Source organism: Nocardioides flavus (ex Wang et al. 2016) (assembly GCF_014653115.1).
In the GTDB taxonomy this organism is placed as follows: domain Bacteria; phylum Actinomycetota; class Actinomycetes; order Propionibacteriales; family Nocardioidaceae; genus Nocardioides; species Nocardioides flavus.
On record NZ_BNAD01000003.1, the window covers coordinates 284,029 to 340,647 of the forward strand.

53 protein-coding genes and 1 pseudogene (2 of these 54 cut by a window edge) are annotated in these 56,619 nt (G+C 73.3%); 24 read left to right on the forward strand and 30 right to left on the reverse strand.

Going from position 1 to position 56,619, the window contains the following annotated elements:
• The 3 genes from IE200_RS08290 to IE200_RS08300 form a co-directional block, all read right to left on the reverse strand.
• Nucleotides 1-878, reverse strand: the 5' portion of a protein-coding gene (locus IE200_RS08290; RefSeq protein ID WP_229856293.1) for an aminotransferase class V-fold PLP-dependent enzyme. It extends 811 nt beyond the left edge of the window; the window shows 878 of its 1,689 coding nt (coding positions 1-878); its start codon is at nt 876-878; its stop codon lies beyond the left edge, outside the window.
• 33 nt (nt 879-911) lie between these two features.
• The gene (locus tag IE200_RS08295; protein WP_191278915.1) at nt 912-1,979 is read right to left on the reverse strand and encodes a glycerophosphodiester phosphodiesterase; all 1,068 of its coding nucleotides are present in this window, start codon (nt 1,977-1,979) and stop codon (nt 912-914) included.
• A gap of 63 nt (nt 1,980-2,042) precedes the next feature.
• Nucleotides 2,043-3,065, reverse strand: a complete 1,023-nt coding sequence (locus tag IE200_RS08300) for a glycerophosphodiester phosphodiesterase family protein (RefSeq protein WP_191278916.1) — start codon at nt 3,063-3,065, stop codon at nt 2,043-2,045.
• A gap of 77 nt (nt 3,066-3,142) precedes the next feature.
• Here IE200_RS08300 and IE200_RS08305 point away from each other — a divergent pair, with 77 nt between their 5' ends.
• The gene (locus IE200_RS08305; protein WP_407940971.1) at nt 3,143-3,685 is read left to right on the forward strand and encodes a YbaK/EbsC family protein; all 543 of its coding nucleotides are present in this window, start codon (nt 3,143-3,145) and stop codon (nt 3,683-3,685) included.
• Between the two features lie 6 nt (nt 3,686-3,691).
• Here the strand turns inward: IE200_RS08305 and IE200_RS08310 are convergent, their stop codons facing one another.
• A complete protein-coding gene (locus IE200_RS08310; protein WP_191278918.1) occupies nt 3,692-3,958 on the reverse strand; it encodes a hypothetical protein in 267 nt (88 codons plus the stop codon).
• 151 nt (nt 3,959-4,109) lie between these two features.
• Between IE200_RS08310 and IE200_RS21025 the strand changes: the two genes are divergently transcribed.
• Nucleotides 4,110-8,345, forward strand: a complete 4,236-nt coding sequence (locus tag IE200_RS21025) for an nSTAND1 domain-containing NTPase (protein WP_191278919.1) — start codon at nt 4,110-4,112, stop codon at nt 8,343-8,345.
• A 174-nt stretch (nt 8,346-8,519) separates the two neighbouring features.
• On the opposite strand, the gene IE200_RS08320 is transcribed toward IE200_RS21025, so the two are convergent.
• Nucleotides 8,520-8,846, reverse strand: a complete 327-nt coding sequence (locus IE200_RS08320) for a hypothetical protein (protein WP_191278920.1) — start codon at nt 8,844-8,846, stop codon at nt 8,520-8,522.
• Nucleotides 8,847-9,009: 163 nt separating this feature from the next.
• On the opposite strand from IE200_RS08320, the gene IE200_RS08325 reads away from it, so the two are divergent.
• Genes IE200_RS08325 through IE200_RS08350 form a run of 6 tightly spaced genes read left to right on the forward strand, consistent with a single transcriptional unit; the run spans nt 9,010 to nt 14,869 of the window.
• Nucleotides 9,010-10,062: an LLM class F420-dependent oxidoreductase gene (locus IE200_RS08325; protein WP_191278921.1), complete on the forward strand. Its 1,053-nt coding sequence runs from the start codon at nt 9,010-9,012 to the stop codon at nt 10,060-10,062.
• A gap of 17 nt (nt 10,063-10,079) precedes the next feature.
• Nucleotides 10,080-10,973 (forward strand): oxygenase MpaB family protein, encoded by an 894-nt coding sequence (locus tag IE200_RS08330; RefSeq protein WP_191278922.1) that lies wholly within the window; start codon nt 10,080-10,082, stop codon nt 10,971-10,973.
• Complete coding sequence (locus IE200_RS08335) at nt 10,966-12,114, forward strand: acyl-CoA dehydrogenase family protein (RefSeq protein WP_191278923.1); 1,149 nt, start codon at nt 10,966-10,968, stop codon at nt 12,112-12,114. The genes IE200_RS08330 and IE200_RS08335 overlap by 8 nt, the downstream gene beginning before the upstream one ends.
• A gap of 34 nt (nt 12,115-12,148) precedes the next feature.
• Nucleotides 12,149-12,364, forward strand: a complete 216-nt coding sequence (locus tag IE200_RS08340; RefSeq protein ID WP_191278924.1) for an amphi-Trp domain-containing protein — start codon at nt 12,149-12,151, stop codon at nt 12,362-12,364.
• Between the two features lie 47 nt (nt 12,365-12,411).
• On the forward strand, nt 12,412-13,221 hold the full coding sequence (locus IE200_RS08345) for a DinB family protein (protein ID WP_191278925.1): 810 nt from the start codon (nt 12,412-12,414) through the stop codon (nt 13,219-13,221).
• 28 nt (nt 13,222-13,249) lie between these two features.
• Nucleotides 13,250-14,869, forward strand: a complete 1,620-nt coding sequence (locus IE200_RS08350) for a RecQ family ATP-dependent DNA helicase (RefSeq protein ID WP_191278926.1) — start codon at nt 13,250-13,252, stop codon at nt 14,867-14,869.
• Here IE200_RS08350 and IE200_RS08355 read toward each other — a convergent pair.
• Together IE200_RS08355 and IE200_RS08360 are read right to left on the reverse strand one after the other, a co-directional pair.
• Nucleotides 14,862-15,779, reverse strand: coding sequence for an NAD(P)/FAD-dependent oxidoreductase (locus IE200_RS08355; protein ID WP_191278927.1), 918 nt, complete (start codon nt 15,777-15,779; stop codon nt 14,862-14,864). The genes IE200_RS08350 and IE200_RS08355 overlap by 8 nt on opposite strands.
• Entirely contained in the window at nt 15,776-17,011 is a 1,236-nt protein-coding gene (locus IE200_RS08360; protein ID WP_191278928.1) for an NAD(P)/FAD-dependent oxidoreductase, read from the reverse strand. Before IE200_RS08360 ends, IE200_RS08355 begins: the two co-directional genes overlap by 4 nt.
• Nucleotides 17,012-17,205: 194 nt before the next feature.
• Between IE200_RS08360 and IE200_RS08365 the strand changes: the two genes are divergently transcribed.
• The 3 genes from IE200_RS08365 to IE200_RS08375 all read left to right on the forward strand — a co-directional run bounded on the left by IE200_RS08365 (nt 17,206) and on the right by IE200_RS08375 (nt 19,293).
• Entirely contained in the window at nt 17,206-18,462 is a 1,257-nt protein-coding gene (locus tag IE200_RS08365; RefSeq protein ID WP_191278929.1) for an HNH endonuclease signature motif containing protein, read from the forward strand.
• Between the two features lie 116 nt (nt 18,463-18,578).
• Nucleotides 18,579-18,869 carry a hypothetical protein gene (locus IE200_RS08370; RefSeq protein WP_191278930.1) on the forward strand — a complete coding sequence of 97 codons (291 nt, stop codon included), beginning with the start codon at nt 18,579-18,581 and terminating at the stop codon, nt 18,867-18,869.
• Between the two features lie 4 nt (nt 18,870-18,873).
• On the forward strand, nt 18,874-19,293 hold the full coding sequence (locus IE200_RS08375; protein ID WP_191278931.1) for an HNH endonuclease: 420 nt from the start codon (nt 18,874-18,876) through the stop codon (nt 19,291-19,293).
• Here the strand turns inward: IE200_RS08375 and IE200_RS08380 are convergent.
• The gene (locus tag IE200_RS08380) at nt 19,253-19,537 is read right to left on the reverse strand and encodes a hypothetical protein (protein ID WP_191278932.1); all 285 of its coding nucleotides are present in this window, start codon (nt 19,535-19,537) and stop codon (nt 19,253-19,255) included. The genes IE200_RS08375 and IE200_RS08380 overlap by 41 nt on opposite strands.
• A gap of 51 nt (nt 19,538-19,588) precedes the next feature.
• Between IE200_RS08380 and IE200_RS08385 the strand changes: the two genes are divergently transcribed.
• The 4 genes from IE200_RS08385 (at nt 19,589) to IE200_RS08400 (ending at nt 24,037) form a co-directional block, all read left to right on the forward strand.
• The gene (locus IE200_RS08385) at nt 19,589-20,098 is read left to right on the forward strand and encodes a metallophosphoesterase family protein (RefSeq protein ID WP_229856295.1); all 510 of its coding nucleotides are present in this window, start codon (nt 19,589-19,591) and stop codon (nt 20,096-20,098) included.
• 111 nt (nt 20,099-20,209) lie between these two features.
• Nucleotides 20,210-22,078, forward strand: a complete 1,869-nt coding sequence (locus IE200_RS08390) for an AMP-dependent synthetase/ligase (RefSeq protein WP_191278934.1) — start codon at nt 20,210-20,212, stop codon at nt 22,076-22,078.
• Nucleotides 22,075-22,929 (forward strand): glycerophosphodiester phosphodiesterase family protein, encoded by an 855-nt coding sequence (locus IE200_RS08395; protein ID WP_191278935.1) that lies wholly within the window; start codon nt 22,075-22,077, stop codon nt 22,927-22,929. Before IE200_RS08390 ends, IE200_RS08395 begins: the two co-directional genes overlap by 4 nt.
• A 40-nt stretch (nt 22,930-22,969) precedes the next feature.
• A complete protein-coding gene (locus IE200_RS08400; RefSeq protein WP_191278936.1) occupies nt 22,970-24,037 on the forward strand; it encodes a hypothetical protein in 1,068 nt (355 codons plus the stop codon).
• Nucleotides 24,038-24,041: 4 nt separating this feature from the next.
• On the opposite strand, the gene map is transcribed toward IE200_RS08400, so the two are convergent.
• A complete protein-coding gene (gene map / locus IE200_RS08405; protein WP_191278937.1) occupies nt 24,042-24,815 on the reverse strand; it encodes a type I methionyl aminopeptidase in 774 nt (257 codons plus the stop codon).
• Nucleotides 24,812-25,525 (reverse strand): type 1 periplasmic-binding domain-containing protein, encoded by a 714-nt coding sequence (locus IE200_RS08410; protein WP_191278938.1) that lies wholly within the window; start codon nt 25,523-25,525, stop codon nt 24,812-24,814. The genes map and IE200_RS08410 overlap by 4 nt, the downstream gene beginning before the upstream one ends.
• Nucleotides 25,526-25,610: 85 nt before the next feature.
• On the opposite strand from IE200_RS08410, the gene IE200_RS08415 reads away from it, so the two are divergent.
• From IE200_RS08415 to IE200_RS08425, 3 genes are read left to right on the forward strand one after another with little or no spacing between them, the layout of a single operon-like run.
• A complete protein-coding gene (locus IE200_RS08415; RefSeq protein WP_191278939.1) occupies nt 25,611-26,999 on the forward strand; it encodes an FGGY family carbohydrate kinase in 1,389 nt (462 codons plus the stop codon).
• Between the two features lie 33 nt (nt 27,000-27,032).
• A complete protein-coding gene (gene xylA, locus IE200_RS08420; RefSeq protein ID WP_191278941.1) occupies nt 27,033-28,199 on the forward strand; it encodes a xylose isomerase in 1,167 nt (388 codons plus the stop codon).
• A gap of 2 nt (nt 28,200-28,201) precedes the next feature.
• Entirely contained in the window at nt 28,202-29,389 is a 1,188-nt protein-coding gene (locus tag IE200_RS08425) for an ROK family transcriptional regulator (protein WP_191278943.1), read from the forward strand.
• A gap of 10 nt (nt 29,390-29,399) precedes the next feature.
• On the opposite strand, the gene IE200_RS08430 is transcribed toward IE200_RS08425, so the two are convergent.
• The 4 genes from IE200_RS08430 to IE200_RS08445 form a co-directional block, all read right to left on the reverse strand.
• Nucleotides 29,400-30,629, reverse strand: coding sequence for an ROK family protein (locus IE200_RS08430; protein ID WP_191278945.1), 1,230 nt, complete (start codon nt 30,627-30,629; stop codon nt 29,400-29,402).
• Between the two features lie 9 nt (nt 30,630-30,638).
• A complete protein-coding gene (locus IE200_RS08435; RefSeq protein WP_191278948.1) occupies nt 30,639-31,913 on the reverse strand; it encodes a sugar ABC transporter permease in 1,275 nt (424 codons plus the stop codon).
• Between the two features lie 20 nt (nt 31,914-31,933).
• Entirely contained in the window at nt 31,934-32,710 is a 777-nt protein-coding gene (locus tag IE200_RS08440) for an ATP-binding cassette domain-containing protein (protein ID WP_191278950.1), read from the reverse strand.
• Between the two features lie 111 nt (nt 32,711-32,821).
• Nucleotides 32,822-33,919: a sugar ABC transporter substrate-binding protein gene (locus IE200_RS08445; protein WP_191278953.1), complete on the reverse strand. Its 1,098-nt coding sequence runs from the start codon at nt 33,917-33,919 to the stop codon at nt 32,822-32,824.
• 213 nt (nt 33,920-34,132) lie between these two features.
• On the opposite strand from IE200_RS08445, the gene aceB reads away from it, so the two are divergent.
• Entirely contained in the window at nt 34,133-35,725 is a 1,593-nt protein-coding gene (gene aceB / locus IE200_RS08450) for a malate synthase A (protein ID WP_191278955.1), read from the forward strand.
• On the opposite strand, the gene IE200_RS08455 is transcribed toward aceB, so the two are convergent.
• From IE200_RS08455 to IE200_RS08515, 13 genes are all read right to left on the reverse strand, one after another.
• Nucleotides 35,682-37,052: a guanine deaminase gene (locus IE200_RS08455; protein WP_229856297.1), complete on the reverse strand. Its 1,371-nt coding sequence runs from the start codon at nt 37,050-37,052 to the stop codon at nt 35,682-35,684. The two genes, aceB and IE200_RS08455, sit on opposite strands and share 44 nt — an antisense overlap.
• Nucleotides 37,049-37,864: a xanthine dehydrogenase accessory protein XdhC gene (xdhC, locus tag IE200_RS08460; protein WP_191278957.1), complete on the reverse strand. Its 816-nt coding sequence runs from the start codon at nt 37,862-37,864 to the stop codon at nt 37,049-37,051. Before xdhC ends, IE200_RS08455 begins: the two co-directional genes overlap by 4 nt.
• A gap of 1 nt (nt 37,865) precedes the next feature.
• A complete protein-coding gene (gene xdhB / locus IE200_RS08465) occupies nt 37,866-40,241 on the reverse strand; it encodes a xanthine dehydrogenase molybdopterin binding subunit (protein ID WP_191278960.1) in 2,376 nt (791 codons plus the stop codon).
• Nucleotides 40,238-41,647: a xanthine dehydrogenase small subunit gene (locus IE200_RS08470; protein ID WP_191278963.1), complete on the reverse strand. Its 1,410-nt coding sequence runs from the start codon at nt 41,645-41,647 to the stop codon at nt 40,238-40,240. Before IE200_RS08470 ends, xdhB begins: the two co-directional genes overlap by 4 nt.
• 130 nt (nt 41,648-41,777) lie before the next feature.
• Complete coding sequence (locus IE200_RS08475) at nt 41,778-42,614, reverse strand: bifunctional allantoicase/(S)-ureidoglycine aminohydrolase (RefSeq protein WP_191278965.1); 837 nt, start codon at nt 42,612-42,614, stop codon at nt 41,778-41,780.
• Complete coding sequence (gene allB, locus IE200_RS08480; RefSeq protein ID WP_191278968.1) at nt 42,611-43,951, reverse strand: allantoinase AllB; 1,341 nt, start codon at nt 43,949-43,951, stop codon at nt 42,611-42,613. Before allB ends, IE200_RS08475 begins: the two co-directional genes overlap by 4 nt.
• Before the next feature lies 1 nt (nt 43,952).
• Nucleotides 43,953-44,285 carry a hydroxyisourate hydrolase gene (gene uraH, locus IE200_RS08485; RefSeq protein WP_191278976.1) on the reverse strand — a complete coding sequence of 111 codons (333 nt, stop codon included), beginning with the start codon at nt 44,283-44,285 and terminating at the stop codon, nt 43,953-43,955.
• Nucleotides 44,285-44,794, reverse strand: a complete 510-nt coding sequence (gene uraD / locus IE200_RS08490; RefSeq protein ID WP_191278983.1) for a 2-oxo-4-hydroxy-4-carboxy-5-ureidoimidazoline decarboxylase — start codon at nt 44,792-44,794, stop codon at nt 44,285-44,287. The genes uraH and uraD overlap by 1 nt, the downstream gene beginning before the upstream one ends.
• Nucleotides 44,791-45,651, reverse strand: a complete 861-nt coding sequence (gene pucL, locus IE200_RS08495; protein WP_191278985.1) for a factor-independent urate hydroxylase — start codon at nt 45,649-45,651, stop codon at nt 44,791-44,793. The genes uraD and pucL overlap by 4 nt, the downstream gene beginning before the upstream one ends.
• A 25-nt stretch (nt 45,652-45,676) precedes the next feature.
• Nucleotides 45,677-46,948 carry a DUF6986 family protein gene (locus IE200_RS08500; protein ID WP_191278988.1) on the reverse strand — a complete coding sequence of 424 codons (1,272 nt, stop codon included), beginning with the start codon at nt 46,946-46,948 and terminating at the stop codon, nt 45,677-45,679.
• Nucleotides 46,949-46,969: 21 nt separating this feature from the next.
• The gene (locus IE200_RS08505) at nt 46,970-47,290 is read right to left on the reverse strand and encodes a hypothetical protein (protein WP_191278990.1); all 321 of its coding nucleotides are present in this window, start codon (nt 47,288-47,290) and stop codon (nt 46,970-46,972) included.
• 25 nt (nt 47,291-47,315) lie between these two features.
• Nucleotides 47,316-49,028, reverse strand: coding sequence for a sodium:solute symporter family protein (locus tag IE200_RS08510; RefSeq protein WP_191278992.1), 1,713 nt, complete (start codon nt 49,026-49,028; stop codon nt 47,316-47,318).
• A gap of 81 nt (nt 49,029-49,109) precedes the next feature.
• The gene (locus tag IE200_RS08515; RefSeq protein ID WP_191278994.1) at nt 49,110-49,493 is read right to left on the reverse strand and encodes a VOC family protein; all 384 of its coding nucleotides are present in this window, start codon (nt 49,491-49,493) and stop codon (nt 49,110-49,112) included.
• 73 nt (nt 49,494-49,566) lie between these two features.
• Here IE200_RS08515 and IE200_RS08520 point away from each other — a divergent pair, with 73 nt between their 5' ends.
• From IE200_RS08520 to IE200_RS20705, 5 genes and pseudogenes are all read left to right on the forward strand, one after another.
• Nucleotides 49,567-50,151 (forward strand): hypothetical protein, encoded by a 585-nt coding sequence (locus IE200_RS08520; protein ID WP_191278997.1) that lies wholly within the window; start codon nt 49,567-49,569, stop codon nt 50,149-50,151.
• Between the two features lie 41 nt (nt 50,152-50,192).
• Nucleotides 50,193-50,552, forward strand: coding sequence for a hypothetical protein (locus tag IE200_RS08525; RefSeq protein ID WP_191278999.1), 360 nt, complete (start codon nt 50,193-50,195; stop codon nt 50,550-50,552).
• Between the two features lie 263 nt (nt 50,553-50,815).
• Nucleotides 50,816-52,213 carry an HNH endonuclease signature motif containing protein gene (locus tag IE200_RS08530; RefSeq protein WP_191279007.1) on the forward strand — a complete coding sequence of 466 codons (1,398 nt, stop codon included), beginning with the start codon at nt 50,816-50,818 and terminating at the stop codon, nt 52,211-52,213.
• 114 nt (nt 52,214-52,327) lie between these two features.
• Nucleotides 52,328-52,552: pseudogene (locus IE200_RS21180) on the forward strand (GNAT family N-acetyltransferase); the annotation flags it as partial.
• 47 nt (nt 52,553-52,599) lie between these two features.
• Nucleotides 52,600-52,833: a GNAT family N-acetyltransferase gene (locus tag IE200_RS20705; protein ID WP_229856299.1), complete on the forward strand. Its 234-nt coding sequence runs from the start codon at nt 52,600-52,602 to the stop codon at nt 52,831-52,833.
• 10 nt (nt 52,834-52,843) lie between these two features.
• Here IE200_RS20705 and IE200_RS08540 read toward each other — a convergent pair whose 3' ends face one another.
• The 3 genes from IE200_RS08540 to IE200_RS08550 all read right to left on the reverse strand — a co-directional run.
• Nucleotides 52,844-53,398, reverse strand: a complete 555-nt coding sequence (locus IE200_RS08540; protein WP_191279012.1) for a GNAT family N-acetyltransferase — start codon at nt 53,396-53,398, stop codon at nt 52,844-52,846.
• Between the two features lie 20 nt (nt 53,399-53,418).
• A complete protein-coding gene (guaA, locus tag IE200_RS08545; RefSeq protein WP_191279018.1) occupies nt 53,419-54,996 on the reverse strand; it encodes a glutamine-hydrolyzing GMP synthase in 1,578 nt (525 codons plus the stop codon).
• Between the two features lie 245 nt (nt 54,997-55,241).
• On the reverse strand, nt 55,242-56,619 hold the 3' portion of the coding sequence (locus IE200_RS08550; RefSeq protein WP_191279020.1) for a GMC oxidoreductase. Its footprint extends 359 nt past the window's final position; 1,378 of the gene's 1,737 nt are visible here — the last part of the coding sequence; the start codon falls outside the window, past its right edge — the gene reads right to left on this strand; it ends in the stop codon at nt 55,242-55,244.

Sequence of the window (56,619 nt, forward strand, 5' to 3'; positions counted from 1 at the left end):
GTCGGGTTGACGTACATGACCGTGCCGCCGCCCGGCACGACCGGCACCCGGTTGGTCAGCAGCTCGCGGCGCACCACCAGCACGCCCGGCGTGCCCGGGCCGCCGATGAACTTGTGCGGCGAGATGAAGACAGCGTCCTTGCGCGAGCCGCCGGGGCCGTACATCTCGATGTCGACGTACGGCGCGCAGGCGGCGAAGTCCCAGAAGCTCAGCGCGCCGTGCTCGTGGAGCAGGTCGGCGACGCCCTCGGTGTCGGTGACGATGCCGGTGACGTTGGAGGCGGCCGAGAACGAGCCGATCTTCAACGGCCTGTCGGCGTGGCGCTCGAGCTCCTCGCGCAGGTGGTCGAGGGAGACATGGCCGTCGGCGTCCTCGTGGATGGTCACGACGTCGGCGATGGTCTCGCGCCAGCTGACCTCGTTGGAGTGGTGCTCGAAGGGGCCGATGAACACCACCGGCCGCTGGTCGGCGGGGATGGCGTCGCTGAGGTGGTGGCGGTCCTCGAGCACGCACGGGATGCGCAGGCCGAGGATGCCGATCAGCTTGTCGATCGCCGCGGTGCTGCCGGAGCCGCAGAAGATCACGACCGTCTCGTCGTCGCCGCCGACCGCGTCGCGGATGATCCGCCGGGCGTCCTCGCGCAGCCGGGTGGTCTGCAGCCCGGTGCCGCTGGCCTCGGTGTGGGTGTTGGCGTAGGCGGGCAGGACCTCGCTCCGGATGAAGTCTTCGATGAAGGTGAGGCTGCGCCCCGAGGCGGTGTAGTCGGCGTAGGTCACCCGGCGCGGGCCGTAGGGGCCCTGCATCACCTGGTCGTCGCCGATGACTGACGCGCGGATGCGCTCGAGCAGGGCGGTGGAGCTGGCCGGGTCGCGCGTCACGACCCGAGCCTACGCCCGCCCTGCTCCGCGTCGTCAGCGCGCGTCGAGGACCCCCGCGACCACGTCCGGGTGGTCGCTGAAGATGCCGTCGACGCCCGCGTCGAGGAACGCGCGGGCCTCCGCGGCGAGGTCGCCCGGGGCATCGGGGTCGGCGCCGACCTTGAACCGGGAGTCCATGAACTGGTTCTCCAGGCGCATCGTCCACACGTGCACGACCAGGCCCGCGTCGTGGGCGTCGGCGACGACGGCGGTCGGCTCGGTGGCACCGCGGGGCAGGACCACGAACTTGTTGGCGCCGAGGCCGTCGGCGTAGGTCGCGACCTCGGCGAGGCCGGCGGGCGTGAGCATCGAGGCGTACGTCGTGCCCGGACGGTCGAAGGGGCCGCCGCTCGCGTCGACGAGCTGCGCGAGCGGGACGTCGACCATCGTGTCGAGCTCGCGCAGGTTGGTGACCTCGAAGGACTGGATGATCACCGGGTCGTCGGCGTCGTCCCACTTGCGCTTGCGCAGGGCAGCGACCAGCGGCTCCTCCAGCGACAGCCCGATGGAGTCGAAGTAGGTCGGGTGCTTGGTCTCGGGGTAGACCCCGACGCCCGCACGGCGGGCCAGCCTGATGACCTGGTCCAGGGTCGGGATGCGCTCCTGGCCGTCGTACGCGGTGTTGTCGGGACGCACCTGCGGCAGCCGCTCCTTCGCGCGGAGCGTGCGCAGCTCGCGGTAGGTGAAGTCCTCGGTGAACCAACCGGTCACGGCGCGACCGTCGATGACCTTGGTGGTGCGGCGGTCGGCGAACTCGGGGTGGTCGGCGACGTCGGTGGTGCCGCTGATCTCGTTCTCGTGGCGGGCGACCAGGACGCCGTCCCTGGTCGAGACCAGGTCGGGCTCGATGTAGTCGGCCCCCTGCTCGATGGCGAGCTCATATGCGGCGAGGGTGTGCTCGGGCCGGTAGCCGGACGCGCCACGGTGGCCGATCAGTACGGGCTCGACGAGAGGTGCCTCGGTGACGTCGGCGGGAGAGGCGGTCGCGGACGCCGAGACGGAGGTGAGGGCGGCGGCGAGCGCCAGGACGAGGGTGGCCGCAGGGGCCTTCCGAGAGGTCATGCCGCGAGCCAACCGGGCCCAGGAGGCGCCGGGCGGACGTTGCGGTGAACGCGTCGTGACGGCTCAGCGACCGAGGACCGCGGGGCCCCCGCGGACTGCCGCGAGCGCCGCCTCCGGGTGGTCGGTGATGACGCCGTCGACCCCGGCGTCGAGCAGGGCTTCCACCTCGCCCGCCATGTCGCCGAGGGCGTCGGGGGCGTCGCCGCGACGCAGGTTGGTGGGCAGGTATCGGTTCTCACCCCTCACCGTCCAGACGTGCACGGTGAGCCCGCGGCGGTGGGCGTCGCGCACGAGGGTCGAGGGCGTGCCGATGGCGCCGTACGGGTCACGTGGCAGCACGAGCGACCGGTGCGCGCCGATGCCGTCGGCGTAGTCGTCGATGCGGTCGAGGTCCTCGGGGCTCACGCGCTCGCCGGCCCCGAGGAGCTGCACGACGGGCAGCCGGGTGCGGGCCGCGAGCCGGCGCAGGACCGGCGCCTCGAAGGCCATCAGCGTCACCCGCGCCCACGGGTGGTCGAGGCCGTGGCGGGCGAGGTCGCGCAGCAGCGGCACGTCGAGCGGCAGCCCGGCCGCGTCGTGGTGGGCGGCGTGCTTGAGCTCGAGCATCACGCCGACGGGCCGGCCCCGCCGTGCCGACTCCGTGGCCACCATCGCCAGCACCTCGTCGAGCGTCGGCACGCCCTCGGCCCCGTCGTACGCCGCGCTGGCCGGGCGGGTGGCCGGCATCCGCTCGCGGGCGGTGAGGGTCGTGAGCTCGGTCAGTGTGAGGTCCTGGGCGAACCAGCCCTGCTGCGCGACCCCGTCGACCACGACGGTCCGCCGCAGGTGGGCCAGGTCGGGGCGCCGCGCGACGTCGGTGGTGGCGCCGAGCTCCAGGTCGTGACGGGCGACGAGGACGCCGTCCTTGGTCGAGACGAGGTCGAGCTCGATGTCGTCGGCGCCCATCCGGATGGCGGTCCGGTAGGCGTCGAGGGTGTGCTCGGGACGGTGCCCGCTGGCGCCGCGGTGCGCGACCACGGCGGGCGAGAGGACCAACGACGAGGTCCTGCGGTGCACACCCGGAACAGCCTCGCGGGTCACCGTCATGCCACCACCGTGACCGGCCCGCGGGACCGGGCGGTGGTCGCGGGGTGTCGTCGGGATGAATGACGCATGATGACCGCGTGACGCTGCCCTCGTTCCCCACGCTCGAGTCCCTGCCCGCCGCCGAGCACCCGTCCCTCGTGGCGCCGCCCGTCGCCGTGGCGCTCGCCGGCTGGCCGGACGCCGCGGAGGTGGCCGTGGTCGAGATCGACGCCGACCTCGCCGACACCGCGGCGATGAGCCAGGCGTACGAGATCCCGATGACGGCGAGCGGCAACTGCGTCGTCGTCGCGGGCTCGCGCGCCGGCGACGAGCGGATCGCCGCCTGTGTCGTGCGGGCCGACACCCGCGCCGACGTCAACACGCTCGTGCGCAGGATGCTCGACGTGCGCAAGGCGTCGTTCCTGCCGATGGACCGGGCCGTCGAGGAGACCGGGATGGAGCACGGTGGCATCACACCGCTGGGCCTCCCCGAGGGATGGCGCGTCCTGGTGCACGAGGCGCTCCTCGACGAGCCGGTCGTCGTGCTCGGCAGCGGCGTGCGCAGCTCCAAGCTGCTGGTCCCGGGGCGGCTGCTCGCCCGGCTGCCCGGCGCCGAGGTGGTGCCGGGCCTGGGTCGCTGAGACCGCTCACCGGCGCGGGTCCGCCTCGTCGTCGAACCGCATCCGGTTCCGGGTGCCGGGCCGCACCGGCGCGACGCCGGGGCAGGGAGTGACGGCGGCACGCGTGTTGCAGGCCGGCTCGTAGTGGCGAGGCGTCGGTTCGGGCACCTCGACCTTGATCTGCTGGGCGGGGGCCGGCACCTCGGTGCCGCAGGCGCTCACCGTGCCGACGGTCGCGATGGCGGCGGCGGCCGCCCAGACGCTCACGGTCCTGGGGATGTCCTGGATGTTCATGGTCGTGTCCTCTCTGGAGCGGGTGGTCCGTGCCGGACGGACGTCCGACCCCACGAGGTTCGGCCGAGGCGGTATCCGACCGCACCGGCGGCGGTATCGGTGCGGTATCCGCCCCGTTGACGGCGTCGCGGACCGGGCGCACCGTGGTGAGGTGGCTATCCAGGTCCTCGGCCCACTGGCCGTGGACGGCTCGGGACGTCTCGGCCCGCGCGACCGCGTCGTGCTCCAGGCACTGGCCGTGCGCCAGGGGCGCCCGGTCACGGCGGACGAGCTCGCGGACGCGCTCTGGGGCGACACCCCGCCGGCCTCGGCCCACAAGAACCTCCAGTCGTGCATCGTCCGGCTGCGCAAGGCGCTCGGCGCGGACGCGATCGAGACCACGGGCGACGGCTACCGGCTGGTGGCACCCGGCGACGACGTCGACGCGCGGCGCTTCGAGTCGCAGGTCGCGCGGGCGCGCGAGCTGCTCGAGCTCGGGGAGGTCGACCGTGTGTCGTACCTGCTGGAGCGCGCGCTCGACCTGTGGCGCGGTCCGGCCTTCGCCGACCTCCCTGACTGGCCGCCCGCGCGCCGTGAGGCCGGACGGCTCGAGGAGCTGCGACGCGACGCCGAGGAGCTGCTCCTCGACGCCCAGCTGCGCGGCGGACGCGCCCGCGAGGCCCTCCCCCGGGCGCACGAGATGGTGCGAGCCGCACCGCTGCGCGAGCGTCGCTGGGAGCTGCTCGCGCTGGCGCAGTACCGCACCGGCGCCCAGGGCGAGGCGCTGCGCACCATCCGGCAGCTGCGGTCCGTGCTCGCCCGCGAGCTCGGCATCGACCCGGCGCCCGACATCGTCGCGCTGGAGCAGTCGATCCTCCGCCAGGACCCCACGCTCGACCGCGCGGAGGCCCCGGTCGTCGTGGCGACCTGTCCCTGGCAGGGCCTCCAGGCGTACGACGTCGACGAGGCCGACCGGTTCTTCGGCCGTGAGGGGGAGGTCGAGGTCGGGCTGGAGATCCTCGACACCCACGGGCTGCTCGCGCTGGTGGGTCCCTCGGGCTCGGGCAAGTCCTCGCTGATGCGGGCCGGCATCGGCGCTCGCCTGCGGATGCGTGGCACCCGCCTCGTGGCGATCACGCCCGGCCACTACCCGCTCCGGGCCCTGTCCGCCCTGGCGTCGGCCGGGGTGCACGACGCACTGCTGGTCGACCAGGCCGAGGAGCTGTTCACGCTCTGCGAGGACCCCGACGAGACCCGCACCTTCGTCGACGCCCTCGTCGAGGAGGTGTCGCGCCGCCCCGTCGTCGTAGCCCTGCGCGCCGACCGCCTGGCCGACCTCGCCGCGTACGCAGCTCTCAGCCGGCTCGTCGAGCGCGGCCTCTACCTGGTCGGCGGCCTGGACGAGACCGGCCTCCGGGCGGCGGTGGAGGGGCCCGCCCGGCAGGCGGGGCTGCTCCTCGAGCCCGGCCTGGTCGACCTGCTCGTCACCGAGGTGAGGGATGACCCGGGCGCCCTCCCCCTGCTGTCCCACGCGCTGCTCGAGACCTGGAAGCGGCGTGAGGGCAACACCCTCACGGTCGACGGCTACCGCGCGAGCGGCGGGATCCACGGCGCGGTGGCGCAGTCGGCCGAGCGCCTCTACGCGGAGGTGGAGCCGGACCTGCGCGGAGCGCTGCGCGACCTGGTGCTGCGGCTGCTGGCCCCCGGGACCGAGGGAGAGCCGGTGCGGACCCGGGTGCCGCGCCGGCTGGTCGGCACCGACACCGCGCACGAGCGGCTGGTCGAGATGCTCGTCTCCGCCCGGCTCGTGACCAGCGACGAGGGTGTCCTCGAGATCACCCACGAGTCGCTCGCCCGGGCGTGGCCGCGGCTGCGCGGATGGCTGGAGGACGACGTCGACGGCCGTCGGATCCTGCACCACCTGAGCTCGACCGCGGACGCGTGGGACACCCTGGGCCGACCCGACAGCGAGCTCTACCGGGGCGTACGCCTGACCCGGGCGGTGGACTGGTGCTCGGGCACCGGCGCGAGCCTCACCGCCGTCGAGCGCGCCTTCCTGTCGGCCTCGCAGGCCCGGGCCGAGGTCGAGGAGCAGAGCGCCGCCGTACGGGCGAGGGAGCAGGCACGGCTGATCTCCCGCCTGCGGCAGGTGCTCGCGGGCGCGCTCGTGCTGCTCGTGCTCGCCGTCGTCGGCGGCGTGGTGGCCATCGCCCAGCGTGACCGGGCCGACGACAACGCGGCGGCCGCCCAGGCCTCGGAGATCCAGGCCGTCGCCCGGCGCGCCGGCGCCAGCGCCCTGGTGGCCAGCGACATCGACACCTCGCTGCTCCTCGCCGTCGCGGGCATGCGGCTCGACCCCTCCACCGGCACCCACAACAGCCTGCTCGCCGCGATCACCCGGCGAGACCACCTCGTGCAGTCCCACGCCGTCGAGGGCACGCTGGCGCTGGCCCTCGACGTCAGCGGCGACGGGCGGCTGGCGGCGATCCTCGACGAGTCGCACCGCCTGCGGCTCTACGAGACGTCCACCGGCGACCTCGTGTCCCAGCGCCAGATGGGCGAGGACCTGGTCCTCGGCGCCAACTCCTTCGGGGAGGAGGTGAGGTTCAGCCCGGACGGCCGGTTGCTCGCGGTCGCTCGCGCGCCCTTCGGAGGGCGACCCCTCGCGCTGCTCTCGGTGCCGGACCTGGCGCCGGCGACCGCTCTCCCGGGGCTCCCCCGGCGCGGGTGGCGGGCGACCGACATCTCGTTCAGCCAGGACGGCAGCCGCCTGGCCGTGGCGCTGCAGGACGGCTCCGGCCAGCAGCTCGCCGCCCGCACCGGGGCCGCGCTGGTGTGGGACCTGGCGCGCCCCGGACCGCCGACCCGGTTCGCGCTCGGGGTCGAGGCGATCCCCCAGGTCTCCCTCGCCGCCGACGGCGACGTCCTCTTCACGTCCCACCCCCTGACCAGGCACTCCCTCGACACGGGATCCTCGCGACTCCTCGACCCGGACGGGCGCCACTACGTCTGGGCGATCGAGGCACTCGACGCAGGCGCCGCTGTCGTCGGCATCGACGACAACACCCCACGGGTCTTCGACGGGGCCTCCGGTCGCGTGCTCGGCACCTACCCGGCCGAGGGCTTCGTCGCGTCCCTGAAGGTGTCCCCGGACGGGCGACGCTTCGCGGTGACCACCATGGGCCAGCGCGAGGTCCGGGAGTGGCGCCTGGGACGCCCGGACCGAGCTCCCCGGACACTGGCGCTCGACCGCGGCAACGCCAACGCCGTCGACTACTCGGCGGACGGCGCCTTCCTGCTCGCGGTGGGGCGCGCGGGCACGGCCCTGCGACGCTGGGACCTCACGGGCCGTCACGGCTTCGTCCGGTCGGTCGCACAGCCACCGGGATCGTTCGCCGCCTTCGGAGTCATGGCCGCCGACGGCCGGCGCTCGGTCCTGCTCCAGGACTACCGCACGTACGTGACCGACCACCGGGACGGCTCCGTGGCGACCATCCCCCCGCAGGAGGGCTACCGCCACACCTACGGCGCCTTCCACCCCGACGGGCGCCGGTTCGCGACCGCCGTCGAGGGCGAGGTCCGGGTCTGGGACGACCAGGGAGAGCTCACCGGACAACGTGCCGTGTTCCCGGGCCAGCGGATCACCGAGCTCGACTGGACGCCCGACGGGACCCGGCTCGCTGTCTCCGAGCTGGACGGGACGCTCACCCTGCTCGACGGGGAGACGCTCCGACCCGTCGCCCGGCCGGTGGAGATGGAGGAGCCGGTCTCGTGGGTGGTCGCCCACCCGGACGGGAGGTCCGCGGTCGTCCTGCTCGGGGGCGTCGACGCCTCCGGCCCCTACAACGTCCCCACCACGGGCTGGGCCGTCGTGGACCTCCTGGACGGTGTCGTGACCGCCCGCGGGGACCTCGGCATGCGGTACGGCTACTGGCTGGACGTGTCACCCGACGGCGCGCTGGCGGTCGTCACGGGCGGCGAGCACGGCGACGGGGCGAACTCCGGGGCCAGGGGACGGCTGGAGGTCGTCGACCTGACGACCGGCCGTGCGGTCGCCCCGCCCCGGGACTGGGCGGGCGACCTCAAGTCGCAGGTCGTCTTCTCCCCCGACGGGACCAAGCTGCTCACCTCGAGCCCCAACGGCCTGGTCGGCGTGTGGGACGCCGCCTCCGCGACTCCCGTCGCCACGCTCGCCGTGCCGGACGCGTCGTCCCTGACCGGTGCCATCCTCCCGGGCGGCCGCACCGCCCGCATCCTCGACTGGTCGACCCGCCGGGTCGTCGAGTGGGACCTGTCCCGCGACAGTGCCGTGGAGTTCGCGTGCCGGGCCGTGGGGCGCGACCTCACCCGCGCCGAGTGGGCCGAGCACTTCGGCGACCTGGCGTTCCGGGAGACCTGCCCGCAGTAGTCCGGCCGCGACACCGGCCCGAGGTTGTGCTCGAACCCGACGTCGCGGACCGGTGGCCCCACGGACAGGTCGCAGGCGCCCGCCAGCAGGGCCGCGGCCAGCAGGCAGGCGACCCGTACGGGGACAGCGACGCGTGCGCGACGTGCCGGGGCGGCGGACATGACGGGCGCGTGCTCACGGCAGGTGGTCGGGCGCGGGACGGGCGTACCCGCGCACCGCGTCGTCGGTGCGTGTGCCCGGCCCCGTGCCGCAGACGGGCTGCTCCCATCCGCGGACGGTGTTCCCGCCCGGTCGGGCCAGGTAGCAGGGCCGGGCGACCTCGGTGGCCGGGCCGGTGGAGGTGGACAGGCCGATGCCCGGGACGGGCGGCTCGAGCAGTGCCACGTCGCCGGCGGCGGGCACGGCCAGCAGCGCGGCGACGGCTGCGGTGCCGATCGCGCCGGCAGTGGCGCGGAGCCACCGCCGGCGGGGAGGCGCGGCGGCGAGCGAGTGGTGGTTCATGACGTTGCTCCTCGGGACGGTGCCGGACCCACGCGGTCCGACCCACGCCACGCTGCCGCCGTGGGGTACCGCACCGGTGCGGTGCCGGTACCGCGGCGGTATCCCACCCGTCGACGCCCCTCGACCCTTGCCATCGTGACAGTGAAACTGTCACGATTGCCGCATGCGTCTCGCGAGCCTCCTGATGTACGACGGCAACCCGCGCAAGGCAGCCGACGACGTGGTCTCGCTGGAGCGGGCGGGCCTCGACAGCGTGTGGGTCGCGGAGGCGTACGGCTTCGACGCGCCGACGCTCATGGGCTACCTCGCGGCGAAGACCGAGACGGTGCGGATCGGCTCGGGCATCCTCAACATCTACTCCCGCACGCCCGGCGCCCTGCTGCAGACCGCGGCCGGTCTCGACAACGTCAGCCAGGGCCGCGCGATCCTCGGCCTCGGCGTGAGCGGACCGCAGGTGATCGAGGGGTTCCACGGCGTGCCCTACAGCAGGCCGATGGCTCGCACCGCCGAGGTGGTCGAGATCATCCGCAGCGGGTTGAGGCGCGAGCCGCTGTCGGCGGACGGGGAGTTCCACCTCCCGCTGACCAAGGAGCACGGCGCGGTGACCGGCCTCGGCAAGCCGCTCAAGCTGCTCACCCGCCCCGAGCGTGACACGATCCCGATCTGGATCGCCGCCCTCGGCCCGAAGAACGTCGAGCAGACCGCCGAGATCGCCGACGGCTGGATCCCCCACCTGTTCCACCCCGAGAAGGCCCACCTGGTCTGGGGCGACGCGCTCGCGGCCGGCGACGCCAAGCGGCTCGACGGGCTCGCGCCGCTGCAGGTGATGGCCGGCGGCATGGTCGCGATCGGCGAGGGGCCGGAGACCAAGGCACTGCTCGACCTCGTGCGCCCGGTCTTCGCGCTCTACGTCGGCGGCATGGGCGCCAAGGGCAAGAACTTCTACAACGACGTCGCCCGCGCCTACGGCTACGAGCAGGAGGCCGAGGAGATCCAGGACCTCTACCTCTCCGGCAAGAAGAAGGAGGCCGCCGCCCTCGTCCCCACCGAGTGGCTCGAGGCCGCCAACCTCGTCGGCCCCGCGTCGTACGTCCGCGAGCGCATCGAGGCCTTCCGGGAGGCCGGCGTCACCGACCTCAACATCACGCCCGTCCCCACCTCGGAGGACCAGGACGCCGCCGACGTCGTGGCGCAGCTCAAGGAGTGGGTGTCCTGAGGCCCTTCCTGAGCCGCGTGCACGCGCCGGGCCGCTACGACAACCTCCACCGGATCCGGTCGCTGGACCCGGAGGTCGACCACGACGAGATCCTCCGGCTCACAGCCCGCTTCGAGTTCCCCTGGGACTACGTGCAGGGCACCGGCATCGCCTTCATGCGCGACTACGGCGTGCCCTCGATCGCCGAGCTGCTCGACCGGACGCGCGAGTTCGCCGACCACGGCGTCAAGCGCTACGACGACACGATCCTCATCGGCGACGAGGCGACCCTCGACGGCATCGACTCGCCGCGCTCGCACGCCGCGCTGCGCCGGCTCAACCGGATCCACGGCCACTACGACATCGCCGCCGAGGACTTCGCCTACGTCCTCGCGACCACGATCGTCGGCCCGGTCCGCTGGATCGAGGCCTACGGCTGGCGTCCCCTCGACCCCGTCGAGCTCGCCGCCATCGCCAAGGTCACCACCCGCTTCGGGGAGCTGATGGGCCTCAAGGGCCTGCCCACGACGTACGACGGCTACCTCGCGCTGCTCGTCGACCACGAGCGCCGCCACTTCGCCCACACCCCGGCCGCGACCCGGCTGGCCGAGGCGTCGATCGGCATCGCGCGGGAGATCGCCCCTCCCCCGCTGCGGCCGCTGCTGCGCCGCGTCACCATCGCGGTGATGGACGAGCCGCTGCGCGAGGCGCTCGGGCTGCCGCGCCAGCCGCGGTGGTTCGTGCGGGCAGTACGGATTGGACTGCGGCTGCGCGGCCGGCTGCTCCGACTCGCGCCGCCGCGGCGCACGGCGTACGTCCACCGGCCCACCACCTATCCCAGCGGCCACCGTCTCGAGGACCTCGGGCCGCTGTCGATGCTCGACCACCTCAACTCGCACGGACCAGCACACGGAGAGAGATCACATGCCTGAGCGCCCCAGCATCCTCGAGCAGGAGCACGAGGACTTCCGCGCCGTCGCGCGCGCGTTCTTCGACAAGGAGGTGACGCCGCACCACGCCGCGTGGGAGCAGGCCGGCGTCGTCGACCGGGAGGTGTGGCGCAAGGCGGGCGAGCGCGGGCTGCTGTGCTTCGACGTCGACGAGGCCTACGGCGGCCCGGGCATCAAGGACTTCCGCTACAACATGGTGCTCGCCGAGGAGTCCGCGCGGGCGGGCGCCTCCGGGCCCGGCTTCGCGGTGCACACCGACATCATCGTCCCCTACATCTCGTCCCTGGGCACCGAGGAGCAGAAGCAGCGGTGGCTGCCCGGATGCGTGTCGGGCGACATCGTCACCGCGATCGCGATGACCGAGCCGGGCGCAGGGTCGGACCTGCAGGGCATCCGTACGACCGCGGTCGACGCCGGCGACCACTACGTCCTCAACGGGTCCAAGACCTTCATCTCCAACGGCATCCTGTCCGACCTCGTCGTCGTGGTGTGCCGCACGAACCCAGACGCCGGGCACCAGGGCATCTCGCTGCTCGCCGTCGAGCGCGGGATGGAGGGCTTCGAGCGCGGGCGCAACCTCGCCAAGATGGGGCTGCACGCCCAGGACACCGCCGAGCTGTCGTTCACCGACGTGCGCGTGCCGAAGGAGAACCTGCTCGGCGCCGAGGGGTCGGGCTTCGTCTCGCTGATGGAGAACCTGCCCCAGGAGCGCATCTCGATCGGCTGCATCGCCGTCGCCGCGGTCGAGCACGTCCTCGAGCTGTGCCTGGCCTACGCCAAGGAGCGGGAGGCGTTCGGCCGCCCCATCGGGAAGTTCCAGCACAACCGCTTCGTGCTGGCCGAGATGGCCACCGAGGCCCACATCGCGCGGGTCTTCATCAACGACTGCGTGCTCCGGCTCAACGCCGGCGAGGTCGACACCGCGCTCGCGTCGATGGCCAAGTGGTGGACCACCGAGCTGCAGAAGCGCGTCGTCGACGCGGGCGTGCAGCTGCACGGCGGGTACGGCTACATGGACGAGTACCCCATCTCCAAGGCCTACACCGACTCGCGGATCCAGACGATCTACGGCGGGACGACCGAGATCCAGAAGGAGATCATCGGACGGATGCTGGGCCTGTAGCCGGCGTTCCCACGCGCTGGCTAGGTTCGTGGTCATGGACCTCTTCGAGATGGACGAGACCCGCACCGTCACCCGCGAGGAGGCGGCGGCCAAGCTGCGCGCCCTCGCCGACTCGCTCGCCAAGCACAACTCGGTCGAGTTCTCCCGCGACGGCGGCCGCGTGACCGTCGCCGTGCCCGACGAGGTCCACCTCAAGGTCGAGGTCGAGCTGGGCGAGGACAACGAGATCGAGATCGAGCTGACCTGGTGAGCCGATCCGGTCGCTGATCGTCCGCGGCTGGCCCTAGCCTGTCGGCCATGACCGACTTCACCGAGCAGGACCTCTCGGACTCCCGCTTCGAGAAGGTGCTCCTGCGGCGGGCGACCTTCGAGGACGTCTCGCTCGCCGACGCGACCCTCACCGACGTCGACCTCAGCGGCGTACGCATCCACGCAGCGAGGCTCGACAAGGTCCGGATGACCGGCGTCGAGGTCCCCGACCTCGTGATCAGCGGCGAGGTGCGCCGCCTGGTGGTCAACGGCGTGGACGTCGGTCCGCTCGTGGAGGCCGAGCTGGACCGGCGCCACCCCGAGCGGGCGGCGATGCGCCCGACGAGCGCCGACGGCTTCCGCGAGGCGTTCGCCATCCTCGACCGGCTGTGGGCCGAGACCCTCGACCACGCGCGGGCGCTGCGGGTGGAGCAGCTGCACGAGCAGGTCGACGGCGAGTGGTCCTTCATCCAGACCCTGCGCCACCTCGGCTTCGTCCACGCCTGCTGGATCAGCGGCGTCGTCCACGGCTTCCCGACACCGTGGCACCCCCTCGACCTGCCCTCCGACGAGGTGCCCGCCCACGAGGGCGTTCCGTGGGAGCGGCGGGCACGCCCGGAGCTGCACGAGGTGCTGTCGCTGCGTCGCCAGCGCCGGGCGACCGTGGCCGAGCTGCTCGAGCGCATGGACGACTCCGGCCTGGCCCGCCAGGTGACCTCGGCGACGCCTTTCCTCACCGACGTCCCCGACCTGACCGTCGGTCACTGCCTGCGCGTGGTGCTCAACGAGGAGTGGGAGCACCGCCGCTACGCCGAGCGCGACCTCGCCGTGCTGGCCGGGTCGACGACTCGCTCATGACCGCGCGCCCCGTGGGTACCTCTGCGGGGTGACGAGCGATCCGGGGCCCATCCGCCAGACGGCCGAGCAGCACTTCGGGCACCGCGAGCTGCTGTCGGGCCAGGAGGAGGCCGTGCAGGTGCTCCTCGACGGCCACGACGTGCTGCTCGTGGCCCCGACGGGTGCCGGCAAGTCGCTCGCCTACCAGCTCGCCGGGCTGATGCTCGGCGGCTGCACGGTCGTCGTCTCGCCCCTGCTCGCGCTCCAGCAGGACCAGGTCGCCTCCCTCGACGCGGTCGGGATCGCCGCCTCGCGGCTCAGCTCGGCGGAGTCCGACGCCGAGCGCGACGAGGTGCTGCGCGCAGCACGCGCGGGCGACCTGCGCTTCCTCCTGCTGTCGCCCGAGCAGCTCGCCAACCCCGAGGTGCTGGCCGAGGTCGCCGCGATCGACCCCACCCTGGTCGCCGTGGACGAGGCGCACTGCGTGTCGTCGTGGGGCCACGACTTCCGGCCCGACTACCTCCGCCTCGGCGACCTCGTCGCCCGGATCGGGTCGCCGCGGGTCATCGCGATGACGGCCACGGCCGCCCTGCCCACCCAGCAGGACATCGTCGAGCGCCTCGCCCTCCACGACGCCCGCACCGTCCTGACCGGGTTCGAGCGCGACAACATCGCGCTCCACGTCGAGCGCTTCTCCGACGCCGAGGACCAGCGCGAGCGGGTGCTCGCGATCGTCGACGAGCTCTCCGCCGACCGCGGGAGCGGCGTCGTCTACTGCCGCACCCGGGCGGGCGCCGAGTCCGTAGCGGAGGCGCTGGTCGACCGCGGCCACGATGCCGCGGCCTACCACGCGGGGCTGTCGCGCCGCCGGCGCGACGAGGTGCACGAGACCTTCATGCGCGGCGAGCTGCCCCTCGTCGCGGCCACGTCGGCCTTCGGGATGGGCGTCGACAAGCCCGACATCCGGTTCGTCGTGCACGCCGACGTGCCCGAGTCCCCCGACACCTACTGGCAGGAGGTCGGCCGCGCCGGGCGCGACCGTGCCACGGCGACGGCGGTCCTGGCCTACCGCGCCGAGGACCTGTCGCTGGGACGCTTCTTCGCCGGCGGCGTGCCACGGCGCCGCGACGTGCGCGCCGTCGTCGCCGCTCTCGACGCCACCCTCGCCGCGGGCGGCACCGACGACCCGCGGGAGGTCAGCGAGCACCTGGACTTCGGACCCCGCAAGACCGGTCGCCTCGTCAACCTCGTGCGCCTGGCCCGCGAGGCCGACGACCTGCCCGACGACGCCGGCATCGCGACGCTGGTCGACGCCGTGCTCGCGCGGGCCGAGGCGCAGCGCAAGCTCGAGGGCTCGCGGGTGGAGATGATGCGGGCCTACGCCGAGACCGTGCGGTGCCGCAGCGCCTTCATGCTGGGCTACTTCGGCGCGGAGATCCGCTCCCGGTGCGGGATCTGCGACAACTGCGCGGCCGGCATCGCGCCCGAGGAGGACGCCGGCGCCGACGTGCCGTACGCCGTGCAGAGCACCGTGCGGCACGCCGAGTTCGGCGTCGGCACCGTCACCGACGCCGAGGACGACCGCGTGACGGTGCTGTTCGAGGACGAGGGCTACCGGACGCTGGCGCTCGACCTGGTGGAGGACCGCGGCCTGCTCGAGGTCACCTGAGCCGCTCGGCGAGCGCCCGCCCGAGGCGTACGCCCGAGAGCCACGCCGTCTCGACCTTGGGCGACGAGCCCCAGCCGTCGCCGCACACCCCGACCAGCCGGTCACCCTCGACGAGGGCGAAGGGGTCCTCCCGGTCGCCGACCGGCCGGGCGAAGGTCCAGCGGTGGACGTGCACGTCGGCGGGCTCCCCGAGGTCGAGCAGCCGCCGGAGCGCGCGGACCGCGACCGGACCGGCGCCGGCGGGGTCGGCAAGGTGGCGCGAGGCGAGCTCCGGGGTGGTGTGCGCGACGAGCACCGGGGCACCGTCGCCGCGTCGCTGGCCGTCGTCGGCGATCCAGCCGAGGTCGGGGTCGCCGTTGACGAACGCCCCGTCGAGGTCCCACGTGCGCTCCGCCCAGCGGGCGGCGACCGCGATGACCGGCTCCCACTCGCGGTCGAGCGACCGCGCGACGGGGTGCTCGCCCACGAGCCGCACGGCCTGCGGGTCGGGCATGGCGAGCACGACGACGTCCGCGTCGAGCTCCTCGACCGACTCGACCTGCTGCCGCTCGACCCCCAGTCCCGCGGCGAGGTCCTCGACGAGTGACCGGAGGCCGTGGGTGGCGCCCCACCGCACGGGGCCGCTCGAGGAGTCGCGCTCCTCGTCGCCCAGGACGGCGAAGGTGTCGGTCCACTCGCGGGCCAGTCCGCGACCGGCCCAGTCGTCGACGACCGCGGCGAACCCGTCGTCGGAGACCGTGAAGTAGGAGGCGCCGAGGTCGACGCGGCGCTCCCACAGCGTCCGTGACGCCATCCGGCCGCCGGGCACGTGGCCGCGGTCGAGCAGGCGTACGCCCACTCCGGCGGCACGCAGCTCGCGTGCGCAGGCCACGCCGGCCAGGCCCGCGCCGACCACGACGACCTCGCTCACGACCGGCCCTCCAGCACCGCGTCGGCCGCGCGCTGGCCGCTGACCAGAGCGCCCTGGATCGAGCCGGTGTCGCGGTGGTCGCCACAGACGAGGAGGTCCCCGTGCCGGACCGGACGGGTCGCGCTGTAGGGCACCGGCTGCGCGGGCAGGGCGTGCGGGACGTCGTGGCGCGCGACGACCTCCCACGCGGTCGGGTCGGTGCCGAGCAGGTCGCCGGCGTGGCGCCGCATCGACGCCTCGTCGGTGTCGCGGCCCGGTCCGAGCAGGGCGGAGGCCTGCACGAGGTGACGACCGGGAGGGGCGTACGACGGGGCCGCGCGTGAGACGACGGCGGCGTTGACCAGGGGCCCGGACGGGGTGCTCCTCGCGTCGACGTGCAGGAGGTCGGTCTCCGGTGCGGTCGGCGCCGCCCACCACACGGTCGCGACGCCCTTCGTCGCCGGCACGTCGATCCCCGTCAGCGCAGCGGCCTCGGGTGCGCCGGTCGCGACCACCACGTGGTCGGCGGTCCAGGTGCCCGTGTCGGTCGCGACGGACGTGCCCGTGACCCGGTGCGCCGGCTCGCCGAGGCGGACCCGGTCACCGAGGCCGGCCGCGAGCTGCGCCGGCAGCGCGGCCATCCCCTCCCGCGGCAGGGCCGGAACGCCGCGGGCGAACATCCAGGTCAGCAGCAGCGCGAACCGGTCGGCCGTGCTGCCGTCGTCCTCGAGGAGGACGCCGGCGAAGAAGCGGTCCACAACCCGTCGCAGGAACCCGTCGAGGCCGGCCCGGTCGAGCGCCGTGCGCCGGTCGACGTCCGCGCGCCGCTCCAGCACCTCGGACAGCGTGCGTCCGGGGCGGGGGCGAGCGAGCGGAGCGGCCCAGCGCGCCAGGGCCGCGACCTCAGCGGGCCGGCGGGCGGCGGACCGCAGGGTGCGCGGCACCAGGCCGGGGCTGCGCAGCGGGTGGCCCAGCACCTCGAGCCCGCGCTCGCTCCGGGCCGCGACCCCGGCTCCGAACGGCTGCAGGCCCAGCGCGTCGACGTCCACCCAGCGGCCGACGGCGGGATAGGCGGGGTTGAGCAGCTGGAAGCCGTGGTCGACGAGGAACCCGTCGACGCGGTCGGTGCGGATGCGACCGCCGACCCGGTCGGAGGCCTCGACGACCACCACGTCGCGACCCGCCTCCACCAGCGCCTGCGCGCACCGCAGCCCGGCCAGCCCGGCGCCCACGACCACCACGTCGGCTCTCATGCGGCGAGGCTAGGCGAGGCCGCCAACGAGTGGCGAACATCCTTGCGAATAGTGTCTTTTGATGCTAGGATCGAGACGAACTCTCGGATGAGGGTGTGCTACGAGGGCCTTGGCCCAGTTGGCGTCCTGGTGACGACCGTTGACCTGCCGCACAGACGTGCGGTGTGGAGACCTGTCGTCGAAGGAGGCCGCTCGTGACCCACCCGATCATCGCGGCCGCCAGGGACGTACGTGCCTCGCTGAAGGCCGTGGCTGACGCGAACCCGACCTTCATGTCGGTGGAGGACAAGGCGGTCGCGCTGCGTGAGCTGGTCGCCGCCGAAGCCCAGGTGACCGAGCTGCGGCTGCGGGTCCTGGCCGACGCCGGCGACCTGGCCGAGCAGACGGCCGCGAAGGACGCCGCCGGGTGGCTCGCGCACCACACCCGCACGCGTTTCGCCGACGCCCGCGCCGACCTGGCGCTCGCCACCGCTCTCGACCGGGAGCGGCCCGCCCTGGCCGTCGCGATGCGCGAGGGGGCTGCGACGCTCGCCCAGGCCCACGTCATCGACCGCGCCCTCACGGCGCTGCCCGCCTCCGTCGATGCCGAGACGCTCGCCCGGGCCGAGGTGCACCTGGTCGAGAAGGCCGGGGAGTTCGGCCCGAGGGAGCTCGGTCGCATCGGACGGCGCATCCTCGACGTCGTCGCCCCGGAGATCGCCGAGGCAGCTGAGGCCGCCCGGCTCGCCGACCTCGAGGCCCACGCCGCACAGCAGACCCGACTCACCCTGCGCCGCCTCGGCGACGGCACCACCCGCATCTCCGGCCGGATCCCCGACCTCGCCGCCACCCGGCTCGCGACCTACCTCGAGGCGTACGCCAACCCCCGCAAGCCCGACGCCGAGCGGTCCGGTGACGCGGTCGCCCGGCTGCCCTACCCGCGCCGGCTCGGCGAGGCGTTCACCCAGCTGATCGAGGCGATCGACCCCGAGCGGATGCCGCTGCACGGTGGCGACGCCACCACCCTCGTCGTCACCGTCGACCTCGCGGCCCTTCAGGCCGACCTCGCCACCGCGGACCTCGTCGGCGGCGGGCTCGTCCCCGGCGACGACCTCACCGGCGACCGCATCACCGCCGCCCAGGCCCGACGGCTCGCCTGCACCGCGAAGATCCTGCCCGCCGTCCTCGGCGCAGACAGCCTCCCGCTCGACCTCGGACGCGCCCGGCGGCTGTTCAGCCCGGCCCAGCGCAAGGCACTCCTGGTCCGCGACCGCACCTGCCGCGCCGAGGGCTGCGACGTCCCCGGCACCTGGTGCGACGCCCACCACCTCGACCCCTGGCACACCGGCGGCCGCACCGACCTCGCCGACGGGGTGCTGCTGTGCAACCACCACCACCACCGCATCCACGACGACGCGTTCCGCGTCGAGCGCCTCGCCAACGGCGACCACCGGTTCCACCGACGCAGATAGGCGGGGACCAGATGACGGCGTGCCCACGATCGTGGTGCCGCCCTGCTTGCTCGATGTCATTCCTGCTCCACACTGGAGGTGACAGCCAAGCCACATCGCGACTCCAAGGGGTGTCCATGACGAACCCGACCAGCCTCGTCGACGAGCTCAACGCCCTCTACGCCAACTACGTCCAGTCGATCAACGACGCTGTCGCGGCGGACGACCTGTCCCTGGCCGCCGAGCTCGCCGAGTCCTACGACCGTGACGCGATCTTGCTGATGGCCGAACGAGAAGTGCGTCAGGACTTGCTGCCCCGCTTCGGCCTGACGCCGGATGGTGGGAGCGTCAGCGTGCAGCGCGACACACCGCTGCGTCGTCTCGTGAAGAGCGTCGCTGCACTGCGGTCGGGCCCCCCCCTACCCTGAGCCCATGCCTGCCGCCCGCACCCGCCGCGCCCGTGCGGCGAGGAAGCGCCAGCGGCGGATGGCGAGCAGCGAGCACGACCTGAGCTTCAGCGAGTGGACGGCGCTGCAGGACGCCTGGGGCGGGTGCGCCTACTGCGGGGCCACGGGCACGCCTGTCCAGAAGGACTGCGTGCTGCCCATCTCGCGCGGCGGCCGCTACACGCTGCTCAACGTCGTCCCGGCCTGCCGGTCGTGCAACGCGAGCAAGTGCAACGACGAGGTGACCGGGTGGCTGCGGCGCAAGCGGCTCGATGAGCGCGCGTTCCTCGTACGCCTCGGCGAGGTCCAGGCAGCGGTACAGGCAGAGGTACAGGCAGAGGTTCAGGCAGCTGTCCAGCAGGAGGTCACAGCGGCACGTCCTCCGGGATCACCCGCAGCACGCTGACCGTGCCGGCCTCGCGACCGACGACGACCTTCACGCCGTCGAGGCGCCCGAGCGCGGCGCGTACGTCGTCGAGCTCGAGGTGCGTGTCGACCGCGATGTCGGCGTCGCGCACCGGCACCGCCGTCTCCGGCCAGTCGGACGAGTCGACCTCGAAGGGGTCGAAGTCGGTCTGCGCCGCCGACCACAGCTGAAGGGCGGACTCGGCGACGACGTCGTCCGTGCGGGTGGGCTCGTCGGTGGTCATGGTCGGACCGTACCCACCGCCGCGCGACTTCAGATGCAGTTGACTGGCCCGGTGCCCACCCGACTCCTCCTGCTCGCCGACACCCACCTGCCCAAGCGGGCCAGGGACCTGCCCGCCGAGGTGTGGCACGCGGTCGACGATGCGGACGTCGTGGTCCACGCCGGTGACTGGGTCGACGTCGCGCTGCTCGACGAGCTCGAGGCGCGATCGGCCCGACTCGTCGCGTGCTGGGGCAACAACGACCACGGCGCGCTGCGCGAGCGCCTGCCGGAGGTCGGGCGCATCGAGGTCGAGGGCCTCGCGCTCGGCGTGGTCCACGAGACCGGGCAGGCGAAGGGCCGCGAGGATCGGATGAGCAGTGCGTACGCCAACCTCGACGTGCTGGTCTTCGGCCATAGCCACATCCCCTGGGACACCACGACCACCACCGGTCTGCGCCTGCTCAACCCCGGGTCCCCCACCGACCGTCGGCGCCAGCCGCACTGCACCTACATGACCGCGACGGCCGACGACGGCGAGCTGCGCGACGTCACGCTCCACCGGCTCCCGCCACGCGCGTAGGTGCCGACGACCGGTCCGCCGGCGACGCGCCCCACCACGCCCTAGCCACCCGGCACCCCCGCGCTCCATGATGTGACCCCCGCCACACCGTTCTGCACCGAGGAGCCGAGGATGACCGCGACCGACCCCGACCCCGAGATCAGCCCCGACGTCCTGGCCGTTCGCGAGCAGTACGAGGCGCGCATCCTCGGCCTGCACATGCCGGCCACCGTGCGCCAGGCGGCGGACAAGTACGGCGACCAGCCGGCGTTCTCGGACCGCTTCGACGTTCCCGAGGGCGCGACGTGGTCGACGATCAGCTGGGCCGAGACCTGGGAGCTGACCCAGCAGGTCGCCGCGGCGCTCATCGCGCTCGGCGTCGAGCGCGGCGACCCGGTGGCGATCATGGCCGCCAACCGGACCGCCCACACGCTCGCCGACTACGGCGCGATGACGGCGGCGGCAGTGCCGATGTCGATCTACAACACGCTCGCGCAGGACCAGGTCGCGTTCATCGCCGGTGAGTCGCGCCCCGTCGTCGTGGTGCTCGAGGACCACGACCGCTACCAGCGGTGGGAGAAGGCCCTCGACGAGGTCGACTCGATCCGCCACGTGGTGATGCTGGCCGACGCCGACCGCGTCGACGACGCACGCGCGATGACGTGGGAGGACTTCCTGGCCCACGGTCGCGACACCAGCGGCGTCGAGGAGCGGATGGAGCGGATCACGCCCGACCTCCCCGCGACCTTCCTCTACACCTCCGGCACCACCGGCAACCCCAAGGGCGTGGTGCTCACCCACCACAACGTCATGTACGAGGCGGTCTCCACCCTCGACGCCGCCGGCCTCCACGGCCCGCAGCGCACCATCAGCTACCTCCCGCTCGCCCACATCGCCGAGCGCGTCCTCGCGACGTACGCTCCCCCGTTCCTCGGCAGCCACGTGCACGCGATCCCCGACCCGGCGGGCCTCCTGGGCGCCCTCGGCGAGGTGCACCCCACGGCGTTCTTCGGCGTGCCGCGGGTCTGGGAGAAGATCAAGACCGGCATCTCGGCCAAGCTCGCCGAGGACCCCGACCCGGCCAACCAGGAGCTGGTGACGAACGCGATGGCCGCGGGCCTGGCCTGGACGCAGGCCCACGAGTACGGCAACGAGATGACGCCCGAGGTCGAGGAGGCGTACAACAAGGCCGACGAGGCGATCCTCGGCTTCCTCCGGCTCCTGCTGGGCCTCGACCAGGTGCAGTGGGCCGCCAGCGCCGCGGCCCCGATGCCGCTCGAAGTCGCCAAGTTCATGGGCGGGCTCGGCCTGCAGGTCTACGACGTGTATGGCATGACCGAGACCACCGGCGCCTTCACCTCCAACGGCCCCGGCGCCTTCAAGCTGGGCACCGTCGGCCGCCCCAACCCGGGCATCGAGGTCCGTCTCGCCGAGGACGGCGAGATCCTCTGCCGCGGGCCGGTGAACACCCCCGGCTACCACCTGCAGGAGCAGGCGACCCGCAACCTGATCGACGAGGACGGCTGGATCCACACCGGCGACATCGGCACTCTCGACGAGGACGGCTTCTACTCGATCATCGACCGCAAGAAGGAGCTGATCATCACCTCGTCGGGCAAGAACATCGCGCCCTCCAACATCGAGAACTACCTCAAGGAGTCGCCGATCATCGGCCACGCGATGGCGCTCGGCGACGACCGGTCCTACGTCGTCGCGATCCTCACCCTCGACGGGGAGATCGCCCCGCTGGTCGCGGCGAAGATGGGCATCGAGTTCACCGACCTCGCCGACCTCTCCACCAAGGCGGAGATCCGGGCGATGGCGCAGGCCGCGGTCGACAAGGCCAACGAGCGCCTCTCGCGCCCTGAGCAGGTCAAGGCGTGGGAGCTGCTGGCCGACGAGTGGACGGCCGAGTCCGAGGAGCTCACCCCGACGCTCAAGCTCAAGCGCCGCGTGGTGAGGACCAAGTACGCCGACGTGGTCGACAAGCTCTACGAGTGATCTCCGACGCTCCGCCGGTCCACGTCTTCGACGTCCAGGCCCACCGCGGCGGCGCCGGGCTCTGGCCGGAGAACACCCTCGAGGCGTTCGGCCGCGCCCTCGCGCTGGGGGTCTCCACGCTCGAGCTCGACGTGCACCTGACCGCCGAGGACGACGTCGTGGTCGCCCACGACCCGGCGCTGGCCGACGCCCGCCGGATCCGCGAGCTCACCCGCGCCGACCTGCCGCCGTCGATGCCGTTGCTGAGGCAGGTCGCGGCGCTGCTCGACGAGCGGGGCGCCGACCCGGTGCGGGTCAACCTCGAGATCAAGTACGACGCGCTGGACGCGAGCGGCCTGACGTCGCGCGAGGCGTTCGTGGCCCGCGTGGTCGATGCGCTGCGGATCGACCGGCTCGTGGGGCGTACGAGCATCCAGTGCTTCGACTGGGGCGTGCTGGACCGCGTGGGCGACGCCGAGCCGGCCCTGGCCCGCAACGTCCTCGTGTCGCCGAAGTACCTCCGGGACACCGTCGACGGACCCTCGCCGTGGTTCGGCGGCCTCCCCGTCGACGAGGACGACGTGGCCGGCAGCGCTGCCGCCCACGGCTTCACCGCGATCTCGCCGATCCACGGGTCGCCCTACACCGCCGGCGTGGACGACCCCGACTACCGCCCGTACGCGACCGCCGCGCTCGTCGACGCGGCGCACGCCGCGGGGCTCGCCGTGATCCCGTACGTCGTGGACGACCGGCCCACCATGCGCCACCTGGTGCGGCTCGGGGTCGACGGGCTCATCACCAACCGCCCCGACCGGCTGCGGGAGGTCCTCGCCGCCGACGGAATCGACCTGCCGCCGTCGTTCCCGGGCTAGGCCGGAGCAACCTCGCGGTCGTGCGCGACGTCTTCCGGACATGCTGACCTTCTCTCGGAGCCTCCTCCCCGCCACCGCGCTCGCCGTCGCGGCCGGCCTCGCTGCGACCACGCCCCCGTCGACCGCCGACTCACCGCACGACGGCGGGGCGACGTCCCGCACCGTCCTCGACGTCCGGGGCCTCGACCTGGGCGAGCCGCCCGCCGTCGCGTGGAGCGAGCGACGGTCGGGCAGGACCGTCATCCACGGCACCGACGGCACGACGACGCCCGCCCCGAACCGTCTCTCCGAGATCGCCCCGATGGGCTCGGGCCACGTCATCCAGACGTACGGCGCGGGCGGATCCAGGACCCGGTGGATCGCAGCCGACGGGACGCCGGGGCGCCGCGAGTGGCGCACCGGCCACGGGCTGGCCGTGTCCCCGCTGGGCAGGGTGGTCGCGTTCGCCGGCCGAGCCGGCAAGGTGTGGACCATCGACCACGAGGGCGACCGGGTCCTCCGGTTCAACCCGGTGCCGGTCACCGGCACCGCCCACGCGGTCGCCGTCTCGGGCGAGAACTGCAAGGAGGGAGAGGGCGACCCCGGCCTCGGCTGCTCGATCGCCGTCAACGGCCCGCGCCGCGCCTTCTACACGACCTCCCACGGCATCGTCGACAGCGTGCCGTTCCTGCGGCAGGTCTCGACCGGTCGCGGCCGCTGGCTCGGCGGCATCACGTCCCTCAGCGACTTCGGCTCGTGCAGCGCCCTCCTGCGGTCGTCGCAGGTCCGCTGGCGCACCTGCGACAACCAGCTCTCCGACATCTCCCCGGACCGCCGGCACGTCCTGGGCACCCCGGCGTACGCCGACGGGTTCGGCCCGACCGCCCTCGCCGTCCTCGCGACCTCGGACGGCAAGCCGGTCCACAGCTTCACCAGCGCACGCGACGGCCGCTCGGCGACGTACTTCGACGAGGTCTGGGAGGACCCCGAGCACGTGCTCGTCGTGACCTTCCAGGCCGACCGCTGGGCCGTCGTGCGCCTCGGCGTCGACGGGTCGATGGAGTACGCCGTGGCGCCGCGCCGCGGATCGATGGACATGTCGAGCCCGTTCCAGCTCCAGACGCGCTGAGTCGCTAGCGCGAGGGCAGCGTGAGGACCTCTGCCCCGTCCTCGGTGACCGCGATGGTGTGCTCGCTGTGGGCCGTACGGCACCCGGTCGCGCTGCGCAGCGTCCAGCCGTCCGCGTCGGTGACCAGCTCGTCGGTGTCCGTCATGACCCACGGCTCGAGCGCGAGCAGGAGGCCGGGGCGCAGCTTGTAGCCCCGACCGGGACGGCCGCCGTTGGACACGTGGGGATCCTGGTGCATCGTCGTGCCGATGCCGTGGCCGCCGAACTGCATGTTGATCCGGTAGCCGGCGTCGGTGAGCACGGTGCCGATGGCGTGGGACAGGTCGCCGATGCGGGCGCCGGGGCCGGCAGCCGCGATGCCGGCGGCGAGCGCACGCTCGGTGGTCTCGATGAGGCGGACGCTCTCGGCGGGACGGCTCTCCCCCACGACGAAGCTGATCGCGGAGTCGGCGGCGATGCCCTCCAGGCGCACCGCCAGGTCCAGGGTCAGCAGGTCGCCGTCCTCCAGGCGCTGGTCGCGCGGGCGCCCGTGCAGCACGGCGTCGTTGACGGCCGTGCAGACGTAGTGCCCGAAGGGACCGCGACCGAACGACGGGGCGTAGTCGACGTAGCAGGACTCCGCCCCGGCGTCGCGGATCATCTCCGCGGTCCACCGGTCGAGGTCGAGCAGGTTGGTGCCCACCACACTGCGCTCGCGGAGCGAGGCGAGGATGTCGGCGACGAGCGCGCCGGTGCGGCGGGCGCGGTCGACCTGGGCGGGAGTGAGGATCTCGATCATCGCAACCCCAGTCTGGTGCATCGCTTCTCGGTCTGCCCGCTGCACAGGTCGTCGAGGTGGACGACCTCCTGGGCCACCAGCACCGAGGTGAGCGAGTCGATGGTGACCTCCTGGTGGCGGTAGAGCCAGGACTCGACGCCGTCGACGACCTCGCCGCCCTCCGCGGGCACGTCGGCGAGGAACGCCACGGCGACGTCGGCGGCGCGCTCGCTCATCGCGTGGGTGGGGACGAAGGTCATCGACTCCTCCCGCCCGAGCAGGACGGCGCGCGCAGCCTCCAGGTCGGACCCGTCCTGGCGGGGGACGGTGCCGTCCTCCAGCCCGACGTACCGCTCGGATCCCGGCACGAGCTCGCCGAGCGAGACCACCGGCAGGCCGCTGCCCGTGAGCGTGCCGAGGTCGCCGGGCTCGACCGGCACCACGACGACGACGTCGGCGGAGCGCGCCTCGGCCTGGCGGGCCTGGCTCTTCTGGGTGTCCGCGTCGCCCTCGGCGTCGTAGACCCGCACCCGGCACTGATCGCAGGTCGCCTCCACCCGCTCGGTGAAGGCGTCGACGTCGACGGCGCGCGAGGACGGGTCAGTGCCGTCGGCGACGAGGAGGGCGACGGTGGGCTCGTCGGCGGCGCACGACGACAGCAGCGGCGCAGCGGCCAGCGCGACGGCGAGCGCGACGGCCGGGGACCGGAGGAGGGAGCGGGCGCGGAGCATCGCGAGGAGGTTATCGAGCCGGGGACTCGGAACGTCATCCGGCAGGGGCGTTGACTTTAGTTCGAGTGTCGTACTAAATAGGGGTGTGACCCTCGTGCTCGGCATCGACTCCTCCACCCAGTCGACCAAGGCCCTCCTCGTCGACGCCGACGAGGGCACGGTCGTGGCGCGCCGGACGGCCCCCCACCCCGCCGGCACCGAGGTCGACCCCGCCGCGTGGCTGCACGCCGTCGACGAGGCGACCGACGGCCTGCTCGAGCGTGCCGACGCCGTCTCCGTCGCCGGCCAGCAGCACGGCATGGTCGCCGTCGACCGGACCGGCACACCGGTGCGCGACGCACTGCTGTGGAACGACACCCGCTCCGCCGACGCCGCGCGCGACCTCGTCGCCGAGATGGGCGGCCCGCAGGCCTGCGCCGACGCGGTCGGCAGCGTCCTGGTCGCCTCCTTCACCTCCGCCAAGCTGCGCTGGCTGCGCGACCACGAGCCCGACCACGCGGCGCGCGTGCGAGCCGTACGCCTCCCCCACGACCACGTCTCGCTGCACCTCAGCACGCCCGGCACCGAGACGTTCACCGACCGGGGCGACGCCTCCGGCACCGGCTACTTCTCCGCACCCGACGACGCCTGGCGCCCCGACCTCGCGGCGCTGGCCCTCGGCCACGAGGTCGACCTGCCGCGCCTGGTCGCGCCCGGAGCGGTCGCCGCCGAGACCACGCACGGCGCCGTCGTCGCCGGCGGCACCGGCGACAACATGGGCGCCGCCCTCGGCATGGCGCTCGGCCCCGGCGACCTGCTGGTCTCGGTCGGCACCTCGGGCGTCGCGTCGATGATCAGCCCGTCCCCGGTCGCCGACGGCACCGGCGTCGTCACCGGCTTCGCCGACGCGGCGGGCGGCTACCTGCCGATGGTCACCACCCTCAACGCCGCCGGCATCCTCGACCTCCAGGCCCGCTGGCTCGGGGTCGACCACGACGGCCTCGCCGAGCTCGCCCTGGCGTCCACCCCCGGCGCGGGCGGGGTGACCCTGCTCCCCTACTACGGCGGGGAGCGCTCGCCCGACCGCCCCGGCGCCGTGGGCACGTGGACCGGCCTGACGCCGGCCACCACGCGCGCCGACCTCGCCCGCGCGGCGTACGAGGCCCTGCTCTGCTCGCTCGCCGACGCCGTCGACCGCCTGGTCGCCACCACCGGGCAGGAGCCGCGGCGCCTGCTGATGGTGGGCGGCGCGACGAGGAGCACCGCCCTGCAGGCACTGGCCCCGGCGGTCCTCGGCCGCGAGGTCGTGCTGCCACCGGAGGGCGAGTACGTCGCGCTCGGCGCCGCACGCCAGGCCGCCTGGGCCCTGGCCGGGACCGCTGAGCCGCCCACCTGGCCCGAGCCGCCGGGCACCGTGCTGCGCGCCGAGCCCACCCCCCACGTCCGCGAGGCGTACGCCGGCCTGCGCGAGCGCACCGCCCCCTGGACCCCCTGACCCACCCCAGCTCCTGCAACGGAAGGCACCTCGATGGCCACCCAGATCCCCACCCCGACCCCCGATGACAAGTTCTCCTTCGGCCTCTGGACCGTCGGCTGGCAGGGCGTCGACCCCTTCGGCGGCGCCACCCGGCCGCAGATGGACACCGTCCACGCCCTGGAGAAGCTCGCTGAGCTCGGCGCCTACGGCGTGAACTTCCACGACGACGACGTCATCCCCTTCGGCAGCGACGACGCGACCCGCGACAAGATCATCGCCCGCTTCCGGCAGGGCCTCGACGACACCGGCCTGGTGGTCACCACCGCCACGACCAACCTCTTCAGCCACCCGGTCTTCAAGGCCGGCGCCTTCACCAACAACGACCGCGACGTGCGCCGCTTCGCGCTGCGCAAGGTGATGCGCAACATCGACCTCGCCGCCTCGCTCGGCGCGAAGGTCTACGTCGCGTGGGGCGGGCGCGAGGGCGCGGAGTACGGCGCCTCGCAGGACACCCGCGTCGCCCTCGACCGCATGAAGGAGGCCTTCGACGTCCTCGGCGACTACGTGACCGACCACGGCTACGACCTGCGCTTCGCGATCGAGCCCAAGCCCAACGAGCCTCGCGGCGACATCCTCCTCCCGACGATCGGGCACGCCCTGGCCTTCATCGAGCGCCTGGAGCGCCCCGAGCTGGTCGGCGTGAACCCGGAGATCGGCCACGAGGAGATGGCCGGCATGAACGCGGCCGCCGGCTACGCGCAGGCGATCTGGGCCGGCAAGCTCTTCCACATCGACCTCAACGGCCAGAACGGCCCGAAGTACGACCAGGACCTGCGCTTCGGCGCCGGCAACGTGCGCGGCGCCTTCTGGGTCGTCGACGCGCTGCTCGAGGGCGGCTACGACGGGCCGGTCCACTTCGACTACAAGCCCGCGCGCACCGACGACGAGGACGGCGTGTGGGTCTCGGCCGCGGCCAACATGCGCAACTACCTGATCCTGCGCGAGAAGGTGAGGGCCTTCCGCGCCGACCCCGAGGTGCAGGCCGCCCTCGATGCCGCCAAGGTCCCCGAGCTGTCGGTCCCGACCGTGGGCGACGGCGAGGGGTGGCGCGGACTGCTGGACGCCGAGCCGGTCGACCCCGACGCGCTGGCCGCCCGCGGCGCCGCCTTCGAGCACCTCGACCAGCTGGCGCTCGAGCACCTCTACGGCGTCCGCTGACGGTGCCACCCCTGACCGTCCAGCCCCGCAACGCCGGGACCGAGGGGCTGCGCCGGCAGAACACCGCAGCCGTCCTGCGATCCCTGCGTGAGCACGGCGCGTCCTCGCGCGCCGAGCTCGCGCAGCACACCGGGCTCGCCAAGGCCACCGTCGGCGTGATCGTCGCCGGCCTCGAGGCGGCGGGCGTCGTGGTCGAGGAGGACGTCCGGTCCGGCACCCGCGGCCGCCCCGGCCGACCCCTCACGCTGCGTGGCGAACGCCACGTCGGGCTGGGCCTCGAGCTCAACGTCGACTACGTCTCGGCGGTGGTCCTCGACCTGGGCGGGACCGTGCTGGCCGGCGACACCCGGCCGGCGACCGGCCCCGACGCGCTGGGCGGGCTCGTGCGCGACGTGGTCGGTGAGCACCTCCCCGGCCGCGAGGTCGTCGGGACGACCCTCGCCGTCCCGGCGCTGGTGCGCGGCGACGACCGTACGGTCGCCTGGGCCCCCAACCTCGACGTCGCGGGCCGGGACCTGGCCGCGACCGTCTCGGGCCTCGTCCCGGGTGGCGCGGTGCAGGTGAGCAACGACGCCAACTGCGCGGCGTACGCCGAGGCGCACCACGGTGCTGCCCGTGGCGCGCGGCACGCGCTCTACCTCACCGGCACCGTCGGCATCGGCGCCGGCATCCTCCAGCACGGCGAGCTCGTGCGCGGCGGGGCCGGGTTCGCCGGCGAGGTCGGCCATGTGCCCGTGGGCGACCCGGCCGCGGCGTGCGGGTGCGGTCGCCGCGGTTGCTGGGAGGCGTCGGTCGGCCTGCACGCGATGCTCGCCGCAGTCGGCATGCCCGAGCTCGACACCCCGCTGCGCAGCGCCGAGGCGGTGGCCGCGCGAGCGCTCGACGACGCCGGCGTGCGTGCCGGGCTCGAGCGCGTGGGCCACGACCTGGGCCTCGGCATCGCGATGCTCAGCAGCATCCTCGACCCCGAGGTCGTGGTGCTCGGCGGCTACTTCGCCGCGCTCGGCGACCTCGTCCTCGCACCCGCGCGCCGCACGCTCGACGAACGGCTCGCCTCGCCCGCGCAGGTCCGCCCGGACCTGCGCGCGAGCACGCTCGGGATCGGGGCCGCCGCCCTCGGCGCGGCCGAGCAGTCGCTCGGGCCGGTGTTCGCCGGGGAGCTCGACCTGACGGGACAGCTCCCGGGCTAGCAGGCGCCGTTCACCCGACGAGCCGGGAGCGTACGTCCACGAGGGCGGTGCCGAGCGCCGCCACCGGGTCGACGAACAGCGGGTCGAGGGCGATCTCGGCCGCGCCGAGGAGCGCGGAGTCGGACCCCAGGCCCGGCAGGGCCAGCGTCACCGACTCCAGGGGGGCGGGCAGCGCCCGGTCGGCGAGCCCCGCGTCGACCTCGGCCCCCACGAGCGGGTAGAGCACTCGGAAGTAGCCGCCGAGGACGATCATCCGGGGGTTGAAGGTGTTGACGATGCTCGCGAGCCCGTGGCCCACCGCGGTGCCGGTGGCGCGCAGCTCACGCGTCGGCACGGTGAAGCCCTCCAGCACCTCGTCGAGCTGGGCGACCTTGTCGGGCGGGCAGTGGATGGCCTCGGCGATGGCGTGACCCCCCACCTCGGTCTCCCAGCAGCCGAGGTTGCCACAGTGGCACGGCCGGCCCTGCGGGTTGAAGCGCAGGTGCCCGACCTCGCCCGCGTAGCCGCCGGCACCCTCCAGGCGTACGCCGCCGGCGATGACACCGGCACCGACACCGACGTTGCCCGAGACGTAGATCAGGTCGTCGACCCCCACGCCCGCGCCGCGCACGTGCTCGGCCAGCGCGCCGAGGTCGGCGTCGTTGGCGATCGAGACCGGCACGTCGAGCCCCAGCGCGGCCAGCACGATCCCTCCGAAGGACACGTCGTGCCACTCGAGGTTGGGTGCCAGCCGGACCAACCCGTCGCTGCGACGCACGAGGCCGGGGACGCTGATGCCGATGCCGACCAGCGGCGCCGTGGCCGGTGCGCCCTCGACGACGCGCCGGATGAGCGCAGCGACCGCTGCACCCACCTGCCACGCCTCCCCGTCGCTGTGCACCGGTGCCTGGGCGCGCTCGAGCACCCGGCCGCCGAGCCCCACCCGTGCCACGACGGCTCGGTCGACGCCGAGGTCGACGGCGATCACGTAGGGCCCGTCGGGCGCGATGCGCACGCCCGCGGACGGGCGCCCCGCTCCCTGCCGGGCGCCGCCCACGGCCGTGGTGTGCTCGGAGATCCCGAGCGACTCCAGCTCGCCGGCCAGGCCGGCGATGGTGCTGCGGTTGAGCCCCATCAGGCTGGTCAGCTCGGCACGCGAGGTGTGGCCGGCCCCGTGGACGTGCCGGAGCATGGTGCCGAGGTTGTGGCGCCGCACGGCCTCCTGGTTGGTGCCCAGGCCCGCGCGCCGTTGCGGGCTCATGGTCGTGACCTAGACGCCCGCCGAGGAGCGGCGACGACGCGAGATCGCGTCGACGCTCGCCGCGAGCAGCAGGACGCCGCCGGTGACGAGGAAGTTGATGTAGCTCGCCTGGTTGAGCAGGCCCAGACCGTTGGGGATGGTCGCGATGACCAGACCGCCGACGACGGCGTCCATCGCGCGACCCCGGCCGCCGAAGAGGCTGGTGCCGCCGATGACCGCGGCGCCCACGGCGTACAGCAGCTCGTTGCCGCCACCGGATCCCGGGGAAACCTTGCCGGTGTACGACGCGGCGAGCAGGCCGCTGATGGCGGCCATCGAGGAGCAGATCACGAAGGCCATGATCTTGACCCGCAGCACGTTGATGCCGGCGCGACGTGCGGCCTCGGCGTTGCCGCCGACGGCGTAGAGGTGGCGGCCGAACCGGGTCTTGGTCAGCACGAAGGTCCAGAAGAGCAGCAGCGCGATGACCACCGGGGCCACCCAGGGGATGCCGCTGATGTTGAAGTTGGGGTTGGGCGCACGGTTGGCGCTGAGCAGCGCCGTCAGGCCCAGCACGACTGCGGCCAGCACGCCGATCTTGAGGACCACGAGACCGAGGGGCTCGTGGATCAGGCCCTTGGCCGACAGCGAGCGGTAGCGCCACAGCGACAGGGCTGCGAACCCGACGACGATGACGACTGCAGCGATCCAGCCCGCGGTGACCGGGACGTTCTTGATGGACAGTCCGCGCAGCACCTCGTCGTTGAACCGCAGCGAGCCGCCCGAGCCGATGAGGCGCAGCGGCACCGCCTGCAGGGCGAGGAAGAACGCGAGCGTGACGACGAAGGACGGGATGCCGAGCATGGAGACGAGGGCGCCGATCACGAGGCCGATCACCGCGCCGACGGCGACGCCGGCGAGCGTCGCCATCCACCACGTCCAGTCGTAGTCGATGAGCATCAGCGCGATGATCGTGGCCGACGCGCCGCCGGCGACTCCGGCCGACAGGTCGATCTCGCCGAGGAGCAGCACGAAGACGATGCCCATCGCCAGGACGATGATCGAGCCGGCCTGGATGACCAGGTTGGCCATGTTGTAGGTCGTCAGGAACCGGTCGTTGAGGGACGAGAAGACGACGAACAGGAAGATCAGGCCGAGGATGGCCGGCAGCGATCCCATGTCTCCGCCGCGGAGGCGGTTGACGTACTCGCGGGCCGAGTCGCCGATCGTCGCGGCCTGCACGTTGTCGCGGTCGAAGCCGCTGGCGGCCGGCGTGGGGGACGCGGTGTCGGTGTCTGCACTCATGGTGTGGTCTCCGGTCCTTCTCAGACGGTCGCGGTCGCGGGGTTCTCGGCGATGCCGAGGTCGCCGGAGCGTCCGGCGGTGATGAGCTCGACGACCTGGCTGTGGGTGACGTCCTTGGCCGGGACGTCGGCGGCCACGCGGCCGAGGTAGAGCGCGGTGATGCGGTCGGCGACCTCGAAGACGTCGCCCATGTTGTGCGAGATCAGCACCACGCCGAGCCCGCGGTCGGCGAGGCGGCGCACGAGGTCGAGGACCTGGCGGGTCTGCGCGACGCCGAGCGCCGCGGTCGGCTCGTCGAGCAGGACGATCTTGGAGTTCCACAGGACGGCCTTGGCGATGGCCACGGTCTGGCGCTGGCCGCCGGACAGGCTGGCCACGCTCTGGCGCACGGACTTGACCGTGCGGACCGAGAGGGAGGCGAGGGTCTCGCGGGCGCGGGACTCCATCGTCACCTCGTCGAGGCCGATGCCCTTGGTCTCCTCGCGCCCGAGGAACATGTTCTGGACGATGTCGAGGTTGTCGCACAGCGCGAGGTCCTGGTAGACGACCTCGACGCCGAGGGCGGCCACGTCGCGCGGGCCGTGCACCTCGACCTTCTTTCCCTCGAAGAGGTAGTCACCGCTGTCGCGGCCGTAGATGCCGGCGATGATCTTGACCAGGGTGGACTTGCCGGCACCGTTGTCGCCGACGAGCGCGGTCACCTGCCCCGGGTAGACGGCGAAGTCGACGTCGTGCAGCACGTGCACGACACCGAAGCTCTTGTTGACGCCACGCAGCTCGAGCAGCGGTTCAACCATGGGTCCTACTCCGATCGCGAAGAATTTGTTGTCCGCGTGAACGCAGCGGACCGATCTGGGGGTGGGACGGCGCCCGGGCTCGAGGCCCGGACGCCGTCCCACGTCAGGTGATCAGGAGATGCCGGCCTCGGCGCACAGGTCGGCGAACTCGCCGACGCACACGTCCTCGGCCTTCTGGCCACCGTCCTCGATGACGTCGCCGACGTTGTCCTTGGTGATGGACTGCGGCTCGAGGAGGATGGACGGGACCTCGCTGTCGTCGGAGGAGTCGACGGTGGTGCCGGTGGTCTCCGCGTCCTCACCGTTGGCGAGCGCGATGGCGACGTCGGCCAGGGCCTGCGCCTCCTGCGTGGCGGACTTGTAGACCGTCATGCACTGCGTGCCGGCGAGCACGTTCTGCAGGCCCTCGACCGTGGCGTCCTGACCGGTGACCGGGACCTTGCCGGCCTGGCCGTTGCCCTCGAGGATGCTGATCGCGGCGCCGCCGAGACCGTCGTTGGCGGCGAGCACGCCGTCGACCTTGCCGTCAGCAGCGGTGTAGAGCTGCTGGAAGATCGTGGCGGCCTCCTCGTTGTCCCAGTCCGGGACGGCCTGCTCACCGACGACGGTGTAGTTCTCGATCTCGTCGAGCACGCTGTGCGCGCCCTCGGCGAAGAGCGTGGCGTTGTTGTCGGTCGGCGAGCCGTTGAGGTAGACGATGTTCGCCTTCTTGTCGCCGAGGCAGTCCGCGAGGCCCTGGCCCTGCAGCTCGCCCACGACGGTGTTGTCGAACGAGACGTAGTACTCCGCCGAGCCGCCGAGGGTCAGGCGGTCGTAGTCGATGGTGGCGACGCCCTGCGAGGCCGCCTTCTCCTGGATCGCGGCGCCCGACTCGGAGTCGAGGTTGACGATCGCGAGGACCGTCACGCCGTCACCGATCATCGTGTCGGCGATCTGGGTCATCCGCTCGGCGTCACCCTCAGCGTTCTGGATGTCGTACTCGACACCGGCCTCCTCGAAGGCGGCCTCGAGTGCCGGACGGTCCGCGCTCTCCCAGCGCACCGAGGACTCGGTGTCGGGGAGGATGACGCCGATCTTGCCCGCGGCCTCGGAGCCGCCGCCGCCCTCGCTGCCGCTGCCGGTGTCGCCGCCGTCGTCGCTGCCACAGGCCGACAGGGTCATGGCCGCACCCACGAGGGTGACGAGGACCAAGTTGTGCTTCCGCTTCACGCGAACCGCCTCCTAGCGATTTCGTGCACGTCGGCCCTGGTCGGCAGCCGGCGTACATATGTTGTTCGGAACAACATATGAAGTGACCGTCATCACGTCCAGACCGGACGCCGGGCCGTTGCCGGTTCGTTACCAAAACCGGGGGCGGGCGTAGCACCGGTCTGGTCCACCGATCCGCCGTCCCGACGGCGCGCGGGCGGCTAGCGTGGCCGGATGAGCCAGCTCCTCGTCTCCGGCCCCTCCGTCCCCCGGTCCGGGGAGGTCCTCACCCCCGAGGCCCTCGCCTTCGTCGCCGACCTCGACGAGCGCTTCCACGCCCGTCGCGACGAGCTGCTCGCGGCCCGCCGGGACCGCCGCGCGGAGGTCGCCCGGACGGGCACCCTCGACTTCCTGCCCGCGACGGCCGCGGTCCGCGCCGGCGACTGGACGGTCCCGCCCGTGCCGGCCGCACTGCGCGACCGGCGGGTGGAGATCACCGGCCCGACCGACCCCAAGATGGCCATCAACGCCCTCAACTCCGGAGCGCGCGTGTGGCTGGCCGACCTCGAGGACGCCAACACGCCGCACTGGCGCAACGTCGTCGGCGGCCAGCTGACCCTGCTCGACGCCACCCGGGGGCGGCTGTCCTTCACCTCACCCGACGGCCGCGAGTACGCCGTCACCGACCCGGCCACAGCACCTGTGGTCCTTCCCCGCCCGCGCGGCTGGCACTTCGACGAGGCGCACCTGACCCGTGACGGGCGTCCGGTGGTCGCCGCGCTCGCCGACTTCGGCCTGCACGTCTTCCACAACGGCCGCGAGCTGCACGAGCAGGGCCGCGGCCCGTTCTACTACCTGCCCAAGACCGAGTCGCACCTCGAGGCGCGGCTGTGGGACGAGGTGTTCACGCACGCCGAGTCGACGCTGGGCCTCCCCCACGGCTCGGTCCGCGCGACGGTGCTCATCGAGACGATCACCGCGGCCTTCGAGATGGACGAGATCCTCCACGAGCTGCGCGACCACGCGGCCGGGCTCAACGCGGGCCGCTGGGACTACCTGTTCAGCATCATCAAGAACTTCCGCGACGCCGGGTCGTCCTTCACGCTCCCCGACCGCAACGCCGTGACGATGGCGGCGCCGATGATGCGGGCCTACAGCGACCTGCTCGTGCAGACCTGCCACCGGCGCGGGGCCGCCGCCATCGGCGGCATGGCGGCCTTCATCCCGAGCAGGCGCGACCCCGAGGTCAACGAGCGCGCCAACGCCTGGGTGCGCGAGGACAAGACGCGCGAGGCCACCGCCGGCTTCGACGGGTCGTGGGTGGCCCACCCCGACCTCGTCCCGCTCTGCGCCGAGGTCTTCGACGCCGTCCTCGGCGATCACGACAACCAGCTCGACGCACGCCGCGACGACGTCGTGGTCACCGCGGCCGACCTGCTCGCCGTGGACCGCACGCCCGGCGAGCGTACGGAGGAGGGGCTGCGCGGCAACGTCCGGATCGGCATGCACTACCTCCATGCCTGGCTCTCCGGCAACGGCGCGGCCGGCATCGACAACCTCATGGAGGACGCCGCGACCGCCGAGATCTCCCGCTCGCAGGTGTGGCAGTGGGTGCACACCGGCGCCACCCTCGACACCGGCGAGGTCGTCGACCGGGCCCTGGTCGAGCGGCTCGTCGCCGAGGAGCACGAGGCGCTGGAGATCACGCTGGGCGGGCCGGTCGACCCCGAGGCCCGCCGGCTGTTCGTCGGGTGCGCCCTCGGGGACGACTACCCCGACTTCCTCACCCTGCAGGCCTACGACGTGCTGCTGGCGCGCGGGGAGTGACCGGTCGGACGAACCCGCCCGAGGCGACCTGGTCCCCGCCCACCCACACCTCGGCGACGTCCGCGTCGCCCGCGAGCGCGAACACCTTGCCGAGCGCCGACTCCGGGGAGTCGGCGTGCCGCAGGCCGAGGTCGAGCGCCGTGCCGGGCGGCGGGCGCAGCAGGACCGCGTCGAACTGCTTGCCCTCCGACAGGTCGCCGACGGTGTCGCCCAGGCCGAGGGCCGCGGCGCCGGCGGCGGTGCTGAGGTGCAGCAGGTGCCCAGCGCCGAGCGTCACCCCGTCCGCTCCCTGCAGGTGCTGGAGGAAGTAGGCCTGCAGGCCCTCCTTGAACACCGAGAACCCGGTGCCCGCGCCGACGTCGCTGCCGAGCGCGACCCGTACGCCTGCCGCGAGGTGGCGGCGCAGCGGGAAGATGCCGGATCCGAGTGCGGAGTTGCTGGTCGGGCACCACGCCACGGACGTACGGCGCGCGGCCATCACGTCGAGCTCGGGATCGGTCGGGTGCACGTCGTGCGCCAGCACCGACAGCGGCCCCAGCAGCCCGTGGTGGTCGTAGGTGTCGACGTAGTGGTCGCGGTCGGGGAACTGCCCGGCCACCGTGGCGACCTCGGCCGAGTTCTCGTTGACGTGCGAGGTGAACAGCGCTCCGTCGACCTCGTCGAGCACCGCAGCGCACGCGGCGAGCACCGGGTCGGAGGCTGACAGCGCGAACCGCGGCGTCACGGCGTACCGGATCCGGCCGCGGCCGTGCCAGCGCCCGGCCAGGGCGAGCGCCTCGGCGTGGGCGCGGTCGGGGGTGGTGAGCAGCGGCTCGGGCAGGACGCGGTCGCTGACGACCAGCCCGCTCGTCACCCGCAGCCCGTAGCGCTCGACCTCCGCGAGGAGCAGGTCGACCGCCGGGGCGAAGTGGGAGCCGAAGACGAGCGAGGTGGTGGTGCCGGCGGCGATCAGGCTCGCCACGAACTCCGCGGCGATGGTGGCGGCGTAGTCGGGCGAGCCGAGGTGCACCTCCTCCGGCAGCGCGCAGCGCTCCAGCCACTCGAGCAGCGGCATGCCGAGCGCTCCGATGACGCGCACCTGCGGGAAGTGCACGTGCGTGTCCACCAGCCCCGGCAGCAGGAGGCCGGAGCGGAGGTCGAGGACGGGGGCGTCGGGGTGGGCGGCCGCGACGGCGGCGTACGAGCTGCGGGCGATGATCGTCCCGTCGTCCGCGACCGCGAGGCCCAGGTCGTCGTCGTAGCGGAAACCGGGCGCGGGGGTGGCGGGGTCGAACGGGTCGTCGGGGGTGTCGAAGGCGCGGGCGCGGTAGACCACGCGGGCGCTCACGCGCGGTCCCGGACGCGGTCGGCGGAGAAGAGCTGCAGCAGCTCGGCGGCGACCGACACCGCGATGGCGGCCGGCTCCTTCCCGGTGGGACCAGGGAGCCCGATGGGGCACCGGATCCGGTCGATGTGCGCGGGGTAGTGCCCCTCGACGGCGAGGCCGGAGCGGAAGCGGGCCCACTTGGCGTCCGACCCGATGAGCCCGATCGTGGCGAGGTGGGTGCAGCGCAGCGCGGCGTCGCACAGCGCGAAGTCCTCGGCGTGGTCGTGGGTCATCACCAGCACGTGCGTGCCGGGCGGCACGGCGCCGAGCGCGAGCTCGGGGACCGGCGAGTGGTGCACCCGGACGCGCGCCACACCCGACTCGAGCAGCGCGAGGCGCTCGTCGGTCAGCTGTCCGGCGCGCGAGTCGACCAGGTGCAGGTCGATGTCGTGGGCCGACAGGATGCGGGCCAGCTCGAGCCCGACGTGGCCCACCCCGAACACCGCGACCGCCGGGACGACGGGCAGCGGCTCGAGCAGCAGCGTCACCTCGCCGCCGCAGCACTGGCGCCCGTGGTCGGTGCGCGCCTTGTCGCTCAGCCCGAGGACGAGCTGCTCGGGTGCGACGGCGTACGTCTGCAGCATCGTGCGGGCCCGGGCGAGCGCGGTCTCCTCCAGGTTGCCGCCGCCGACGCTCCCCCACGAGCGGCCGGCCGCGACGACCATCTTGGCGCCGGCGTCACGCGGGGCGTGCCCGCGCACGTCGGCGACGGTGACGAGCACGCCCGCCTCCCGCTCCTCGCGCAGTCGCTGCACCGCCGTCAGCCAGTGCATGTCAGGCCTCCCCCGCCGCCTGGGCGGCCTGCTCCGAGCGCGGGTGCAGGGCAGGCGCAGCCGGGTCCGGTCGGTCGGGCACCGCGCCGGGCAGGCCCTCGACCACGTGGCCGGCGCCACCGCGCCGGGCGCGCTCCACGGCCCAGAAGATCGCCTCGGGCGTCGCCGGGGAGGCGAGCTCGACGCTGGTGCCCTCGGGGCCGAACGCGGCGGCTGCCTCGCGCAGCGCCTCGCGCACCGCGAACGCGAGCATCAGCGGCGGCTCGCCCACGGCCTTCGAGCCGTAGACGGCGCCGTCCTCGTGGGCGTGCTCGAGCAGCGCGACGTTGAGCTCGTCGGGCAGCTCGCCGATGCTCGGCAGCTTGTAGGTGCTCGCGGACTGGGTGGTCAGCCGCCCGCGCGCCGGCCCGTCGGTCTCGTCCCAGCGCAGGTCCTCCAGCGTCAGCCAGCCCACCCCCTGCGCGAAGCCGCCCTCGACCTGCCCGATGTCGACGAGCGGGGAGAGGCTGTCGCCGACGTCGTGGACGATGTCGACCCTGCGGGTGCGGTGGGCGCCGGTGAAGCCGTCCACCTCGACCTCCGCCGCCGCGACGCCGTAGGCGAAGTACTTGAACGGGTGGCCGCGCATGACGGTGGAGTCCCAGTGGATGCCCTCGGTCCGGTAGAAGCCGGCGGCCCACAGCTGCACCCGGCTGAAGTAGGCCTCGCGGACGAGCTCCTCCCACGCCAGGCCGCGTCCGGCGTCGACCTCGCGCAGGCGCGAGAGGACCTGTTCGCAGGCGTCCTTGACGGCGCCGCCGTTGAGGTCGGCGCTCGAGCTCGCCGCGGTCGCGGAGGTGTTGGGCACCTTGTCGGTGCGGGTGGGCGCGACCCGGACCTTCCCGAGCGGCACGCCGAGGGTGGTGGCCGCGACCTGCAGCATCTTGGTGTGCAGGCCCTGGCCCATCTCGGTGCCGCCGTGGTTGATCAGCACCGAGCCGTCCTTGTAGACGTGCACGAGCGCGCCGGCCTGGTTGAAGGCGGTGAAGTTGAAGGAGATGCCGAACTTCACCGGCGTCACCGCGAGGCCGCGCTTGCGGTGGGGGTGGGCGGCGTTGAAGGCCGCCACCTCCGCGCGCCGGCGTAGGACGTCGCCCGTGGTCAGCACCTGCTCCCACGCGCCCGCCGCCCGCTCGGGGTGGCGCACCGGCTGGCCGTAGGGGGTGGCCTGGCCCTCGACGTAGAAGTTGCGGCGGCGCAGCTCGACCGGGTCGATGCCCAGCAGCGGCGCGCACCGACCGAGGACGTCCTCGATGACCAGCATCCCCTGCGGCCCGCCGAAGCCGCGGAACGCGGTCTGCGAGGTCTTGTGGGTGTGCGCGACCCGACCCTGGAGGCGGACGTGCGGGATCCAGTAGGCGTTGTCGACGTGGCACAGCGCGCGGGCGAGGACCGGCTCGCTGAGGTCGAGGCTCCAGCCGCCGTCGGAGGTCAGCGTCGCCTCGAGCGCCGCGAGCCGTCCGTCGTCGTCGAAGCCGACGCGCCACTGGGCGTGGAAGCCGTGGCGCTTGCCGGTCATCGTCATGTCGTGGGTACGGCTCAGGCGCAGGCGCACGGGCCGACCGGTCAGGACCGCCCCTAGGGCGGCGACCGCCGCGAACCCGTGCGGCTGCATCTCCTTGCCGCCGAAGCCGCCACCCATCCGCAGGCACTGCACGGTGACGTGGTGGCTGGCCAGGCCGAGCACGTGCGCCACGATCTCCTGCGTCTCGCTGGGGTGCTGCGTGCTGCTCTGGACGAACACCTGGCCGCCCTCGTCGACGAGGGCGAGCGAGGCATGGGTCTCGAGGTAGAAGTGCTCCTGCCCGGCCATCTCGGTGACGCCGCTGAAGACGTGGGCCGCGCCCGCCAGGCCCGCCTCGACGTCGCCCCGGGCGATGACCGGCCGGCCACCCTGGAAGCTCTCGGCCTCGATCGCCTCGGCCAGCGACACCACCGCCGGGAGCGGCTCGTAGTCGACCTCGACCGCGGCGGCGCCGAGGCGGGCGGCCTCCAGGGTTTCGCCGAGCACCCAGCACACGGCGTGGCCGACGAACATCGCGATCTCGGGGAAGAGCGGCTCGTCGTGCTTGACGCCCGCGTCGTTGGTGCCGGGCACGTCGTCGGCGGTCAGCACCCGGACGACGCCCGGCACGGCGAGGGCCGGCGCGGGGTCGAGGCGGGTGATGCGCGCGTGCGCGTGGGGCGAGCAGACCGGGTGCGCGTGCAGCGCTCGCGGCGTACGGACCACGAGGTCGTCGGTGTAGAGCGCGTGCCCGGTGACGTGCTGGGCGGCGCTCTCGTGGACCAGCGCGCGGCCGACCACGGCGTCGGCGGGGCGGCGGGACAGCTGGCTCACGGGGACCCCTCCCCTGCCGACTCCCCTGCCCAGTCCTCGGCCCACCAGGCCCTGAGGGCGTTGCCGAGCATCGCCGAGCGGTAGGCCGCGCTGGCGCGCTGGTCGTCGATGGGGGTGCCCTCGCCCGCCAGGACGGCGGACGCGGCCTCGACCGTGTCGGCGTCCCAGGACCGGCCCTCGAGCGCCGCCTCGGTGGCGATCGCCCGCAGCGGGGTGGCCGCGACGCCGCCCAGGCCGATCCGGGCGCGGACGACGGTGCCGTCGGTGACGTCGAGGGCGACTGCGACGGCGACGCTGGAGATGTCGTCGAAGCGGCGCTTGGCGATCTTGCGGAAGGTCGTACGGGCGGAGAGCGGGGTCGGGACCCGGATCGCGCGGATCAGCTCGGCCGGGCGCAGCACGGTCTCGCGGTAGCCGGTGAAGAAGTCGGCCAGCCCTACCTCGCGCTCGCCGTCGGCCGAGGCCAGCACGAGCCGCGCCTCCAGCGCCAGCAGGGCCGGTGCGAGGTCGCCGATCGGGGACGCGGTGGCGAGGTTGCCCCCGATGGTGGCGCCGTTGCGGATCAGCCGCGACGCGAACTGCGGCCAGACCTGCGCGAGCAGCGGCACCTCGTCGCCGAGCGCGGCCTCGACCTCGCTGAGCGTGAGGGCGGAGCCGATCTCGATCCCGCGGTCACCGCGGGTGACCTCGCGCAGCTCGGGCACCCGGTCGACGGCGACGACGTACGCCGCGCGCCGGCCGCGGAGGTTGGCCTCCACGCCCCAGTCGGTGGAGCCGGCGACGACGGTCGCCTCGGGGTGCTCGGCGAGCAGCGCGAGCGCGTCGGCGAGGTCGGCGGGACGGGCGAAGCCCTCGGCTCGGGTCGCAACCGGGGGCGGCGCTGGCCGGTCCTGTCGCGCGAGCAGCGGGTCGTCCGTCGCCGGGGCGCCGAGGGCGCGACCGGCGTCGCGGATCGGCCGGTAGCCGGTGCAGCGGCACAGGTTGCCGCCGATGGCGTGCACGTCGAACCCGTCAGGTCCGGGAACGCGGTCGGGACGGTAGTACTCCGCGGCCAGCGAGCACACGAAGCCGGGCGTGCAGTAGCCGCACTGGGAGCCGCCGACCTCGGCGAGCCCGGACTGGACGGGGTGGAGCGCCTCGGGGCTGCCGAGCCCCTCCGCGGTCACGACCTCCTGGCCGTCGAGGGCGAGGGCCGGGACGAGGCAGGCGTTGACCGGTGCCCAGCGGCTGCCGTCCCCGTCGGGGCGGGCGACCAGCACCGCGCAGGCGCCGCACTCCCCCTCCGCGCAACCCTCCTTGGCGCCCGTCAGCCCCAGGCCGCGCACGAAGTCGAGCGCGTTGGTGTGGGCGGGCACGCCGGCGAGCGGGCGCGGCAGCCCGTTGACGGTGACCTGTGGATCGGGCACGTTCCTCCCTCGGGCCCGGGCAGGGTGCCCGGCTCTCGCATGGTTGGGAGTCACGGGCCGCCGGTTGTCCATGCCGAACGACGACCTGCCACCACCCATCGTACGTGACGCAGGTCACGTCCCGCCTGCGCTACGTGCGCAGCCGGGGGTGGCGGTTGACGTCCTTGTAGAGAAGGTAGCGGAAGCGTCCCGGTCCACCGGCGTAGCAGGCCTGCGGGCAGAAGGCGCGCAGCCACATGAAGTCGCCCTCCTGCACCTCGACCCAGTCCTGGTTGAGCAGGTAGACCGCCTTGCCCTCCAGGACGTAGAGGCCGTGCTCCATCACGTGCGTCTCCGGGAACGGGATGGCACCGCCGGGCTCGAAGGTGACGATGTTGACGTGCATGTCGTGGCGCACGTCGAGCGGGTCGACGAAGCGCTGCGTGCCCCACGCCCCGCCGGTGTCGGGCATCGGCTCGATCGACACGTCGTCCTCGTGGACCACGAAGGGCTCCGGGACCTCGACGCCGTCGACGGGCTCGTAGGCCTTGCGGATCCAGTGGAAGGTCGCGGTCGCCGCGCCGGCGTTGCGCAGCGTCCAGGGCGTGCCGGGCGGAACGAAGGCGTACGACCCGGGGCGCAGCGGGTGCGCGGCCCCTCCGGCCCCGTCCAGCCGCAGCTCGGCCGACCCGTCAACGACGAAGAGCACGGACTCGGCGTCGGGGTCGCCCTCGGGCCGCTCGGACCCGCCGCCCGGTCCCACCTCGACGACGTACTGGCTGAAGGTCTCGGCGAAGCCCGACAGCGGCCGGGCCAGCACCCACAGCCGCGTGTCGTCCCAGTGCGGCAGCCGGCTGGCGGTGATGTCGCTGAGCGTGCCGCGCGGGATGACGGCGTACGCCTCGGTGAAGACCGCTCGGCCGGACTGGCCGGTGGTCAGCTCGGTCTGCGGGGGCAATCCGCCGCGCGGCACCCAGTACTGGCTCATGCGCCCCTCCTCAACAGCCGGCCCCGCGGCCCGGCGTCGACGTCCACCGGGCGCCCGCGCAGCCAGGTGGCCCGCACGGTGCCGGTGAGCGTACGCCCGGCGTAGGCCGAGACCGGGTTCTTGTGGTGCAGCGAGGTCGGGTCGACGACCCACTTCTCGTCGGGGGCGAAGACGCACAGGTCGGCGTCGTGTCCCACGGCGATCTCGCCCTTGCCGGCCAGCCCGACCAGGCGGGCCGGGGCGGTCGCCATCCAGCGCACCACGTCCGTGAGGGGCACGCCCCGCTCGCGCGCGCACGTCCACACGACCGGCAGGCCGAGCTGGAGGGAAGCGATGCCGCCCCACGCCTCGGCGAAGTCGCCGGTGTCGGCGCGCTTGAGCTCGGCGGTGCACGGCGAGTGGTCGCTGACGACCATGTCGATGTCGCCGCTGCCCAGCGCGGCCCAGAGCGCGTCGCGGTTGTCAGCGCCGCGGATCGGCGGGCAGCACTTGAGCTCGGTGGCGCCGTCGGGGATCGAGCCCGCCTCGAAGTGGAGGTAGTGCGGGCAGGTCTCCACCGAGACGTCGACGCCGCCGGCGCGGGCCGCACGCAGGGTCGGCACCGCGCCCGACGCGCTGAGGTGGACGACGTGCGCACGGGCCCCGGTGGCACGGGCGGTGTCGACCACCAGGGCGATCGCCCGCTCCTCCGCGGCGTCCGGTCGGCTCTCGAGGAACCCGCGGTAGGCCGTGCCGTGGGCGCACTCGACGACCTCGTCGGCGTCCTCCGCGTGCACGATCATCAGCGTCCCGAGGCGGGCGACCTCGGCCATCGCCTCCGCGAAGTCCTCCGGGGGGAGGTGGGGGAACTCCTCGACGCCGGAGTCGAGCAGGAAGCACTTGAAGCCGAACACACCCGCGTCGTGCAGGCCCGCGAGGTCGCCGATGTTGCCCGGGACCGCGCCGCCCCAGAAGCCGACGTCCACCCACGCCTGGTCCTCGGCCACGCGTCGCTTCTCCTCCAGCGCCGTCACAGTGGTGGTCGGCGGGACGCTGTTGAGCGGCATGTCGACGATCGTGGTCACACCGCCTGCCGCTGCGGCACGGGTGGCGCTGGCGAAGCCCTCCCACTCGGTGCGGCCGGGCTCGTTGACGTGGACGTGGGTGTCGACCAGACCGGGCAGCAGCACCTCGTCGTCGGCGAGCTCGACGACCTCCGCCGCGTCGAGGTCGTCGTACGCCGCCACCGCGACGATGCGGCCCTCGCGGATGCCGACGGACGCCGCTCGCTCCTGCCCGTCGACGACCGCCCGAAGGGCGCGGACGACCGTGTCGAGCGGCTCGGTCCCGGCTCCCACCTCAGCTGCCCCGGTAGGTCGAGTAGCCGTACGGGCTCAGCAGCAGCGGCACGTGGTGGTGCTCCCCGGCGGCGACGGTGAAGGTCACGGCGACCTCGGGGTAGAAGGTGACCTCGCCACGGGCGGCGTACCAGGCGCCGGTGTCGAAGCGCAGCCGCAGGTCGCCGGTGGGCAGGTCGGCGGCCAGGGCGCCGACCCGCCCGTCGGTGTCGGTGACCCCCTCGGCGAGGACCGTGCCGTCGGTGGCCTCGAGGCGCACGGCGACCCCGGCGGCGGGACGACCGCCCGCGGTGTCGAGGACGTGCGTGCTCAGCGATGCTCCGGTCGCAGCCATCAGGACAGCGCCTCCCTCATCCGCAGGACCGCGATCTGGGTCAGCTCGTCGACGGTCACGGCGCGCTCGGCCTCGTCGGTGTTGTCGAGCCGTGCGTGCAGGTGCTCGAGGATCTCCGGCCCGCTGCGACCAGCCGCCCGGACGATGAAGACCCGCCCGAAGCGCTCCTCGTAGGCCCGGTTGCCCTCAGCCAGCCGACGGGCCAGGTCGGCGTCGTCCGCGTCCACGCCCGCCTGCTCGCGGGTGGAGTGGGCGGCGTCGTGCCGCGCGGCGTCGGCGCGCTCGCCGATCCGCGGGTGGCGGGCGAGAGCCTGCTCCAGCTCAGCGTCCGTCATCGTCCTGGAGGCGGCGATCATCGCGTTCTCGAGCTGGTTGAGGTCCGCGTACGGCCGCCCCGCCAGGACCTGGTCGGCCCAGCCGGGTGCGTCGAGGCAGGTGAGCAGCTGCTCGCGGGCCTCTTGCACCTCGGCGTCGTTGAAGGCGACGAGTGCGGGACTGGTGGCGCTCATGAGGTCTCCTCCTCGCGGGTCACGGTCGCCTCGATGAGGCCGTACGGCCGGTCGGCGGCGATGAAGACCTCGCCGGGGTTGTCGAGGCCGAAGGGCGCGAGGTCGACGAGGAAGTGGTGCTTGTTGGGCGCGACGAACGAGATCTCGGCGATCTCCTCGTGCGTCTCGAGGACCGTACGCCCCATCGCGTACAGCGTCTCCTGCAGCGCGTGGCTGTAGGTGGTGGCGAAGGTGCTGAGCAGCAGCGCCCGCACCGCGTCGTACGTCGCGTTCCAGTCGATCCCGTCGGCGCGGGCGTAGCGCCAGGTCGCGCGCAGCGCGGTGGCGAGGATGCGGTCGTCGGTGTCGGCGAGCGTGGTGTAGTCGTCGTGCAGGAAGTCCTTGAACTCCGAGCCGGTCGACTTCAGCACCACCAGGTCCCGCAGCCCCGAGGTCACCACGACCCCGTCGTCGCTGACGTCGACGCCCGTGGTGCGCACCTCGGTGCCGCGGCGCACGAACGCGTGGTCGTGCCCGTCGCCGTCGACGGCGATCCGGTCCCACGCGTGCTCGTCGACGGCGATCTCCGCGCCGGTCGCGGCCGGTGTCGCGGCCAGGAGCCGCCGCCCGAGGGCGATCGCGTAGTCCTCCGGAGAGGTGACCCCGTGGCGCTTCGCGAACGCGAAGGCGGTGTTCTTCTGGGTGTCGGTCGGCAGGACCGCCGACTGGTCGCCGTCGACGTGCGCCGCCTCGAAGTCGCCGCGCAGCGCCGAGGACACCGTGAGGTCGCGGATCTCGTGGCGCGGGGTGTCGCGCACGATCCGGACGACGCGCGACTCCGCCTTGCCGTAGCGGTTCGGTCCCAGCACGATCCCCATCCCAGCCCCCATCCCAGCCCCCATCTCAGCTCTCTCCCCCGTCGGTCCCGCCCGTGCGGTGGGCCAAGCCGGCCAGCACGTCGATGTCCACCAGCCCGGCGTCGTGGACCTCCTCGCGCGACACGGCGCCGCAGTCGAGGCCGCGCAGGACGAAGTCGGCCAGCGCACGGGCGGTCGCCGGCTCGTCGAGGATCGCGGTGTCCTGCCGCGCGACGTAGGCGCGCAGCCGTGCGGCCGCGGCCGGGAGGCCCTCGCGGTAGAACGCGAACGTGGCGGCGTAGCGCGTCGGCAGCTGCGCCGGGTGCAGGTCCCAGCCCTGGTAGAACCCGCGTTCGAGCGAGCGTCGGACGAGACGCAGGTGGTTGTGCCACGCGGCCGCGACCTGGTCGGGCGCGCCCACGGGCAGCACGTTGGTGGACCCGTCGGAGAGACGTACGCCGGTGCCCGCCGCCGCGGCCTGCATCACGGCCTTGGCGTGGTCGGCGACGGGGTGCTCGAGGCTCTGGTGGGCGGCCGCGATGCCGCAGGACGCGGAGTAGTCGTAGGTGCCGTAGTGCAGGCCGGTGCAGCGGCCGTCGGAGGCGTGGACCATCCGCGCCACCAGCGCGGTGCCGTCCGCGCCGAGGATCGACTGCGGCGTCTCGACCTGGATCTCGAAGCGCAGCGCACCGAGGTCGAGCCCGAGCTCGGTCTCGAGCCGACCGGCCGCGTGCACCAGCGCCTCGACCTGCTCGACCGCGGTCACCTTGGGCAGCGTCACGACGAACCCTCGCGGCAGCGGGCGGCCCGCGACGAGCCGGGCGACGAACAGGGCCAGCGTGCGTACGCCGCGGCGCCGGGTCGGTGCCTCGAACCCCTTGACCCGGATGCCGGTGAACGACGGCGCGACGCCGGCGTCGAGGGCCGCGCGCAGCTCGTCGGCCGCGCGCTCGGCGTCGCGGTCCTCCTCGTCGTCGGGGCGCGTGCCGTAGCCGTCCTCGAGGTCGATGCGCAGGTCCTCGACCGGCTCGCGCGCGAGCTTGTCGCGGACGCGGGACACGAGGTCGGGATCGCGGTCGAGCACCTCGAGGAAGAGCTCCTCGTGGGCGGCGACCGTGGCCAGCGCGGCCGCACCGTGCTCGGCCACGAGGCCGGCATGGAAGCGGTCGGCCGGGACGTACAGGGTGTGCACGGGCTGCCGGCCCGGGCGCTCGCCGGGATAGCCGGCGGCGAGCGCGGCGTCGACGTCGGCGAGGCGCGCGTCGAGGTCGTCGGCGAGCGCACCCGCCAGGCGGTCGAGGCCCTCGCGGCGATCCATGCAGGGAATCTAGGGCATCGGTCAGTGCGCGGGGGGCCGCTTGCGCCGCGGCGCCGGGCGCGTCGGGTCGTCGTCGGGGCGGTCGGGATCCGCCGGCACGACGATGGGCCTCCACCGCGCCCAGCCGAAGAAGACGGCCGCGACGGCGAGCAGCGCGAGCCCGGTCCAGAGGTTGGCGTTGACGCCACCGGTCTTCTCCGGCTCGTGCTCGCCGAGGAGCCCGGCGAGCACCAGGATCACGCCGTAGACCCCCATCAGGGCGCCGATGATGTTGCGGACGTCGAACGCGCCGGCCTTGCGGGCGGAGGTCCCGGACTGCCCGGCGGTGGTGTCGGAGGACATGGTGGCCCCTCTCGTGGGTGGGCGATCAGAAGGCGACGTTGAGGACGATGACCATCGCGAGCGCGACGCCGGCGAGCGGGATCGTGCGTTGGTACCACGGCATCGCGGCCTCGTCGGGGTCGACGAGGTCCTCGCGCGGCGTCTCGGACCAGACGAGGCCCTTGAGCTCGGAGGCGGGCTTGGGCTTCGTGACGAGCGTGACGAGGACGCTGAGGACGATGTCGACGACGAACGCGGTCGAGGCGGCGAGGAAGGCGACGCCCTGCCCGGGGAGCTCGAAGACGCCCGCGGCGGCCAGCCGGTCGACCGCCACCGCCGACAGGGTGCCGAAGACCAGGCCGACCCAGCCGGCGGTCGGGGTCATCCGCTTCCAGAACATGCCGAGGATGAAGGTCGCGAAGAGCGGGGCGTTGAAGAAACCGAACAGCGTCTGGAGGTAGTTCATGACGTTGTCGTAGCCGAGCGCGATCTGGGCGGTGAAGATCGCGATGACGGTCGCTGCGACCGTCGCCAGGCGCCCGACGCGCAGGTAGTAGTCGTCGTCGTGGTCCTTGCGGATGTAGCGCTGCCACAGGTCGTAGGAGAAGACCGTGTTGAACGCCGAGATGTTGGCTGCCATGCCGGCCATGAAGGCGGCCAGCAGGCCGGCGATGGCCAGGCCGAGGAGGCCGTTGGGCAGCACGTCGCGCATCAGCAGCAGCAGGGCGTCGTTGTAGGTCACGTCGCCGGCGGCACCGCCGCTCGGTGTCCCGCCGTTCTTGAGCTCGACCATCTCCGCGACCAGGACAGCCGAGATCATGCCGGGGACGATCACGATGAACGGGACGAACATCTTGGGGAAGGCGCCGATGATGGGCGTCCTGCGCGCGGCGGAGATCGAGTTGGACGCCATGGCGCGCTGCACCTCGACGAAGTTGGTCGTCCAGTAGCCGAAGGACAGCACGAACCCGAGGCCGAACACGATCCCGATCACCGACAGCAGCTCGGAGTCGAAGCCGGCGAGCGCCTGACCGGGCCAGGACTCGAGCTGCTGCTCGGCCGGTGGGACGCCGGCGTCGACCGGGGCGCCGTCGGCCGCGGCGGTGATCTTGTCGGTGAGCCCGTCCCAGCCGCCGACCCGGTTGAGGCCGATGAGGGTCAGCGGGGCGAGGGCAGCCACGATGACGAAGAACTGCAGCACCTCGTTGTAGATCGCCGCGCTCAGGCCGCCGAGGGTGATGTAGGACAGCACGATCACGCCGGCCACGATCAGGGCGATCCAGATCGGCCAGCCCAGGAGCGCGCTGACGATGCCGGCGAGCAGCGCGAGGTTGACTCCGGCGATCAGCAGCTGGGCCACGGCGAAGCTGATCGCGTTGACCAGGTGGGCGCCGGTGCCGAAGCGCCGCAACATGAACTCCGGGACCGAGCGGACCTTGGAGCCGTAGTAGAACGGCATCATCACGACGCCGAGGAACAGCATCGCCGGCACCGCGCCGACCCAGAAGTAGTGGACCGTCGGCAGGCCGATCTCCGCGCCGTTGGCCGACATGCCCATGATCTCGACCGCGCCGAGGTTGGCCGAGATGAACGCCAGCCCGGTCACCCACGCCGGCAGCGAGCGGCCCGAGAGGAAGAAGTCGATCGAGTCCGAGACCGACCGCCGGGCCATCACGCCGATGCCGAGGACGAAGCCGAAGTAGATCGCCACCAGCAGGTAGTCCAGCCAGTTGGCGTCGATGAGGGTGTCGGAGCCCATGGTGCCTCCCGAGATCAGCGTCGTTGGACCACCAAGCAACCTAGACCCGTACGGAGTCCTCGACGACCACCCCTCCGGGGGTCACTCGCCGACGACCACCTCGACCTCGACGCCCTCGGAGCTCTCGACGTACAGCGCGACGTGGGCCTCGCCGCCCGCGTGCGGGTAGCGGTCGGCGTACAGCTCGTGCCACCCATGATCCGTCGACTCCGACCGCATCCGGTCGAGCTCCTCGCGCGAGCCGACCGTCAGGGCCAGGTGGTTGATGCCGGGCCGGAGCCGGTCGTGGGTCCCGTGCTGGTCGGGCGAGTGCTCCACGAACACGTACGTCCCGTCGGGGTGGACCCACGACAGCATCCGCTCGTCGCGCTGCCAGCCGCACCTGGCGAGCAGCCACCCCCACTCCCCCTCGGCAGTCGCGACGTCGTCGACCCACAGGTCGAGGTGGTGCAGGGCGCGCGGCATGGGCCGACCCTACTCACGGGGGATCCCCCGTTTGCGCGATGCGGCCACCGTCCTGCCCCGACATCGTGACCCCATGACGGCACCACGACGGCTCGTACACCTCGCCTCGCTCGCACTCGTGCTCGCGCTGCCGGCCGCTCCCGCTGCAGCGGAGCAGGCCCGCGAGCGCGACGCATCCGGTGACATGATCCGGGTCGAGGAAGGTGGGGGCGATCCGCAGGCGGCGCCCACCGCGCGGGTCGGGGACGTGGTGCGCACGACCTTCCGGCACGACGTCGGACGGGTCGTCGTACGGACGCGGTTCGCCGCGCTCGAGCGGGCGGGACGGCGCTTTACGGTGTGGGCGGACGTGCAGGACCGGCCCGGGCACACCTGGTACGTCGGCGTGCAGGCCACCAGGCGCGACCGCGGAGGCGAGACGATCCTGATGGACGGACGCGGCCGCGACCTGCCGTGCACCGCGCGGCACCGCATCCGCTACGGCGCCGACACGGTGCGGGTCGCGGTCCCGCGCAGCTGCTTCGGCGACCCGGAGCGCCTGCGGTTCAGGCTGCTCTCCGAGCACGTGCGGCGGAGCTGGGACCACGCCTGGCTCGACAACGGCCTCGCCCCGACGATGGACGACCGTCGCTGGACCGCGTGGCTGACCCCGGGTTGATCCTCCGCCGTCCGTACGCCTGACCGTGGCAGGGTGAGCGGGTGTCCCGTCCTGTCTCGGTGTCGCTGGCGGCCGCCCTCGTCGTCCTCGGCGTCGTGCTGGCCGTGGCGCCTGCTCTCGCCGCGGGCTTCACGATCTGCGGGGTGTCGGGCTGCACGGGCGGTGCCTTCGGGCGCGCCACCGACCCCGGGCTGACGCTGGTGCTGCTCCTCGTCACCGGCGTCGTCGCTGCTCTCCCGCTGGCGATCTACGCACTCACGCGTCGCAGCCCGCGCCTCGGTGCGTACGCCCTCGCGCTGGCCGCGGTCGCGACCCTGCTCACCGGGCTCGTCATCGGCTCCGACCTCCGCGGCTGCCCGCGCGACGTCTCGCAGGAGACGTGCCTGGAGGAGGCGGCATAGGTCTCCCCGATGGTCGAGGAGGGACGAAGTCCCGTCACGAGACCCCCACCCCCGCTGGTCGAGGAGGGACGGAGTCCCGCACGAGACCCCCTCCTCCCGCTGGTCGAGGAGCGACGAAGTCGCGTCACGAGACCCCCCGCCCCCGCTGGTCGAGTAGCCCGCGAGGGACGAGCGGGCGTATCGAGACCCCTTCCCCGCCGGTCGAGGAGGGACGGAGTCCCGTCACGAGGCTACTGTCGGTGGCGCCCTCTAGAGTCGAACGCATGATCGAAGTAGCAGCCGCGCTGAAGGCAGGTGAGGTCGAGGACCTCACCGCCTCCGACCTGCTCGCCTCGATCCGAGCGGAGCGGGACGCCGAGAACGCCGCCGCCGCCCGCCAGCTGGCCCTGGCTGCCCGGTGGGCCGACCTGCACCCGCCGGAATCGATCCACTCCGCCGCCTCGTTCGCCGTGCCTGGCTGTGAGCACGAGGAGCCCATCGCCGGTGAAGGGACACCGTTGGTGGCGGAGTTCTGCGTCGCCGAGCTCGGCACCGTCCTCGGGATCTCCACGACGGCGGCGAAGAAGCTCATCGGGCATGCCCTCGAGCTGCGCCACCGCCTCCCTCGCCTTTGGGCCCAGGTCCACGCAGGTGCCGTTCCCGCGTGGCGGGCCCGGACGGTCGCCGAGACCACCATCCACACCAACCCTGCACTGACCCGTGAGGCGGCGGGGTTCGTCGACGCGCAGGTCGCCGCCGTCGCCGGCCGGATCGGTGCCGCGCAGCTCGACCGGCTCGTCGCGGAGACCATCACGCGCTACGACCTCGCCGTCGCCGACCCGACAGCCGATCCCGACGACGGCTACCTCCACGTGGACCCGCGCCACGTGACGGTCCACGACCAGGACGTGCATTTCGCCGGCACGATGCGCATCGAGGCCGAGGTCGACCTCGCCGACGCCCTCGACCTTGACCGCGCGGTCGCGCACGACGCCGCCACCCAGAAGGCCCTCGGCTCCACCGAGTCGTTGGACGCCCGCCGGGCCAAGGCCCTCGGGAACCTCGCCCGCACCCAGACCGCGCTCGACCTCGCGGATCCGGGCACGGACAGCGAGGACCTGCCGCCCGCGCGGGAGGTCGTCATCCACGCCCACTTCGACGCCACCCTGTCCGGCGACACCACGATCTTCGGGCCCACCGGACGCATGGAGAACGGCCAACGCCTCGTCCTGCTCGAGCAGATCCAAGCCTGGTGCGGCGACACCCGCACCCGAGTGACGATCAAGCCGGTCATCGACCTCCACACCCAGCTCACTGGCCAGACGCGCAAGATCCCAGCCACCATCCGCGAACAGATCATCCTCCGGGACCGCACCTGCGTGTTCCCGAACTGCGGCCGCCCCGCCCGCGGCTGCGACATCGATCATCTCGTGCCCTGGGACGAGCACGTCGAAGCCGAGGGCAGACCCCAGCCCGGGCCGACCACCACGAGCAACCTCGCCGCCCTCTGCAGGTTCCACCACCGACTCAAGACCCACTCACCCTGGCGCTACGCCATGGTCGCCCCCGGGGTGTTCGAGTGGACGGCTCCCCACGGCTACCGCTACCGACGCGACCACACCGGCACCACCGAGCTCGACCCACCGGATCCTCCCGGTGTCCCGCGCCCCCTACGACGATGACCCCGTCCCACACCCCGCCACAGCACTGACCGGCGGGCCCACAGGCACGTCCTCTTGTGCCGATCGTGGGATTCTCGGGTGGTGCCCCTACCCGTCCTCTGCGGCCCTCGGCTCGTGCTGAGGCCTGCAACCCTGGACGACCTCGACTTCCTTGCTGCGCTCAACAGCGATCCGACCGTGATGGCGCACATCTCGGGTGGCCCGCGGTCGCGTTCGCAGACGGAGGACGAGTGGGGTCGACGACTCGGGGCACGATCTGCGATCGACGCCGGCCTCGGTTACTGGATCGGATCGGTCGGCGCGGAGACGGTCGGTTGGTGGGGGCTCGGCCACACGCCCGGCGAGCCGGACGCAGGCGAGCTCGGCTTTCGCTTGCATCAGGCGCATTGGCGCCGGGGCTCGCCAGGGAGGGGGCGTACGCGCTGCTCCGTCACGCGTTCGTCGACCGCGACGTGGCGCGCGCCTGGGCCGGGACCATCACGACGAACCTCGGGTCGCGGCGGGCCTTGGCGGCCGCTGGCCTGTCGTGCACGGACGAGCCCGCACCCGGGGTGCTGACCTACGAGGTCAGCTCGAGCGTGTGGCGCGCACTGGCGAGGACGGCCGACCCCACGTCCTGATCCCCATGCGCTACGCCACGTCGAGGTCGGAGGAGACCTTGCCGAAGACCACGAGGTCGACCCGTCCGGCGTGGACGATGCCAGCCGACCGCGCGACGCCCTCGCGGGTGAACCCGGCCGACACCGCTGCCCTCTGCGACGACATGTTGCCCACGGCACAGTGGATCACCACTCGCGCCATGCCCTGCTCGGACAGCGCCCAGTCGGCAAGGAGCTTCGACGCCCTGCCTGCGAGCCCGCGTCCTCGCCCCCAGGGCGCGACCCAGTAGCCGATCTCGGTCGTGCGCGCTCGCCAGTCCGTCTTCTTCAGGTCGATGACGCCGCACAGACGTCCGCCGACCTCGATCCGTCGCACGATGCCTGCTCCGCTCGCGTGCATCCCGGGTGCGATGTCCTCGATGAAGGCGCGTGCCACGTCGTGGGTGTACGGCGACGGGAGCGGCAGCCATCGCTGGGTGAGCTCGTCACGGCACCCGGCCGTGACGTCGTCGACGTCGCCGGGCCCGAGGGGACTGAGACGGACGCCGGCGCCCTCGAGCACCGCATCGGCGAACTGATGCTCCACGCCCGCAGGCTGGGCCGCGCTCACTCCCACTCGATGGTGCCCGGCGGCTTCGAGGTGATGTCGAGGGTGACCCGGTTGATCTCCTCGACCTCGTTGGTGATCCGCGTCGAGATGCGCTCCATGACCTCGTAGGGCAGTCGCGCCCAGTCGGCCGTCATCGCGTCCTCGGAGGTGACCGGGCGGATCACGACGGGGTGGCCGTAGGTGCGGCCGTCGCCCTGGACGCCGACCGAGCGGACGTCGGCGAGCAGCACGACAGGCATCTGCCAGATGTCGCGGTCCAGGCCCGCGCGGGTGAGCTCCTGACGCGCGATCGCGTCGGCGCGGCGCAGGATGTCGAGCCGCTCGGCCGTCACCTCGCCGATGATGCGGATGCCCAGTCCCGGGCCGGGGAACGGCTGGCGCCACACCATCTCGGCGGGCAGGCCGAGCTGCTCGCCGACGAGGCGGACCTCGTCCTTGAACAGCGTGCGCAGCGGCTCGACCAGCACGAACTCGAGGTCCTCCGGCAGGCCGCCGACGTTGTGGTGGGACTTGATGTTGGACGTGCCGGCGCCGCCGCCGGACTCCACGACGTCGGGGTAGAGCGTGCCCTGGACGAGGAAGCCGACCTTCTCGCCCTGCTCGGCGGCCTCGCCGAGGACCTGCACCTCGGCGGCCTCGAAGGCACGGATGAACTCCCGGCCGATGATCTTGCGCTTCTCCTCGGGGTCGGTGACTCCGGCGAGCGCGGCGAGGAACGTCTCGCGCGCGTCGTACACGTGGAGGTTGACGCCGGTGGCGGCGACGAAGTCGCGCTCGACCTGCTCGGCCTCGCCCTCGCGCAGCAGGCCGTGGTCGACGAAGACGCAGTGCAGGCGCTCGCCGATGGCGCGCTGCACGATCGCCGCCGCGACGGCGGAGTCGACACCACCGGACAGCCCGCAGATCGCCAGCCCCGAGTCGCCGATCTGCTCGCGCACCCGCTCGATCTGCTCCTCGGCGATGTTGAGCATCGTCCAGGTCTGGCGGGCGCCGGCGATGTGGTGCAGGAAGTGCTCGAGGACCTTCTGGCCGTGCTCGGAGTGCAGCACCTCGGGGTGCCACTGCACGCCGGCGAGCCCGCGGTCGACGTCCTCGAAGGCGGCCACAGGGGTGACGTCGGTGGAGGCGAGGACGGTGAAGCCCTCGGGCGCCTGCGCGACCGAGTCGCCGTGCGACATCCACACCTTGTGCTCGACCGGGATGCCGGCCAGCAGGGTGCCGGGCTCGGTGACGGAGACCGGCGTACGGCCGTACTCGCGCGCGCCGGTGTGGGCGACCTCGCCGCCGAGGCCCTTCGCCATCAGCTGGAAGCCGTAGCACATCCCGAAGACCGGGACCCCGGCCGTGAAGACGCCGGTGTCGATGCCGGGCGCACCCTCGGCGTACACGCTCGACGGCCCGCCGGACAGGATGATCGCCTTCGGGTTGCGCGCGAGCATCTCGGCCACCGGCATCGTGTGCGGCACGATCTCGGAGTAGACCCGGGCCTCGCGCACCCGCCGCGCGATGAGCTGGGCGTACTGGGCCCCGAAGTCGACGACGAGGACCAGGTCGTGCTCTGCAGGCTGCGTCACGACGCGGAGTCTATCGGCGCGCCGCCCCGCGCCGGCACCCGCGGGGCCCGCCGGGAGTCGCCCCAGGGCCCGATCGGGGAGGGAGGGTGATCGGGCCCTGGGGCTTGGCACCCGGCATGGCCGAGAACCCGGGAGCCCGACCCTTGGGAGGGAGCATGACTGCCGGACCCCTTACCCCGCCCAACGACGTCTGCGAGGGGTGGTTACGGCGCTGGCCGACGAATCTCGGACGAGATCCCGGTGGCTCAGCTGACGCCGACGATCGGCAGGCGCAGCGCGCCGGGCGCCGCGTCCGGCACGACGGGGTTCTTCGGCTCCACCGGCGCCAGCCGGCGGTAGGCGGACCCTAGCGCCGGGCGCGGGTCGGCCTCGCCCTTGTTGGGCCAGAACGCCATCGCCCGCTCGGCCTGCGCGGTGATCGTCAGCGACGGGTTGACCCCGAGGTTGGCCGAGATCGCGGACCCGTCCACGACGTGCAGGCCCTCGTGGCCGAACAGCCGCTGCCACGGGTCGACCACGCCGGTCTCGGGCGAGTCGCCGATCGTGCAGCCGCCGATGAAGTGGGCGGTCAGCGGGCGGTCGAACGGCTCGCCGACGTTGCCGCCGGGCGTGCCCCCCATGACCTCCGCCATCCGGCGTACGGCGTCGTAGGCCACCGGGATGTAGGTCGGGTTGGGCCGGCCGTGGCCCTGCTCGGAGGTCATCCGCCAGCCGAGGCGGCCCTTGACGCCCTTGGTGGTGATCGAGTTGTCGAGCGTCTGCATCACCAGCGCGACCACCGTGCGCTCCGACCAGTGCCGGAAGTCGTAGAGGTCGAGCGCGGTGCGCCGCTGCCGCCACAGCTCCTTGAGCCAGGTGCGGACACGTGACGTGCCGGGGACGTCGTCGGCCAGAACGGTCTGCATGAGCGCCATCGCGTTGGAGCCCCTGCCATAGCGACAGGGCTCGATGTGGGTGACGTCGTCGGGGTGCCACGACGACGTGATCGCGACGCCCTCGGTGTAGTCGACGGAGTTGTCGGGCGCGAGCGCGCCGAGGATCGCCTCGGAGTTGGTGCGCGTCAGCACGCCGAGCCGGTCGCTGATGCCCGGCAGGTCGCCCTCTCCCTTGAGCTGGTGCAGCAGCTTCTGGGTGCCGAGCGCAGCCGCGGAGAACACCACCTGGTCGGCGGTGAACGTCCGGGTGGCGGACTGCTTCCTCGACAGGCGCGAGAGCTTGGCCTTCGTCCACCGCGCGGTCACCTCGTAGCCGCCGCCCGGGCGGGGACGGACCCGCGTCACCGTCGTCATCGGGTGGACCGTCGCCCCGGCGTGCTCGGCCAGGTGGAGGTAGTTCTTGACCAGGGTGTTCTTGGCGTTGTGACGGCACCCGGTCATGCACTCGCCGCAGTTGCGGCACGCGTTGCGGGCCGGACCCACCCCGCCGAAGAACGGGTCCTCCACCCGCTCGCCGGCCTGCGCGTCGGGCCCCCCGAAGAAGACGCCGACCGGGGTCGGATGGAAGGTGTCGCCGACGCCCATGTCGTCGGCGACCTTCTTCATCACCTCGTCGGCCGGGGTGAGGCGGGGGTTCTCGACCACGCCGAGCATCCGCTTGGCCTGGTCGTAGTAGGGCGCGAGCTCG

Coding starts and splice junctions, on each gene's coding strand:
- IE200_RS08295 (WP_191278915.1), bottom strand. CDS start 1,979: ATGACCTCTCGGAAGGCCCCTGCGGCCACCCTCGTCCTGGCGCTCGCC.
- IE200_RS08300 (WP_191278916.1), bottom strand. CDS start 3,065: ATGACGGTGACCCGCGAGGCTGTTCCGGGTGTGCACCGCAGGACCTCG.
- IE200_RS08310 (WP_191278918.1), bottom strand. CDS start 3,958: ATGAACATCCAGGACATCCCCAGGACCGTGAGCGTCTGGGCGGCCGCC.
- IE200_RS08320 (WP_191278920.1), bottom strand. CDS start 8,846: ATGAACCACCACTCGCTCGCCGCCGCGCCTCCCCGCCGGCGGTGGCTC.
- IE200_RS08325 (WP_191278921.1), top strand. CDS start 9,010: ATGCGTCTCGCGAGCCTCCTGATGTACGACGGCAACCCGCGCAAGGCA.
- IE200_RS08335 (WP_191278923.1), top strand. CDS start 10,966: ATGCCTGAGCGCCCCAGCATCCTCGAGCAGGAGCACGAGGACTTCCGC.
- IE200_RS08340 (WP_191278924.1), top strand. CDS start 12,149: ATGGACCTCTTCGAGATGGACGAGACCCGCACCGTCACCCGCGAGGAG.
- IE200_RS08345 (WP_191278925.1), top strand. CDS start 12,412: ATGACCGACTTCACCGAGCAGGACCTCTCGGACTCCCGCTTCGAGAAG.
- IE200_RS08360 (WP_191278928.1), bottom strand. CDS start 17,011: ATGAGAGCCGACGTGGTGGTCGTGGGCGCCGGGCTGGCCGGGCTGCGG.
- IE200_RS08370 (WP_191278930.1), top strand. CDS start 18,579: ATGACGAACCCGACCAGCCTCGTCGACGAGCTCAACGCCCTCTACGCC.
- IE200_RS08375 (WP_191278931.1), top strand. CDS start 18,874: ATGCCTGCCGCCCGCACCCGCCGCGCCCGTGCGGCGAGGAAGCGCCAG.
- IE200_RS08380 (WP_191278932.1), bottom strand. CDS start 19,537: ATGACCACCGACGAGCCCACCCGCACGGACGACGTCGTCGCCGAGTCC.
- IE200_RS08390 (WP_191278934.1), top strand. CDS start 20,210: ATGACCGCGACCGACCCCGACCCCGAGATCAGCCCCGACGTCCTGGCC.
- IE200_RS08400 (WP_191278936.1), top strand. CDS start 22,970: ATGCTGACCTTCTCTCGGAGCCTCCTCCCCGCCACCGCGCTCGCCGTC.
- map (WP_191278937.1), bottom strand. CDS start 24,815: ATGATCGAGATCCTCACTCCCGCCCAGGTCGACCGCGCCCGCCGCACC.
- IE200_RS08410 (WP_191278938.1), bottom strand. CDS start 25,525: ATGCTCCGCGCCCGCTCCCTCCTCCGGTCCCCGGCCGTCGCGCTCGCC.
- xylA (WP_191278941.1), top strand. CDS start 27,033: ATGGCCACCCAGATCCCCACCCCGACCCCCGATGACAAGTTCTCCTTC.
- IE200_RS08430 (WP_191278945.1), bottom strand. CDS start 30,629: ATGAGCCCGCAACGGCGCGCGGGCCTGGGCACCAACCAGGAGGCCGTG.
- IE200_RS08435 (WP_191278948.1), bottom strand. CDS start 31,913: ATGAGTGCAGACACCGACACCGCGTCCCCCACGCCGGCCGCCAGCGGC.
- IE200_RS08440 (WP_191278950.1), bottom strand. CDS start 32,710: ATGGTTGAACCGCTGCTCGAGCTGCGTGGCGTCAACAAGAGCTTCGGT.
- aceB (WP_191278955.1), top strand. CDS start 34,133: ATGAGCCAGCTCCTCGTCTCCGGCCCCTCCGTCCCCCGGTCCGGGGAG.
- xdhC (WP_191278957.1), bottom strand. CDS start 37,864: ATGCACTGGCTGACGGCGGTGCAGCGACTGCGCGAGGAGCGGGAGGCG.
- IE200_RS08475 (WP_191278965.1), bottom strand. CDS start 42,614: ATGAGCCAGTACTGGGTGCCGCGCGGCGGATTGCCCCCGCAGACCGAG.
- uraH (WP_191278976.1), bottom strand. CDS start 44,285: ATGGCTGCGACCGGAGCATCGCTGAGCACGCACGTCCTCGACACCGCG.
- uraD (WP_191278983.1), bottom strand. CDS start 44,794: ATGAGCGCCACCAGTCCCGCACTCGTCGCCTTCAACGACGCCGAGGTG.
- pucL (WP_191278985.1), bottom strand. CDS start 45,651: ATGGGGATCGTGCTGGGACCGAACCGCTACGGCAAGGCGGAGTCGCGC.
- IE200_RS08500 (WP_191278988.1), bottom strand. CDS start 46,948: ATGGATCGCCGCGAGGGCCTCGACCGCCTGGCGGGTGCGCTCGCCGAC.
- IE200_RS08505 (WP_191278990.1), bottom strand. CDS start 47,290: ATGTCCTCCGACACCACCGCCGGGCAGTCCGGGACCTCCGCCCGCAAG.
- IE200_RS08510 (WP_191278992.1), bottom strand. CDS start 49,028: ATGGGCTCCGACACCCTCATCGACGCCAACTGGCTGGACTACCTGCTG.
- IE200_RS08515 (WP_191278994.1), bottom strand. CDS start 49,493: ATGCCGCGCGCCCTGCACCACCTCGACCTGTGGGTCGACGACGTCGCG.
- IE200_RS08520 (WP_191278997.1), top strand. CDS start 49,567: ATGACGGCACCACGACGGCTCGTACACCTCGCCTCGCTCGCACTCGTG.
- IE200_RS08530 (WP_191279007.1), top strand. CDS start 50,816: ATGATCGAAGTAGCAGCCGCGCTGAAGGCAGGTGAGGTCGAGGACCTC.